This is a genomic window from Enterovibrio norvegicus (genome assembly GCF_002876705.1).
GTDB classification, from domain to species: Bacteria; Pseudomonadota; Gammaproteobacteria; order Enterobacterales; family Vibrionaceae; genus Enterovibrio; species Enterovibrio norvegicus_B.
The window spans coordinates 56795-114465 of the sequence record NZ_MDAG01000035.1; the positions used below are offsets into that span (position 1 = coordinate 56795).

53 protein-coding genes and 1 tRNA gene (1 of these 54 cut by a window edge) are annotated in these 57671 nt (G+C 47.9%); 43 read left to right on the top strand and 11 right to left on the bottom strand.

All coding sequences use genetic code 11. From position 1 onward, the window contains the following. On the bottom strand, window positions 1–1695 hold the 5' portion of the coding sequence (locus BCT27_RS16995; RefSeq protein WP_102396325.1) for a protein-disulfide reductase DsbD family protein. 417 nt of this gene lie to the left of the window's left edge; only the first 1695 of its 2112 coding nucleotides appear in the window; it begins with the start codon at window positions 1693–1695; its stop codon lies beyond the left edge, outside the window. A 231-nt stretch (window positions 1696–1926) separates the two neighbouring features. Here BCT27_RS16995 and BCT27_RS17000 point away from each other — a divergent pair, with 231 nt between their 5' ends. Continuing rightward, window positions 1927–2157: a hypothetical protein gene (locus tag BCT27_RS17000; RefSeq protein WP_102318266.1), complete on the top strand. Its 231-nt coding sequence runs from the start codon at window positions 1927–1929 to the stop codon at window positions 2155–2157. A gap of 231 nt (window positions 2158–2388) precedes the next feature. On the opposite strand, the gene secF is transcribed toward BCT27_RS17000, so the two are convergent. The 3 genes from secF to BCT27_RS17015 form a co-directional block, all read right to left on the bottom strand. Beyond that, the gene (gene secF / locus BCT27_RS17005) at window positions 2389–3285 is read right to left on the bottom strand and encodes a protein translocase subunit SecF (RefSeq protein WP_102391989.1); all 897 of its coding nucleotides are present in this window, start codon (window positions 3283–3285) and stop codon (window positions 2389–2391) included. 2 nt (window positions 3286–3287) lie between these two features. After that, window positions 3288–5102 carry a protein translocase subunit SecD gene (gene secD / locus BCT27_RS17010; protein WP_102396326.1) on the bottom strand — a complete coding sequence of 605 codons (1815 nt, stop codon included), beginning with the start codon at window positions 5100–5102 and terminating at the stop codon, window positions 3288–3290. 157 nt (window positions 5103–5259) lie between these two features. Continuing rightward, a complete protein-coding gene (locus tag BCT27_RS17015; protein WP_102396327.1) occupies window positions 5260–5736 on the bottom strand; it encodes a hypothetical protein in 477 nt (158 codons plus the stop codon). Window positions 5737–5965: 229 nt separating this feature from the next. On the opposite strand from BCT27_RS17015, the gene ligA reads away from it, so the two are divergent. From ligA to BCT27_RS17050, 6 genes are all read left to right on the top strand, one after another. Continuing rightward, complete coding sequence (gene ligA / locus BCT27_RS17020) at window positions 5966–7975, top strand: NAD-dependent DNA ligase LigA (protein ID WP_102396328.1); 2010 nt, start codon at window positions 5966–5968, stop codon at window positions 7973–7975. Between the two features lie 525 nt (window positions 7976–8500). After that, window positions 8501–9541, top strand: a complete 1041-nt coding sequence (locus BCT27_RS17025; protein WP_102396329.1) for a porin — start codon at window positions 8501–8503, stop codon at window positions 9539–9541. A gap of 188 nt (window positions 9542–9729) precedes the next feature. After that, the gene (locus BCT27_RS17030) at window positions 9730–10380 is read left to right on the top strand and encodes a YccT family protein (RefSeq protein WP_102318272.1); all 651 of its coding nucleotides are present in this window, start codon (window positions 9730–9732) and stop codon (window positions 10378–10380) included. A 554-nt stretch (window positions 10381–10934) separates the two neighbouring features. Beyond that, complete coding sequence (gene gltX / locus BCT27_RS17040) at window positions 10935–12356, top strand: glutamate--tRNA ligase (protein WP_102396330.1); 1422 nt, start codon at window positions 10935–10937, stop codon at window positions 12354–12356. Between the two features lie 497 nt (window positions 12357–12853). Continuing rightward, window positions 12854–13900 carry a porin gene (locus BCT27_RS17045; protein WP_102318274.1) on the top strand — a complete coding sequence of 349 codons (1047 nt, stop codon included), beginning with the start codon at window positions 12854–12856 and terminating at the stop codon, window positions 13898–13900. A gap of 180 nt (window positions 13901–14080) precedes the next feature. Beyond that, window positions 14081–14749, top strand: coding sequence for a YccT family protein (locus BCT27_RS17050; RefSeq protein ID WP_102396331.1), 669 nt, complete (start codon window positions 14081–14083; stop codon window positions 14747–14749). A gap of 202 nt (window positions 14750–14951) precedes the next feature. Here BCT27_RS17050 and BCT27_RS17055 read toward each other — a convergent pair. Beyond that, window positions 14952–15027 (bottom strand) — tRNA-Arg (locus tag BCT27_RS17055). 80 nt (window positions 15028–15107) lie between these two features. Continuing rightward, window positions 15108–16241, bottom strand: a complete 1134-nt coding sequence (locus BCT27_RS17060) for a flagella assembly protein FlgT (protein WP_102260470.1) — start codon at window positions 16239–16241, stop codon at window positions 15108–15110. A gap of 208 nt (window positions 16242–16449) precedes the next feature. Here BCT27_RS17060 and BCT27_RS17065 point away from each other — a divergent pair, with 208 nt between their 5' ends. Both BCT27_RS17065 and BCT27_RS17070 read left to right on the top strand, forming a co-directional pair. Then, complete coding sequence (locus tag BCT27_RS17065) at window positions 16450–17085, top strand: FlgO family outer membrane protein (RefSeq protein WP_102396332.1); 636 nt, start codon at window positions 16450–16452, stop codon at window positions 17083–17085. A gap of 41 nt (window positions 17086–17126) precedes the next feature. Beyond that, window positions 17127–17555, top strand: a complete 429-nt coding sequence (locus BCT27_RS17070; RefSeq protein WP_017009331.1) for an LPP20 family lipoprotein — start codon at window positions 17127–17129, stop codon at window positions 17553–17555. A gap of 114 nt (window positions 17556–17669) precedes the next feature. Here BCT27_RS17070 and BCT27_RS17075 read toward each other — a convergent pair whose 3' ends face one another. The 3 genes from BCT27_RS17075 to flgA all read right to left on the bottom strand — a co-directional run bounded on the left by BCT27_RS17075 (window position 17670) and on the right by flgA (window position 19209). Next, window positions 17670–18101, bottom strand: a complete 432-nt coding sequence (locus BCT27_RS17075; RefSeq protein ID WP_102396333.1) for a flagella synthesis protein FlgN — start codon at window positions 18099–18101, stop codon at window positions 17670–17672. Window positions 18102–18107: 6 nt separating this feature from the next. Beyond that, a complete protein-coding gene (flgM, locus tag BCT27_RS17080; RefSeq protein ID WP_017009333.1) occupies window positions 18108–18425 on the bottom strand; it encodes a flagellar biosynthesis anti-sigma factor FlgM in 318 nt (105 codons plus the stop codon). An 85-nt stretch (window positions 18426–18510) separates the two neighbouring features. Next, window positions 18511–19209: a flagellar basal body P-ring formation chaperone FlgA gene (gene flgA, locus BCT27_RS17085; RefSeq protein ID WP_102391981.1), complete on the bottom strand. Its 699-nt coding sequence runs from the start codon at window positions 19207–19209 to the stop codon at window positions 18511–18513. 127 nt (window positions 19210–19336) lie between these two features. On the opposite strand from flgA, the gene BCT27_RS17090 reads away from it, so the two are divergent. The 14 genes from BCT27_RS17090 (at window position 19337) to flgL (ending at window position 32627) form a co-directional block, all read left to right on the top strand. After that, window positions 19337–20269 (top strand): chemotaxis protein CheV, encoded by a 933-nt coding sequence (locus tag BCT27_RS17090; RefSeq protein WP_102396334.1) that lies wholly within the window; start codon window positions 19337–19339, stop codon window positions 20267–20269. Between the two features lie 3 nt (window positions 20270–20272). Then, complete coding sequence (locus BCT27_RS17095) at window positions 20273–21100, top strand: CheR family methyltransferase (RefSeq protein WP_017009336.1); 828 nt, start codon at window positions 20273–20275, stop codon at window positions 21098–21100. 203 nt (window positions 21101–21303) lie between these two features. Next, window positions 21304–21699, top strand: coding sequence for a flagellar basal body rod protein FlgB (gene flgB, locus BCT27_RS17100; RefSeq protein WP_017009337.1), 396 nt, complete (start codon window positions 21304–21306; stop codon window positions 21697–21699). A 3-nt stretch (window positions 21700–21702) separates the two neighbouring features. Continuing rightward, complete coding sequence (gene flgC / locus BCT27_RS17105; RefSeq protein ID WP_017009338.1) at window positions 21703–22116, top strand: flagellar basal body rod protein FlgC; 414 nt, start codon at window positions 21703–21705, stop codon at window positions 22114–22116. A 17-nt stretch (window positions 22117–22133) separates the two neighbouring features. After that, window positions 22134–22886 carry a flagellar hook assembly protein FlgD gene (locus BCT27_RS17110; protein WP_017009339.1) on the top strand — a complete coding sequence of 251 codons (753 nt, stop codon included), beginning with the start codon at window positions 22134–22136 and terminating at the stop codon, window positions 22884–22886. 20 nt (window positions 22887–22906) lie between these two features. After that, the gene (gene flgE, locus BCT27_RS17115; RefSeq protein ID WP_102396335.1) at window positions 22907–24214 is read left to right on the top strand and encodes a flagellar hook protein FlgE; all 1308 of its coding nucleotides are present in this window, start codon (window positions 22907–22909) and stop codon (window positions 24212–24214) included. Between the two features lie 185 nt (window positions 24215–24399). Continuing rightward, window positions 24400–25149 carry a flagellar basal body rod protein FlgF gene (locus BCT27_RS17120; protein WP_017009341.1) on the top strand — a complete coding sequence of 250 codons (750 nt, stop codon included), beginning with the start codon at window positions 24400–24402 and terminating at the stop codon, window positions 25147–25149. Between the two features lie 16 nt (window positions 25150–25165). Further along, complete coding sequence (gene flgG / locus BCT27_RS17125) at window positions 25166–25954, top strand: flagellar basal-body rod protein FlgG (protein WP_017009342.1); 789 nt, start codon at window positions 25166–25168, stop codon at window positions 25952–25954. Between the two features lie 15 nt (window positions 25955–25969). After that, a complete protein-coding gene (flgH, locus tag BCT27_RS17130) occupies window positions 25970–26755 on the top strand; it encodes a flagellar basal body L-ring protein FlgH (protein ID WP_017009343.1) in 786 nt (261 codons plus the stop codon). Window positions 26756–26782: 27 nt separating this feature from the next. Next, a complete protein-coding gene (locus BCT27_RS17135) occupies window positions 26783–27874 on the top strand; it encodes a flagellar basal body P-ring protein FlgI (protein ID WP_102391979.1) in 1092 nt (363 codons plus the stop codon). Between the two features lie 4 nt (window positions 27875–27878). Continuing rightward, complete coding sequence (gene flgJ, locus BCT27_RS17140; protein ID WP_102396336.1) at window positions 27879–28859, top strand: flagellar assembly peptidoglycan hydrolase FlgJ; 981 nt, start codon at window positions 27879–27881, stop codon at window positions 28857–28859. Between the two features lie 77 nt (window positions 28860–28936). Further along, window positions 28937–29386, top strand: coding sequence for a hypothetical protein (locus BCT27_RS17145; protein WP_102396337.1), 450 nt, complete (start codon window positions 28937–28939; stop codon window positions 29384–29386). 158 nt (window positions 29387–29544) lie between these two features. Then, window positions 29545–31422, top strand: a complete 1878-nt coding sequence (gene flgK, locus BCT27_RS17150; protein WP_102318284.1) for a flagellar hook-associated protein FlgK — start codon at window positions 29545–29547, stop codon at window positions 31420–31422. 11 nt (window positions 31423–31433) lie between these two features. Beyond that, window positions 31434–32627, top strand: a complete 1194-nt coding sequence (flgL, locus tag BCT27_RS17155) for a flagellar hook-associated protein FlgL (RefSeq protein WP_102318285.1) — start codon at window positions 31434–31436, stop codon at window positions 32625–32627. Between the two features lie 132 nt (window positions 32628–32759). Here flgL and BCT27_RS17160 read toward each other — a convergent pair whose 3' ends face one another. After that, window positions 32760–33644: an AraC family transcriptional regulator gene (locus tag BCT27_RS17160; protein WP_102396338.1), complete on the bottom strand. Its 885-nt coding sequence runs from the start codon at window positions 33642–33644 to the stop codon at window positions 32760–32762. A gap of 186 nt (window positions 33645–33830) precedes the next feature. On the opposite strand from BCT27_RS17160, the gene BCT27_RS17165 reads away from it, so the two are divergent. After that, a complete protein-coding gene (locus BCT27_RS17165; protein WP_102396339.1) occupies window positions 33831–35048 on the top strand; it encodes a sugar efflux transporter in 1218 nt (405 codons plus the stop codon). Window positions 35049–35156: 108 nt separating this feature from the next. Here the strand turns inward: BCT27_RS17165 and BCT27_RS17170 are convergent, their stop codons facing one another. Further along, on the bottom strand, window positions 35157–37259 hold the full coding sequence (locus tag BCT27_RS17170) for a tetratricopeptide repeat protein (RefSeq protein ID WP_102396340.1): 2103 nt from the start codon (window positions 37257–37259) through the stop codon (window positions 35157–35159). Window positions 37260–37723: 464 nt separating this feature from the next. Here BCT27_RS17170 and BCT27_RS17175 point away from each other — a divergent pair, with 464 nt between their 5' ends. The 19 genes from BCT27_RS17175 to fliN all read left to right on the top strand — a co-directional run bounded on the left by BCT27_RS17175 (window position 37724) and on the right by fliN (window position 57648). Further along, window positions 37724–38866, top strand: coding sequence for a flagellin (locus tag BCT27_RS17175; RefSeq protein ID WP_102318289.1), 1143 nt, complete (start codon window positions 37724–37726; stop codon window positions 38864–38866). Between the two features lie 441 nt (window positions 38867–39307). After that, on the top strand, window positions 39308–40441 hold the full coding sequence (locus tag BCT27_RS17185; RefSeq protein ID WP_017009353.1) for a flagellin: 1134 nt from the start codon (window positions 39308–39310) through the stop codon (window positions 40439–40441). 68 nt (window positions 40442–40509) lie between these two features. Further along, entirely contained in the window at window positions 40510–40932 is a 423-nt protein-coding gene (locus tag BCT27_RS17190) for a flagellar protein FlaG (RefSeq protein WP_017009354.1), read from the top strand. 16 nt (window positions 40933–40948) lie between these two features. Then, window positions 40949–42316 carry a flagellar filament capping protein FliD gene (gene fliD / locus BCT27_RS17195; RefSeq protein WP_017009355.1) on the top strand — a complete coding sequence of 456 codons (1368 nt, stop codon included), beginning with the start codon at window positions 40949–40951 and terminating at the stop codon, window positions 42314–42316. Window positions 42317–42327: 11 nt separating this feature from the next. Further along, on the top strand, window positions 42328–42621 hold the full coding sequence (locus tag BCT27_RS17200) for a hypothetical protein (RefSeq protein ID WP_017009356.1): 294 nt from the start codon (window positions 42328–42330) through the stop codon (window positions 42619–42621). A 12-nt stretch (window positions 42622–42633) separates the two neighbouring features. Further along, entirely contained in the window at window positions 42634–43038 is a 405-nt protein-coding gene (gene fliS / locus BCT27_RS17205; protein ID WP_102318291.1) for a flagellar export chaperone FliS, read from the top strand. A gap of 174 nt (window positions 43039–43212) precedes the next feature. Then, entirely contained in the window at window positions 43213–44688 is a 1476-nt protein-coding gene (locus tag BCT27_RS17210; protein ID WP_017009358.1) for a sigma-54 dependent transcriptional regulator, read from the top strand. A 162-nt stretch (window positions 44689–44850) separates the two neighbouring features. Further along, window positions 44851–45900 (top strand): sensor histidine kinase, encoded by a 1050-nt coding sequence (locus BCT27_RS17215; protein ID WP_102318292.1) that lies wholly within the window; start codon window positions 44851–44853, stop codon window positions 45898–45900. Further along, entirely contained in the window at window positions 45897–47378 is a 1482-nt protein-coding gene (locus tag BCT27_RS17220; RefSeq protein WP_102396341.1) for a sigma-54-dependent transcriptional regulator, read from the top strand. The genes BCT27_RS17215 and BCT27_RS17220 overlap by 4 nt, the downstream gene beginning before the upstream one ends. Before the next feature lie 126 nt (window positions 47379–47504). Further along, window positions 47505–47816: a flagellar hook-basal body complex protein FliE gene (gene fliE, locus BCT27_RS17225; protein ID WP_017009362.1), complete on the top strand. Its 312-nt coding sequence runs from the start codon at window positions 47505–47507 to the stop codon at window positions 47814–47816. A 15-nt stretch (window positions 47817–47831) separates the two neighbouring features. Then, window positions 47832–49595: a flagellar basal-body MS-ring/collar protein FliF gene (gene fliF, locus BCT27_RS17230; RefSeq protein ID WP_102318294.1), complete on the top strand. Its 1764-nt coding sequence runs from the start codon at window positions 47832–47834 to the stop codon at window positions 49593–49595. Next, the gene (fliG, locus tag BCT27_RS17235; protein ID WP_017009364.1) at window positions 49579–50628 is read left to right on the top strand and encodes a flagellar motor switch protein FliG; all 1050 of its coding nucleotides are present in this window, start codon (window positions 49579–49581) and stop codon (window positions 50626–50628) included. Before fliF ends, fliG begins: the two co-directional genes overlap by 17 nt. A 64-nt stretch (window positions 50629–50692) precedes the next feature. Then, window positions 50693–51799, top strand: coding sequence for a flagellar assembly protein FliH (gene fliH, locus BCT27_RS17240; RefSeq protein WP_102318295.1), 1107 nt, complete (start codon window positions 50693–50695; stop codon window positions 51797–51799). Next, the gene (gene fliI / locus BCT27_RS17245) at window positions 51783–53102 is read left to right on the top strand and encodes a flagellar protein export ATPase FliI (protein ID WP_017009366.1); all 1320 of its coding nucleotides are present in this window, start codon (window positions 51783–51785) and stop codon (window positions 53100–53102) included. Before fliH ends, fliI begins: the two co-directional genes overlap by 17 nt. Window positions 53103–53109: 7 nt before the next feature. Beyond that, the gene (fliJ, locus tag BCT27_RS17250) at window positions 53110–53559 is read left to right on the top strand and encodes a flagellar export protein FliJ (protein WP_102391969.1); all 450 of its coding nucleotides are present in this window, start codon (window positions 53110–53112) and stop codon (window positions 53557–53559) included. 90 nt (window positions 53560–53649) lie between these two features. After that, a complete protein-coding gene (locus BCT27_RS17255) occupies window positions 53650–55593 on the top strand; it encodes a flagellar hook-length control protein FliK (RefSeq protein WP_102396342.1) in 1944 nt (647 codons plus the stop codon). Between the two features lie 71 nt (window positions 55594–55664). Then, window positions 55665–56168 carry a flagellar basal body-associated protein FliL gene (gene fliL, locus BCT27_RS17260; protein WP_017009369.1) on the top strand — a complete coding sequence of 168 codons (504 nt, stop codon included), beginning with the start codon at window positions 55665–55667 and terminating at the stop codon, window positions 56166–56168. A gap of 7 nt (window positions 56169–56175) precedes the next feature. Beyond that, complete coding sequence (gene fliM / locus BCT27_RS17265; protein WP_017009370.1) at window positions 56176–57234, top strand: flagellar motor switch protein FliM; 1059 nt, start codon at window positions 56176–56178, stop codon at window positions 57232–57234. A 24-nt stretch (window positions 57235–57258) separates the two neighbouring features. Further along, window positions 57259–57648: a flagellar motor switch protein FliN gene (gene fliN, locus BCT27_RS17270; protein ID WP_017009371.1), complete on the top strand. Its 390-nt coding sequence runs from the start codon at window positions 57259–57261 to the stop codon at window positions 57646–57648. Window positions 57649–57671: the final 23 nt, after the last annotated feature.

The window sequence follows — 57671 nt, forward strand, 5'->3', positions numbered from 1 at the left end:
AACCACAAGCAACACCATGGCAAGCGCACTGACGATAACCGTTGTTTTTCTCCCGTATACTGATGATGTTCGCCATAGAAAAAGCATCGATACTGCGAGAATAATGGCGATTACCCAACCAAAAGAAAGGTGGTTTTTCTGCAATGACATTAACCAGATACTGGTGGCAAGCATCATCACACCGAAAGTGACTTTTAAAATGTTCATCCAACGCCCGGGTTTGGGTAAACGCTGAGCAATGGATGGCTTTGCGGCAACCAGCAACCAAGGCATTGCCATACCGAATGCCAATGCGGTGAAAATGACAAACAGCATGAGGTAGTTCGTGGTGAGAGCAAAGGCGACGGCCGTGCCCAAAAAAGGCGCTGAGCAGGGTGTCGCGAGCAAGGTAGCAAACATGCCTTGCGTGAAATGGCCGACGTAAGAGTTATCTCCTTTGCTGGCAAGCCAAGTATTTGCCGTGCTGGGAAGGCGGATTTCAAACAAGCCAAGCATGTTGGCGGCAAAAATAGCGGTCACCGCCACCATCACGCCGATGAAGAATGGGCTTTGAAATTGAATCCCCCAACCAAAAGCATGTCCCGTGAGTTTCAGGGCACTGATTAGTGCAGCAATGACCCAAAACGAGAAAAGAATTCCCATCGCAGAGGAAATGAATTGGCGTCGGATCTGCGATTTTTCCAGTCCTTGTGCGGATACCACGCTGCTGAGCTTCATGCCGAGGACAGGTAGGACGCAGGGCATGATGTTTAAAATCAATCCGCCGACTACAGCGAACAACATTGCAGTGAAAAATGACGGTTGAGAAAACGTGGTCGCAATGCCTTTCAGCACTGTCGACGGTTGCTCTGCGATAAAGCTGTCATCGAGAAATGTCACCTTGAGCGTTTCATCGGCTAACTCTGGCTTTCCCATCCAACTGCTTGCATCAAAGCGTGCGCGTAAGGTGTTTCCCGTCACTTGAATGTGGGGAACGGAAAAAAAAGTGTCCTGAACGGCGTCGGTGTTTCCATCAATCAATACATCCGGCGAGTGCCAACCGGTCGCTTTTTTTGCAGTGACCTCTACCTGCTGCGCATTGTCATCCCAAATGACAGATAGCCCTTCGATGAGCGGGGAAGACTGAGGCACATTACTCATGCCTTGTGCGAATAAGTGAAGTGCCTGCGGGTCAGTTTTCAAGGCCGCTGGTGTTGCTGTGAAATCAATGGGGTAGTCGGTGAGTACACACACGGTTGTGCATGACGATACCGTGACCTTGCCTTTGATATTCACTTGCTGCTGAATATCCTGCGCCGTAAACGTTAGCGGGAAAATAACGTGGCCTTTGTAGCCAAGGGTATCAATGCCTAAAAGGTCAAAACGCTGAGGGGCAGGCCAGTGCCAATCGATGTCTTTGATGTTTTCTGATGCGTGCCAATCAAAGCTCGGCGCGATACCGCCTTCACCTGGCGTTCGCCAATAGGTTTTCCAATCATCATTTAATTGGACTTCTAAAAAGCCATCAAAGGTATTGGCATCAGGGTTGGTTGAGCCCGTTAGCACGATGCGGGTGCTAAGCGGAGGGTGTTGAGGGTTGGTTAGCCAGCCTGTTGAGGGGCTTTCTGCATGCGCAGTCATGACTGCTGATAACGCGATGCTCAAACTCACGATGAGCAAGAGTAGCGTTCGTGAGAGTGCTTTTAAAACGTGCATGGGTGTATTCCTAGAAAAATAAAACAAACATAAAAACGTCTAGCGAGTGCCAGTGTTTGATGTGTTTATTCTCTAAAAACGCAAAACGTGAGGTGTAATCGCCGGGGCGGAGGGATGGGTTCTATGGTTTTTGGAACAAATGTCGATGTCGATAGCAACCATGCAGTTAGGGCGAATGCCAACACCCACATGGTCAATGTGGCTGATTCCCACGATGACGGAGATAGCTGAATGAGATTTTCAGAAAGCTCGCAATTACTCGCCGAAGCCGTTGTGTCTTTGTTCGATGTCAGTAAGGCACTTGGCGCTGATGACGTCCCTTCGATTGATAGAGCTGCATTGTTCGTGTTGCAGGCATTGAATATCCCAGCGTTTTGCGACAAACACACAAACACCACCCACCATATAAAGGTAAGTGCCCACTGCGCACGTGTGATGGATTTAATCTGTCGCAACATCTGAAAACTCTGTGTTATCGAATCTGTCGTTTATACCCAAACATTCAGCATCCTGCACCTTCAGGTTGCTTGGGTCACTCTCTCTATTGAACACGGTTGGACGCAGATTGGGAATGTTTGTTCAGTGTTTTTTTATAAAAACATCTAAATCCAGAAGGTTGCATGCGGTAAAAAGCAGTCAGGCCCAAAGAATTGGGCCTGACAGATGGAGCGAAAAGGTTATGGTGAATAGCTTCTATGGCGTATCAGACACAGTCGCAGGCGCATAGTGTTGAGGACCAAGATGCGTCAGTTCAGGGATAATGGTGGCGATGGTCATGGTTGACCATGTCCCCGCGACAATACCGATAAACATGGTAATGGAAAATCCATATAGAGGTTCTCCTCCGAGTAACCACAGCGAGCCCACAGAAATCAGCGTTGTACCCGATGTGATCAAAGTGCGCGACAAGGTAGAAACAATGGCGCGGTTGTTCAATTCAGCAATTGGCAGACTGACGTTGGCTTTTAACAGTTCGCGAATGCGGTCCGAAATGATGATGGAGTCATTGAGTGAGTAACCCAATACTGCCAGCAATGCAGCTAGCACGGTGAGATTGAATTCCATCCCCGTCATCGAGAAGAAACCTAACAGTAATACCACGTCATGAACCAAGGCCAGTAACGCCCCCGACGCCAGTCGCCATTCGAAACGCATGCTCAAGTAGCCAAGGATGACCAACAGCGTAATCAGTACCGCCAATCCCCCTTGCTCCGCCAATTCTTGCCCCACTTGTGGGCCGACTAGACTGACGTTGAGCATTTCTACGTTGTCTGAAAAACCACTGAGTAGCGTTTTGATCTCTGGTTGACCGCTTAACGTCTCAGGTGCGGCGTAACGAAGTACCCACTGACCTGGGTCACCGGCCTCTACCACGGAAACTGGCTGGTTTAACGCGGTTTCTAAATGGGATTGAATGTCTTTTGCCGTTAGGGTTTTGTCCAGTTTGACTTCACTGATCATACCGCCGGTGAAATCCAACCCATAGTTCAAGCCTTTCGTGGCGAGCGTGAAAATGGAAATCAGCATCACTACACAAGAGAACAAGCTGCCTGCATGGCGCCATTTGGTCATATTTTTCATTGTCATCATGGTTATACCCTCACATCACGGCGCGCATCTTTACCCCAAAATAGGTTAATCACCGCGCGAGAAGCGAAAATACCCGTGAACATGCTGGTCAATAGACCTAGCCCCAACGTGAGGGCGAAGCCCTGAATAGGACCATTACCGATTGCGTACAAAGTTGCGGCAGAAATTAGCGTGGTGATGTTTGAGTCCAAAATGGTGGCAAACGCACTGCTAAAGCCAAGATCAATGGATTGCGCGAAGCTTCTTCCTTCCCGCATTTTCTCTTTTATGCGCTCGAAGATAAGTACGTTGGTGTCAACGGCCATACCAATAGTGAGCACGAGACCTGCAATACCTGGAAGCGTGAGAACTGCACCAGGCAGTAACGCGATCAGACCCAACAACATCACCATGTTGACGAGAAGGGCAAGGTTCGCCACCCAACCCAATTTGCGATACCACACCGCCATGAACAGTAAGGTTAACCCCATGCCAAGCGCCAGCGCCGCGAAGCCGTTTTGAATGTTTTCAGCACCCAAAGACGGACCAATGGTGCGTTCTTCTACAATGGTGACGGGGGCGGTCAGTGAGCCAGCGCGCAGCAACAGCGCTAAATCTTGGGCTTCATCAAGTTGGCCCACTCCTGTGATGCGGAAGCGATTACCCAGTTGAGATTGAATCGTCGCAATACTGATGATGGTGTTGGTTTGTTCAACATTGCCTTTGCTGTCTCGGCTGTATTCGCTATAGGCCGTTCCCATTGGGTCGCCAATGTGCTTTGCCGAGTAGTCAGACATCATTTTTCCGCCTGAGGCATCCAGTGAAATGTTCACTTCTGGCGTGCCCATTTCGCCCATTCCTGCTCGTGCATCCACAATGTGCTCACCAGATAGGATCGGTTTGCGGCTCACGTAAACAGGTGCACCGTTGTCATCAGGGATCATCATTGAACCCGGCGTCGGTGATGTTTTCACTTCATAGAAAGCCAAACTTGCCGTTGCGCCAATGACATTTTTTGCGGCTGCGGGGTCTTGAACACCCGGTAATTCAATACGAATACGGTGTTCACCTTGACGCTGAACAGCGGCCTCAGTGATGCCCAATTCTTCAATGCGGCTGCGCATGGTTTGCAGGTTTTGCTGCACTGTGAGGTTGGTGAGGGTTTGTTTTTCTGACTCTTTTAGACTGACGGACAAGCCCAAATCACCTTTACCTTGTACGTCCCATTGCGGGAATTGTTCACGAAGGTGTTGTCGAACGGCACGTTGTGCCTCGTCGGATGGCGCATTAACGACGAAACCATCGGCGTTTGACTGATGAACACGCAGGCCTCTAATGCGGTTTTCGCGAGCAAACGCTTTGACAGAATCTGCTGCTTGGTCGGCATGAGAACGGAATACTTGCTGCATATCTACATCCAGCAGGAACTGCACACCGCCACGTAAATCGAGCCCAAGCTTAATGGGCTTGAAACCCATCTCAAGCAACCAACTCGGGGCCGCTGGGACCATACCTAGCGTGACAATGTCGTCTTTGTTCGAATACTCCGTCAGAATACTTTTCGTTTTGTTCTGATCAGCAACATCTTGCAGGACAACGGTGGTGCTGTTGCCTTTCTGGTCAATGCGTTTCACATCGACGCTGTGTGCATCCAATTGTTGTTTCAGTGCGACAGGGGTGATGCCATTGTCTTTATGTTTGATGAAAACGGCCGCCTCTTCACCAAACCAAGAAGGAAGGGCACTGAGAAGCATAATGATGATGGTCGTCACGAGAACGACGTATTTCCATGCCGGATAATGATTCAGCACGGTCTTTCGTTTTGGTTTTAACTGCATAGCAATCGTCTCACTGGCAATCGGCCAGCAACTTTGTCTTATACCAATCAGATTGGTATCAATTTATGGCACGTAAGGAGCCGCCAAAACGCTAAGTTCGCGTGAGGCTGGTGTTCAAACGTGCAAAAGCGGTGAGCGAGATGCTCAAAGAAAAGAATTAAGACGTGGAGTCAGCTTGGCTGATAAACCGATAGAGCAGATTGGAATCCTTCCATCCTGAAATACGGTGCAAAGAGGAAGGGGGACCTCTTAACGTCCAATCGTGCCAATGGCGTGAAGAAACGTGCACATGCTGCAATCGTGATGGAATGCTTGAAGGTTCGAAATCAAAGACGAGTTCGTAGTTAGGTTCCGAGTTGTGCAATCGCTCAGGCAGAAAAGAGCCGTTTCGAAGAATGGATGACAAACCGGGAGCAATGGATTTTGCAGGCGCGCGATGTTCCAGATGAGCATCGTTTTGTGATTCTGTGGCATCTTGCTGGTGGTGAGTCGCGGGTGAAAAAACGAGAATCGAAAGGTCCGACACTGCCGTTTGTCGTTCGAAAGACGTGGATGCGCCAGCAGAAAAACAGACGAGTAGCAAACTGAGCAAAACGCCCAATAGACTTCGTTGTTTATTCCAAGAACGGCACATACAAGGACTCACTCATAAATTCGGTTTCATATTACTGGCGAGTGCTGCTTTCAACAAGCAATGAATGTGGCTTTGTGAGGAATCTGAAAATCGGTTAATCCTTCTCCAACATCGGTGAATTTCGACATTGTGTAACTGCAACGCAGATAAGCTTGAGGTTATACTACGGCCTAATTCTATTTATCCTTTACTCGTCGTTTGAGTGAAGAAGACTGACTGGGCTGAATTGATGACCTCGGATATCCAACAACAATTGCAAGCGCTGAAAGCGCAGCTTAATTATCATGGCCACCTTTACTACGTAGAAGACAAGCCAGAGCTTCCTGATGCGGAGTATGACCGTTTGATGCAGCAATTGCTGGCGATGGAGTCAGAGCACCCTGAGTTGGTTTCTGCAGATTCTCCGAGTCAACGTGTTGGCGGTCAGCCATTAAGTGCGTTTGTTCAAGTGAGTCACGAAATTCCAATGTTATCGCTCGACAATGCGTTCGATGATGACGAACTGAAAGCGTTTGAAAAGCGCATGAAAGACCGACTGAACGACACGGCTGATTTTACATATAGCTGTGAGCCTAAATTGGACGGTCTCGCGGTGAGTTTGATGTACGAAAACGGCGTGCTAGTACAGGCGGCCACCCGTGGTGACGGTGCGACGGGTGAAAACATTACGCACAATGCCCGCACGATCCGTAACGTTCCACTGCAACTTCAAGGCTCAGGCTGGCCTGCACGCTTAGAAGTGCGCGGCGAAGTGTTTATGCTCAAAGATGGCTTCGATAAGCTGAATGAGAAAAACCTAAAAAAAGGTGAAAAGGCCTTCGCAAACCCTCGAAATGCCGCGGCTGGCAGCCTTCGTCAGCTGGATCCAAAAGTTACCGCAACCCGTCCTTTACGCTTTTATGCTTACTCGGTAGGTGTCATGTCTGAAGCGTTTGGCGATTCACACATTGGCCGTTTAGAGCAACTTCGTCAGTGGGGCATTCCATTGAGCCCTGAAGTGAAGAAAGTGAACGGGCTAGATAATGTGATTGCTTACTATCAAGACATCATGGAACGTCGAAACGCGCTGCCTTACGAAATCGACGGCGTCGTGATTAAAGCTGATGTCATTGCAACGCAAGAACAATTGGGTTTTGTTGCTCGCGCGCCGCGTTGGGCCATTGCTTATAAATTCCCAGCACAAGAAGAAATCACCACGTTATTGGATGTTGAATTCCAGGTAGGTCGAACCGGGGCCATTACGCCTGTTGCCAAGCTTGATCCAGTCTTCGTTGGCGGTGTGACAGTATCTAATGCCACGCTGCACAACGCAGACGAAATTGCGCGTTTGGGCGTAAAAATCGGCGATACCGTCATTATTCGTCGTGCCGGAGATGTTATTCCACAAATCGTAAATGTGGTTGAGAGCAGAAGACCTGATGACGCGAAAGACGTTGTTTTCCCAGCAGCTTGCCCTGTGTGTCATTCGCATGTTGAACGCATTGAAGGTGAAGCTGTTGCGCGTTGTTCTGGTGGTTTGATCTGTCGCGCTCAGCGTAAAGAAGCCATCAAGCATTTCTCATCGCGTAAAGCGCTCGATGTTGACGGCTTGGGCGATAAAATCGTCGAGCAATTGATTGATAAAGAATTGGTTCAAGCCCCTGCGGATTTATTCAAGTTGTCAGCAGGCCAAGTCACCATGCTAGAGCGCATGGGGCCTAAATCGGCACAAAACCTTGTTGATTCACTGAACAAAGCGAAAGAAACCACGCTGCCGCGCTTTATATACTCATTGGGTATTCGAGAAGTAGGTGAAGCAACAGCGGCGAACCTCGCGAACCATTTCTTTACGCTTGAAGCGATTCGAGAAGCGACGGAAGAAACGTTGATAAACGTTCAAGATGTTGGTGTTATCGTCGCTAAACATGTCACTTCTTTCTTCGGTGAAGAGAGAAATAAAGAGGCGATTGATGCGTTACTGGAAGCGGGTATTCATTGGCCTGAAATTGCTGCGCGAGATGAAAGTGTCTCTTTGGCGCTTGATGGAAAAGTGGTTGTGTTAACCGGCACACTGTCTCAAATGTCTCGTTCTGATGCCAAAGCGGCACTTCAAGCGTTAGGTGCGAAAGTGACAGGCAGTGTCTCTGCGAAAACTGACCTTTTGATAGCGGGCGAAGCCGCGGGTTCCAAACTGACCAAAGCGCAAGATCTCGGTATCGATATCTTAGATGAAGATGGAATGATGCAACTGCTCTCCTAAATCTCGACGCTTTTTTCGCCCACGAACGCCAGTCTATGACTGGCGTTTTTTTTGTGCTCGGAAAACAATGAGTCCATGAGGCAGATAATTCTTTAAGAGAAATATCATGTTTCATTAATGATTACCCGTTCCTCTTTGGAGAATATTTTCTTGTGATCTAGATCGTCAAGATTGAAAAATTCCCAGTTGTATCAATGTAATTGCTTATTTAAGTGTTTGAAATTAATCATTTTATGTTTTTAACTTGATGTTTTTATATAAAATGGAGATCTTGATCACGAACATGGCTGGAACTTTGCACCGAGTCATATTTTTTTAATAACAAATAAAGTTCTCATTGATGTTTTTTCACGTGGAAGTAGGCTGAATACATCGGTTGAGGGAGAGTTCAATCGGTTTCTATAAATCTAAAGTGATGAATAAATTATCATTTTTGACGAACGAATAATCAGATCATTGCTTTCGGCGGCCAACCTTTAAAAGCAATGGAATGACGTTTAGATATCCCTTTTAGGAGTTTATTCCATGGAAAAAATGTTCAAACGTTCACTATTGGGTGCAGCAGTAGCAGTTGCAGCGGTTTCAGGTAGCGCAAATGCAGCAATTGAGTTGCACGGTCAGGCGGTTCAACTTTACGGACAAGCTGCTGCTTCTTACCAAGTATGGGACCCAACAGCTTCTGGCGCAGAGACGAATGCGGGTGTTGAAGTTGAATCACGTATTGGCTTTAAGGGTGTTGTAGAGTTTGATGATTTTGCGCCTAACTTTGTTTGGCAAATTGAGTCAGGTAATGCGAACAACCGCGATAGTGGTACTGACCCTTGGAACAAATACCACGGTATCCTAGGTGGTCGCGATACATACGTTGGTCTTCAATTTGAAGATGTTGGTACAGTAACATTTGGTCGTCGTACTGTTGCAGTATACGACTACCTTGATTGGCCACACACGAACCCAGGTCTTGGTAATGTATTTGACTGGACCAATGCGATTGACGCTGGCTACGAAGACCGTGCAGATAACGTTTTACGTTGGGATTCTGCGAACTTTGGTGGCTTTAATTACCAAGCAACACTAAGTGGTATGGGTTCTACAACGGATGCTGCTGTTATCTCTCTTGCTGGTTCATACACCGGTGATAACTTTAGTGTTCATGGTGGCCACTACACGCAAGGCGAGTATGACGAAACTACGGATGGCGCAACAACCCAGAAAGGCGATGTGAACTATAGCTTGATTGGTGGTAGCGTATGGTTTGGTAAGGCAACCTTCACCGCTGGTTATAAGATGATGAGCAATGATCTTGCTAACGATGACCAAGATGCGATTTCTGTAACTGGTCAATACTGGCTGAGTGACAAGTGGCTAACTAAAGTTGGTTACGCACAAACTTTCGAATCAGACCTAGGTACTGACAACGAATCAACTGCAATCACTGGTCGTATTCTTTATGCACTTCCAAGCATGGTTTGGTACGCAGACGTTCGTAACTATGAAATGCTGAACGATAAAGAAAACTCAGGAAGCGGTACTCGCTTCATGATTGGTACTGAGTACTACTTCTAAGCAGAGCTTCATCGAAGTTTAAATGAGTATTCAAATAGAGCGAGCCGCAAAGGCTCGCTTTTTTCTATCAATATTTTTATTTCAATACGCTCAGGTAGATAGAGAGTTAGAAGTCGTGATGGTACAAACGCGTCAATCTTGCTGAAGACTAAGTCGTTCGGTTTTGAGTTAGCTAGAGGTTTTTCACAATGAATATTATTAAATGTGTTTTGGTATTGGCCGCATTATCTGTTTCTTCAGCGTCTTTCGCTGATGTGAACGTGAAATTGCATCGCGATTTAGAGTTTATGGTTATCAATGGCGAAGAGCTTGGTTTTAATCTAGGTACGCAGAAAACGACAACGGTACCTAACGGCCAGAATCAAGTGGTTATTCGAGTGAGTAAGCTTTTACCTAAGGGAAGTGCACACGAAAAATTTAACTCTCGTCCAATAGTTGTGACATTTGATGCGAGCAATACTGAATTAGAAATCATTCCAACACGTAGAATTGAATCATCGCGCGATGTGAGTGGTTTTGACCTAAAACCATCAATCGATATTGAAAGTTCAGATGCAATTGATTTTCATCAAGGTGTGTTGCAGCGAGGCCCTGGTGTTCTGCCCGATATACAAAGGGATCTGGCGCTTTTTAATAAAACAGAAGGTATTCTGGTGAGCACTGTTGCAAGTCCCGATCTCGTTGTGAATGAACTTCCTATTGCTGCTTCAGTGCAACCGAAGAACAGAGTTCAGGAAAAGGACGGTAACCGTTTTATTTTGCTCCAGGCAGATTTTCTTAGGATGACACCGGAGCAACAGAAAAGCTTTCTATCGTGGGCTGTTCAAAATGTGCAATAGCATGTGACTGGAATGAATGACTTGCGAGGACAAAGAGGCTTTACTTTCAAGTAAAGCCTCTTTCCATTTGGCTACTAATTTACCACTGATTGCCTTAGTTTCGGACGAAGGTACCGTTTTCATATGTACACATCATAGACGGTACATAGTTTGTTGAGCCGTCACTGTAAGTGCATGTTACAAGAGGACCCATCTGAGTTGCGGAACCACCGCTTCCATTGTTTGCATGTGCTGAAAAATTGATCGAAAGCGATAAAGCTAGAATCGAAAACAAAGCCATGAATTTTTTCATTGTTACTCTCCTATTGTTTGGCTCTTTGCGAGCCATATCACTTATCATGTTAGACGTATGTTGTGTTTTGTGATGAAAAATAAGATTTAATTTTATTCATGATGATTTTAAGGCTTCCTTTTGGAATATCGTATGACGTTCCGTATGAGAAGACTCATGAAACATTCTTATCATTGTTCATGCGCGTCACACCGCTTACAATAGCGCCCTTACGGAGCTCTCTCCGCATCACTCAAATTTTGCCAAACGTAATAGGATTAACATGAACGTTAAAACACGTTTTGCTCCAAGCCCAACAGGCTTCTTGCATGTAGGCGGTGCGCGCACTGCACTTTATTCATGGCTTTACGCTAAACATACTGGCGGAGAGTTTGTCCTTCGTATCGAAGACACTGATATTGAGCGCTCTACTCAAGAAGCAATCGATGCGATCATTGAAGGAATGCAGTGGTTAGGTTTGGATTGGGATGAAGGTCCTTACTACCAAACCAAGCGTTTTGATCGCTATAACGAAGTGGTAGATCAGCTACTCGCTGAAGATAAAGCCTACAAATGCTATGCACCAAAAGATCTTCTCGATGAAATCCGTGAGGAGCAGATGGCATCGGGTACTAAGCCTCGATACGATGCCAATCACCCGCGAGTCATTGCGGCAAACGCTGAAGCAACAGAAAGTTCTCCTTTTTGTATTCGCTTCCGCAACCCTAAAGAAGGGACGGTTGCATTCGAAGATAAAATTCGAGGCCGAATCGAAATTGCAAACAGCGAGTTGGATGATTTGATCATTCGTCGCACTGACGGCAGTCCGACCTACAACTTCTGTGTTGTTATTGATGACTGGGACATGGGCATTACTCAGGTTGTTCGTGGTGAAGACCATATCAACAATACACCTCGTCAAATCAATATTTACAAAGCCATTGGCGCAGCGGTACCTGAATTTGCACATTGCTCAATGATTTTGGGTGATGACGGTGCGAAATTGTCGAAGCGTCATGGTGCTGTGAGCGTGATGCAATACCGTGATGAAGGCTACTTGCCACAGGCGCTACTTAACTATTTGGTGCGTTTGGGTTGGTCTCATGGTGACCAAGAAATCTTCTCTCTAGAAGAAATGATCAGCTTGTTCAGCCTTGAATCTGTGAGTAAATCTGCGTCAGCATTTAACACAGATAAGCTTCTTTGGTTGAACAACCACTACATCAAAACGTCTGAGCCTGAATATGTGGCTAAATACCTTCAATGGCATCTTGATGCTAAAGGTATTTCAACGGAAAACGGTCCAGCAATTGCTGATGTTATTGCTCTTGTGGGTGAGCGCTGCAATACATTGATCGAGTTGGCTGAGCAATGTCGCTACTTCTACCAAGATTTCGAAGAGTTTGAAGCAGGCGCTGCGAAGAAACACCTTCGACCTGTTGCTAAAGAAGCGCTTGAACTCGCACTCGTAAAAGTAAAAGCGCAAGACGTATGGACGGTTGAAAACCTGCACGCGGTGATCGCTGATACGTGCAGTGAGCTCGATCTTGGTATGGGTAAAGTGGGGATGCCACTTCGCGTTGCGGTTACGGGTCAAGGCCAATCACCATCGGTTGATGCTGTGATGGCATTGGTTGGACAAGCGCGCGTCGTTTCTCGCATTGAACAAGCATTGGCGTTTATTGCTCAACGTGAAGTGCAATAAGTTCAAATAGTACGAATCTAAGCCTCGCTACGCGAAAGCCCCTCGTTTTTACGAGGGGCTTTTTCTTTGTTCAACGCCTATCGATAAGCAAATGAATAGGCTTTCTTGCAATTTCTCACCTTCGAATGAAATGAATTCTGCGTCTGAGCTCACTTTACGCGGTTTAGATTTTAGTGATCTTGGATTAGATATTTCTTTTCGAGAAGAAAGTGTGTGAGTCAGATCTTTGTTCTAAGTGTTTATCTAAAAACTGTTGATATTTATACAAAATAACAATCCAATAAGCTATTGAATAATAAGGGTTTATATCCTTTTAGATGTTAACTTTGAACTAATTCAAACTTCATTCAGCTGCGTGTTTTTTTTTAATCGATACGAATTAAGCTGCACATCGTTGATATATCGAATCAATAAATAAACACCGGTGTCGTTGCTCACGGCGGCCAACTAAGAGCGACGAACTCTTCACCGGGCATTTACTTTTTAAGGAGTTTTCCATGGACAAAACTTTTAAACGTTCACTTCTAGGTATGGCAGTTGCTGTTGCAGCAATGTCTACTTCTGCTAACGCAGCAATTGAACTACACGGACAAGCGGTACAACTTTACGGTCAAGCAGCGGCTTCTTACCAAGTATGGGAACCAGCAGGTAAAGGCGACACAAACGCAGGTGTTGAAGTTGAATCTCGCATCGGCTTCAAAGGCGTTGTTGAGTTTGATGATTTCGCGCCTAACTTTGTATGGCAAATTGAATCAGGTAACGCGAACAACCGTGACAGCGGCACTGACCCGTGGAACAAATACCACGGTATCCTAGGTGGTCGTGACACATACGTTGGTCTTGATTTCGAAAGTATCGGTACTCTGACATTTGGTCGTCGTACTAACCCTGTTTACGATTACGTTGACTGGCCACACACCAACCCTGGTCTAGGTAACGTATTCGACTGGAACAACGCTATCGGCGCTAGCTACGAAGACCGTGCAGATAACATGCTGCGTTGGGATTCTGCTAACTACGGCGGCTTCAACTACAAAGCATCTTTGAGCGGCATGGGTACAACAACTGATGCTGCTGTAATCGCGGTATCTGCATCGTACACTGGCGAAAACTTCAGTGTTCACGGTGGCCACTACACTCAAGGTGAATACGAAACAACTGCAGATGACGTGACGTCTAAAGCTGGTAATGTAGATTACAGCTTGGTTGGTGGTAGCGTATGGTTTGGTAAAGCAACCTTCACTGCTGCATACAAAATGATGAACAACGACCTTGAAGGTAAAGTTGATTCTCAAGACGCAATCTCTGTGACTGGTCAATACTGGCTAAGCGACAAGTGGTTGGCGAAAGTAGGTTATGCAGAGTCTTTCGAATCTGACAAAGCAACTGCTGACAACTCTTCAACTGCAATCACTGGTCGTATTTTGTACGCACTACCAAGCTGGGTACTGTACGCAGACGTTCGTAACTATGAAATGCTGAACGACAAAGAAAACGCAGGAAGCGGTACTCGCTTCATGATCGGTACTGAATACTACTTCTAAGCTGAAATTTTTCAGATGTTAAGTAAGTATTAATATTAGAGCGAGCCTTCTGGCTCGCTTTTTTTCTATATGTACCTGTGTTCAAAATTGGGTTGAATTTTAAAAGTCGATATTACATAGACGCGTGGATTTGTGTTAAAAGTTGAACGTTAGTTTTAGAGTTGGCTAGAAGGTTTTCTAATGAAATTTTTAAAATATGTTTTCGCGCTAGTAGCGCTGTCAGTATCTTCAGGTGCTATTGCTGATGTGACCGTAAAACTGCATCGTGACCTTGAGTTTATGGTGATAAATGGCGAAGAGCTGGGTTTTAATTTTGGAACACAGAAAGAGCAAGTATTGCCAAATGGTCAAAACCAACTTGTTATCCGCATGAGTAAATTACTGCCTAATGGCAGTTCTCATGATAAATTTAATTCTCGCCCTATCGTCGTTACCTTTGATGCAAGTGATACCGAGTTTGAGTTTGCGCCAACCCGTAGAATCGAGTCTGAGCGTGATATCAGTGGATTCGATCAAAAGCCCTCAGTTAGAATTGAAGGCGAAAATCACGTTGAGTTTCATCAGGGGATCTTATTGAGAGGCCCTGGTATTTTACCTGACCTTGCGAGAGATTTAGCTCTCTACAACAAAAAGAATGGAATGCAAGGAAGTGTGCAAACCGTTGTTGAAACCTCAGAGGTTGCTGTTAAGGCTAGTGCACCTGTTAGTGCTACAAAGGCCACAACAGCCACAACAGCGCCTTCAGAAGTGACGAACAATTCATTTATCCTACTTCAAGCTGATTTTTTACGTATGTCACCAGAGCAGCAAAAAGCCTTCCTATCTTGGGCAGTACAAAACGTAAAATAACATTGATGGTTGAATAGTTTTTCGAGCAGAGGCTTTGTCATCGACGAGGCCTTTTCTTGTTTAAAGTGGCAAGTAACACACGATGTAAGACTAGAGGCGAATCTTGAAAAGTGAGGATATCGTCATCACCAATCATGAGCATTGACTATCTGCTTAGGTGTCATTTGATTGGATGTGTTTTTGAGCGTTGATTGACTGAAAATGGCGCTCCCACAGGGACTCGAACCCCGATCGATCGCTTAGGAGGCGACTGCTCTATCCTGTTGAGCTATAGGAGCATTGACGCTGCAAGGTGGGATTATGCAGCGCCGAAAGCCAGTATACCTAAATACGAGATCAGGTTAAGGGGTATCTGACGTTATTGAGTGTGTTTGGTCACCATATCACCAATTTGTACACTTGAACCGAGTTCCACTGGCGAGATAGAGATTTCTGACGAGTTTTCATACACGCGTGTGACGGTGAGTAGCATGTCACTTTTCTTGAGCTGGGTGCGGTGCGTACCGTATTGGTCGGTAAAAGACGCGTTATGCCACAATGACAACTCATCACCATACTTCACACCATGAACACGTCCGGCATTAATTTGCCCTCTCTGACCGTTAATTTGCACGACTTCTGGTGTCGTTGCGCGGCACGCCAAATGCGTTTCTAAATCTAGCAACACGTTTCTGCTCATTCGCTGCGCCATCTCACCGTAAGCGGATGTCCAAAAACGGGCGGTTTTGGTATCGACTTTGCTGTGTCGCTCAAAAGGCCATTCGGCGATATCGCGATACAGGTTCTGATAAATCACGTCTCCCGACTTTCCGTCGATCACATCGACAGACAATGCCAATTGTCGGTTGGTTTTGTCTTTTCTCAATACCTTGGTATCGATCGTTGCTGACATGTCTGTGATGTTCCCAACCAGTAAATATTGTGCACCTGTGTCTTCTGCGATCATGGTGGCAACATCAGGTTGGGTAGGGGAGATGGCATGAGGCGTAATGCCTTGAACCACAAAGCTTTGTGCTTGAGTTTCAAACTGACGTTGAAGCAAAACGGTGAAGTCATCACCGAAGCGGAAAATACCGCCGAGTGCCGCATGGTCTGGAGACACAATGTCAAAGCGCCCCATCACAAGCCCTTTTTTGTATTGGTTCTTGTGGCAAGCATTTGCCGTTGGGTAAATATCAACCCGAGCAGTCAATTTTATGACGCCATCAGATTGCTTGGATTTAAGCACTTGGACGTGGCGAATCTCATTTCCGCTGAATTGATAGTCGTTGCGGGTCTCTTTGAGGTAAGGACGGATTGCTGTTAGGCCAGCGATGTCGGCACCCGAGAATTTCATCGCCTGATAAATGGCGTCTTCAAGCGCGCGTTCTCGGGCTTGGTCTTTGTTCTCTAAAATGGTGCTGACGCCAGTGACCTCATACCATGCCGCGTTGGCTGACGGTGCTGAAAGTGCAATACAAGCAACCAATGGCTTAAGAATTTTTTTACGCATAGCCCTGATATCCAATAGTAGGTATAAAAATTGCTAGACCAAAATACATCGCAGTAAAAGCGGCAACGCGGTTAGCAATACATTGCACGAATAAACCGTATAGATGCAAATAATGTTCCCAAAAAATGGTGCGATAAATGGATTTGAAATTTCACACGTTTGATGCGGTGGAATATCAGGCGTTAAACGTATCCGGAGCCAGACGACAATGAAAAACTGGATAGTGATATTACTGAGTCTCGCAACCGTATCTTGTGCGTACAACCCGATCTATAACGGTAAAGAACCGTATCCGGGGAGCCAATTTCTGTTGCAACAAACACCTCGGCACACTCTCGACTATTTTCTCGATGGTTTGGCGACCGAATTGCTTGAGACAAATAACTACCTGACGGCAAGAACGCCGATGGCAGTGGTGTCGTTTGTTGACGTCGAAGAAATGGATGAAACCAACTGGCTCGGCAATTCTGTGACAGAAGGTATGATCTACCAAATGCAGCGTCGTGGTTTTACGGTCATTGATTTTAAAACCACTGGGGCCATCCGTGTGACGCCTGAAGGTGATTTCACCCTTAGCCGTAACTGGAAAGAATTGAACCCTGAACAGCAAATTGACTATGTGCTGACGGGCACCATGTTGCGTCAAGGCGGCGGGGTATTGGTTAATGCGCGCATTGTTGGCATGCGTTCACGCGTTGTAGTGGCTTCCGCGCAAGGCTTCTTGCCTGCAGATCGCATCGGGCGAGACATTGATACACTGCGAAAAGTGCGCATTGTTGATGGCGTTATTATTCGTGGCGACAAACGCAAGCACGTGTCGGATACCGTCACATTGAAGCCTTGATAGGCGAAAACGAACAAACAAGATTGATGAGTGGAGTTCACATGAAAATTTGGCTAATGCTGACAATGGTAATGCTGCTCAATGCTTGTCAGCCTATTACACGTATTCGTTCTGATGAAGTGCTTACTGCTGTGGGTACCGCGTCGGTCACCGCTCAGCGTGGTGAAACCCTAGAAGAAAAACAGTTTCGCGCCATGCGCGCATCAAAACTCGAAGCGTATAAAGAATTATCCGAACAGGTTTACGGCATTCGAGTAAGCGGGCTGACACAAGTGGATGATCAAGCGCTAGGCATTGATAAAACCCACGGTGCGGTCGATGGCATCATTCGTGCTGCGGAAGTTGTGAGCACTTATCAGGTGGGCGACAGCTACGTCACAGAGCTTGAGTTGAACCTACGCAAAATGAAGAAGATGACGGAATACGGTGAGTCTCACCATGTGCCTCGTAACGACGCGATCATTTTCTAAGCGTGCTCTTTTCGCGTCATACTGTTGAATACGACAAAAGCAGCCATGGGCTGCTTTTTTTATTTGGTTTCTATTCTGATGTTTTGTTCTAAAACGGGAAGCTTGAACGTTAACTTACGCTTTTATGTTGGTACCGAGCGTGCGGCTGCCAGACGCTTGACCTTCACTGTCATAGGTCATTTCACTTTTCCCTGTGGCTTCCTGAAATAAATTACGAAGCTTGTGCATGCTGAGCTGAGCGCGCTGAAGGGCAATGCCGTTATTTTCGTTTTGCTGGTGGCATTGAGTGAGAACGTCTTGAATGTTGATGATCTGGTCTTTTGTTTCGTCAGAAGGAGAGGCGAGCTCAGGGCATCGAGCAAGAAATTGGTCGCGTTGACGTATGGCATTTATCAAAGCGAGCTTTTGCTTTGCGAGGGCGTCAATATCCGTTGCTTTGCGAGAAGCAATCGCCGATGTTTCGGCTTGCATCACGTCAAGTAATGCGTTGACGTCCTCAGCTTGTGCGCTGAGTTGTTGTTCGAACGTGAGCGTTTCGTCAGGCATCGTCAATTACTTGATACTACGAAGCTCATCTTCGTGCTTCATGATGTTGGCCGCAAGGCGGTCTGCATCGACTTTGTAAGATCCGTTTGCGATGGCGGCTTTAATCGCAGCGACTTTCGCGCTGTCAAAATGTGCTTCACTTGCCATTTGTTGATTCATAGCGCCAATCGCTCGACTCTCATCGCTCATTGAAAATGCATCACCTCGGGTTTGGCGAACATCACTCGCCGCGCCTGTTTCCGCTGCTGCATTTTGCGTTTTGTTTTGATTGCTTCTGTTCGTGTTAATGGGTTGACCAGAACGCAAATGATCAATACTTGCCATAATAAAACCTTTTAAATGCCCGAACCTTCTGTTGCTCACAGTATCGGCCGTACTTATATGAACTTTAGCACTTAATTTCAGGAAACTAGAATTTTACAATCACCTGGCCGACGGAGGTTATTGTAGCATCGACGATTCGATTCGATTTGCTGTTCCGTACTTTAATTTGTTCGCCGAGAGCACCGTCACTCAATGCTGTACCTTTTGCAATAATATTCAAGCCACTGCCCGTTGCTGTGATAACGACCTCATCACTTCGACACACCATACAAATGTCATTACCTTGTACTGGCTGCCCAATACCTACCACGCGTTTAATGCGTGAACCCACAACCGTCGACACGTCTGTATACGTTTGACCGCGTTGAAAGCGAGCATCAACAAGTTGAACGGTTAAATCGTCGTTTGTAAGCATCACACCGCGATCTAACGGGCGTTTTGCTACCACGACCGGTGTAAGTAGACTGATTTGCACAGGTACATAAACCTGCCAGTCATCTACTTCACACGTAACCATTACCGTCACGCTTTTGTTCAATGATTGTCGTCCAGGAACGGAGACATCAAGAGGTGACGGGCAATTTGAAAGGCGTAATCGAGAGTCGAGGTTTCCGGCTTGCACATTTAGTTCCCCCTGTGCGGGCGGGGTTATCAAAGTCGTAACATATTCCTCTGCGGCAACTTTTACAGCTTCAAGTTGATTTGCCGGAGCAGCGGCTATAATGGAGCTAAAGCCAATGAGAAATGTGCCGATAAAGAGACAAGCTAATCGTTGGTAACACATAAGTCACAAATTGGTTAGTATGTTAAACATAGCTGCAGTGTTCCACGAATTGGTTCGACGATGAAGTTTGTTGAGCCAATGTTTGCTGCAATACGATAAAAAATCAGGGCAACATGGAGTTTATCTTATGTCGGGGATTCTTGATACGGTCAATCAGCGTACACAATTGGTGGGTCAAAACCGCCTAGAGCTATTGACCTTCCGATTGATGCGAAAACAACGTTACGGCATCAATGTGTTTAAGGTAAAGGAAGTACTCCAATGCCCTAAGCTGACTTCCATGCCAAATTTGCATCCGCTGGTCAAAGGTGTGGCACATATTCGTGGGCAAACCATTTCAGTCATCGATATGAGCCTGGCAACGGGTGGGTTACCAATCACAGACCCAGAAAACCGCTTTATTATCATTTCAGAATTTAACCGCTCCACTCAAGGCTTCTTAGTGGGTTCGGTTGAGCGTATCGTTAACATGCATTGGGAAGCGATCCTGCCTCCACCAGAAGGTACCGGTAGCTCGAACTACCTCACTGCTGTCACTGAGATTGAAGGCGAGCTGGTAGAAATTCTCGACGTAGAGAAAATCCTAAACCAGATTTCACCGGTGAACGAAGATATTAGTGAGGAAGTGCTGGCCAACAAACCGGTATTTGAAGAGGGCGGTTCAGACCCAACAACTGTGCTCGTTGCTGATGATTCAAGTGTCGCCCGTCGCCAGGTAAAACGTGCAGTGGAAACCATTGGCTATAATGTTGTACTCGCACATGACGGCCGAGATGCACTGGAAAAACTCCAGGGTATGGCGGCTGAAGACACTATTAACGATCTTGCGCTCGTCATCTCAGATATCGAGATGCCAGAGATGGATGGTTACACCTTAACAACTGAAATTAAAAAAGACCCTAACCTCAAAGATATTCATGTAGTATTGCACTCGTCTCTCAGTGGTGTCTTCAATGAAGCTATGGTACAGCGAGTTGGGGCAGATGCATTCATACCGAAGTTCGACCCAGATGAACTCGGCGAAGCCGTAATGAACGCGGTAAAAGGTCAAGAAAACTAATCCATGACGAATATAGCGATCACAGAACAAGAGTACCGTGATTTTTGTAAATATCTCGAAAGCAAATGTGGCATTGTTCTTGGCGACAGTAAGCAATATCTCGTAAGAAGCCGACTTAGTCCGCTTCTTACACGCTACAAACTCGCTTCGATGTCGGAGCTGTTTCAGCTTGTACTGACCAACCGCAATCGCGATTTGGCCGTTGCTGCTATTGATGCAATGACAACAAATGAAACCTTATGGTTTCGGGATACCTATCCATTTGATGTTTTGGCAAACAAACTGCTGCCAGAGGTAGCGGAAAACAAACGCCCAATCAAAATTTGGTCAGCGGCAAGCTCATCAGGACAGGAACCGTACTCCATCGCGATGACGATTCAAGAAGTGCTTGCGAGGCGACCTGGCCTTTTTCAAAGCGCACAAATCACTGGTACCGATATTTCTTCAACCATGCTGGAGAACTGTCGCGCAGGGATTTATGACAATTTGGCATTGAGCCGAGGTTTGTCTCCTGAGCGTAAGCGAAAATTCTTCGAAGATGCTGGCGAAGGCCGCATGAAGGTGAATGATTCATTAAAGCGCATGGTGACGTTCAAACCTCAAAACTTGATGGAAAGCTACAGCTTACATGGCAAGTTTGACATCATTTTTTGTCGAAATGTGCTGATCTATTTCTCGCCGGAAATGAAAGCACAGGTATTAAATCAGATGGCATCAAGCCTTAATCCTGGAGGATATCTGTTGCTGGGCGCATCGGAATCTCTGACAGGATTGACGGATCGTTTTGAAATGATCCGTTGTAACCCGGGCATTATTTACCGTCTGAAATAGGCAAACACACGAACTACGTAAAAAGCGGCACAGAAGTTGCCGCTTTTTTTGTGCCTGATGGATAGTGAAAGCATAAAAATTAGCACTGAAAAATAAAGTAATACATTGAATAATAACTACTAATTTTACTTTTTGATAATGAGTGATGAAAGTTGGCATTCATATTGCTTTTCTATCAATAGAAAATTTTAGGAGGTTGCCACATGGCAATATCGTTCGATAAAGCGCTGGGGATTCATCAACACACTGTCGGTGTGCGCTCTCAGCGGGCTGAGACACTGGCAAGTAACCTCGCGAATGCGAATACGCCGGGTTATAAAGCTCAAGATATGGATTTCGAACGTGCGCTTCAAGCGGCAACTTCTGGGGCAAGCATTGGCCTGAGCCGAACGGATGGGCGGCACATTACTGCCTCTTCACAAGTGGATGGCCAAAAGATGTACCGTGTTCCAAATCAACCTGACACTGGCGATGGCAACACCGTTGATGCGCAGGTAGAACGTAACTTATTTATGCAAAACGCACTTGAATATCAGGCGTCGCTGGACTTTCTTGGTTCTAAGTTCAAAAACATGTCCAAGGCACTGAAAGGGGATTAATGGATGAGTCTATTTAATGTGTTCAACGTCACCGGTTCTGCCATGAGTGCAGAGTCTGTTCGACTGAATACCACGTCCAGTAACTTGGCGAACGCGAACTCTGTCAGCAGCTCAGCTGAAGAAACGTATAAAGCACGTCACCCTATCTTTGCCGCGGAATTGAACAAGTTTGCGTCGCAAGGCCAAAGTGTTCCAGTACGTGTTGAAGGTATCGTGGAGAGTCAAAAGCCACTGCGTGCCGAATTCAATCCTGATCACCCAATGGCAAATGCGGAAGGCTACATTTTCAAACCAAACGTAAATGTAATGGAAGAGATGGCCAATATGATTTCGGCCTCCCGTTCCTATCAAACCAACGTAGAAGTGGCAGAGGCAAGTAAACAAATGCTGATGCGTACACTACAGATGGGTAAGTAAGGTAGAAGGACGGCATTATGAATCCGATTGATGGCGCAGGTGGTGCAGGTGGCGGTAGCTACATTGACCAACTCAAAGCCCTACAAGAAAAGCAACGCACAGAGCGCGGTGATACGGGAGAAAAAGTCACAGGTCAAACTGACCTGAATCAAGAAGACTTTCTTTCACTATTGACCAAGCAGCTTGCGAACCAAGACCCGTTCAAACCGGTTGATAACGAACAAATGATTGCCCAAATGGCATCGTTCGCGACCGTTGATGGCATTGGCAAAATGAATGAACAATTTGGTTCGTTGAATGCAGCGATGACGTCGAGCCAAGCGCTTCAAGCATCGTCACTGGTCGGCCAAGATGTATTGGTGCCAGGTAACGAGAGCTTTAAAGCAGCCGCGGGTGGCATTGCAGCCATGGTTAAACTGCCTCAAGCGATGAATGACGTCATGGTACGTATTCAAAACGAACAGGGTCAGTTACTTAAAAACTTCAGTATTGGTGCGAAATCACCGGGCGATCACCGCGTAGAGTGGGATGGCTTGGATGACAGTGGCAATCCATTGCCGGAAGGCAAATACACCATGAACGTAAGCGGCTTTGTTGATGGAAAGTCTCAAGACTTCGAACTATCGACTTACGCCAATGTAAACAGTGTCCTACTGGGTAACGGTGATGGCAACGTCATGCTAAACATCGCAGGTTACACATCACCGGTGAAACTCACCGAGGTGCTTGAAGTAGGTAATGCTAACGTCGGCGGCGCGAGCAAAGGTTAAAGGATAGAGGAGTTCCAGCAATGGCATTGAATATCGCACTGAGTGGCCTAGCGGCAGCTCAAAAGGACATGAATACCACCAGTAACAACATTGCGAACGCCAACACTTTTGGCTTTAAAGAATCGCGCGCTGAATTTGGTGATGTTTACTCGGCTTCGATTTTCTCGAACGCAAAGACCACTACGGGTAGCGGTGTGCAAACCTCTATTGTGGCGCAGCAGTTCCATGAAGGCTCAAGTATTTACACCAACAACCCACTTGATCTTCGAATAAGCGGCAACGGCTATTTCGCCGTGGCGAATGACAAACTGGCGACACAAAACAACGTGTTGACCCGTAACGGTGCTTTCCACTTGGATAAAGACAACAACGTCGTTAATTCTGAAGGTCAGTACCTATTGGGTTATAACGTAGATACTGAGACCGGCCAAGTGGGTTCGTTTGAGCCAAAATCACTTCAAGTGCCAGATCAATTTGGTCAGCCTCGAGCATCTGAGAATGTTGATATAGGGCTCAATTTACCAGCAGGTGCAGAAGAAAAAGCACCAGCGTTGTTTAATATGGAAGACCCTGACACCTACAATAAAGCAACATCAGCAACCGTATTTGACTCACTGGGTCAGCCATATAAGTTAACCACCTACTATGTAAAAGATAACCAGACACCAAATAAATGGGCTGTTTATTATTCTGCAACAGACTCCACGGGAGAAAAGCCCGTTAGTCTTGCGGGGGGGGACTTCACAAATTCCACTGGCCACGTAGGTCACTCTATTGAATTTAATAGTGATGGATCAGTGAATACAGTTAATGGTGGCAATCCGATCCAAACCGTTGAATTTGGTCCTAACGGGGCAAACCTAGAAATGAACGGTGCGGATGGATCTCAATCTCTAGCGATAAAATTTGAAGAACCAACGCAATATGCATCACCGTTCGAAATGCGTAAATTTAATGAAGATGGTGCAACCACAGGTTACCTTGCAAAAGTCGATATCGACCCGAAAGGGACCATCATGGCGACGTATAGCAACGGTGAAAACGTTGCACTAGGCCGAGTAGCAATGGTTCGTGTTTCTAATCAGCAAGGCCTTTCACAAGCGGGTAATACGCAGTGGAAGGTCACACAGCAATCTGGTGATGCTGTATGGGGTGAAGCAATGCAAGGTGCCTTTGGTAAAGTGAAAAGCGGTACCATCGAGCAATCAAACATTGATATGACCCAAGAGCTGGTGGATTTGATCACCGCGCAACGTAACTTCCAAGCGAACTCGCGTTCACTGGAAGTGGGTAACTCGATGCAACAGACTATCCTTCAGATCCGCTAATCGGTTCATTGATCGATACGTGAAATTGCCGCTTGCATGTCAGGCGGCAATTCATTTCCGACAATTCCCCCCTTTCTCTCTTCTGTTATTGTATGTTTAGTGCACTAATGCCTTGTAAATTCGCATTATTTTAAATTGGCACCCTTCTTGCTTTATGTCTTGCATAAGCGACAGGAGAACGTCAAATGGATCGCGCATTATTCCTCGCCATGAGTGGCGCAAAACAAGACATGCAAGGCATGCAATTACGTGCCAATAACCTGGCCAACGTAAGCACCACAGGCTTTCGTGCTGATTTAGAGCAGGCACGAGCAATGCAGGCTTATGGTGAAGGTTTGCCAACGCGCGTATTCAATATGACTGAGCGTCCAGGGCACAGCTTTGCTCAAGGTTCAACCATCACGACAGGTCGTGAACTTGACGTTGCTATTAAAGGTGACGGTTGGTTGGCGGTATTAGACGGGACGGGCCAAGAAGGTTACACCCGTGTGGGTAACTTGAAAGTGGATCAAACCGGTATGCTGCAAAATGGCCATGGGCATTTGATCTTGGGGGAAAGCGGCGCACCTATCTTCTTACCATTACCGGTGTCAAAAATTGAAATCGGTACGGATGGCACTGTGTCTGTGTTGCCGCAAGGTGCACCACCCGAAGCCATGGAAGAAGTGGATCGCATCAAACTTGTTCGTCCTGACAACAATGATTTATTCAAAGACAAAAATGGCGTGTTCAAGCCTGTGAACCCAGGTGCCACGTATGCCGCTGATGCAGGGGTCACTCTGCTTACTGGCGCGCTAGAAGGCAGTAACGTCAACGCCATTGGTGAAATGACAGGTCTGATTGATCTTCAACGCCACTTCGAAATGCAAGTCAAACTCATGAAGACCGCCGAAGAAATGGATCAAGCATCCAACTCTTTGCTGCGCCTGGGTTAATTAAGAGGGAATCATTATGCATCCAGCTTTGTGGGTGAGTAAAACGGGCCTAGACGCTCAGCAGACCAATATTTCGACCATTTCTAACAACTTGGCGAATGCCTCGACAATTGGTTTCAAAAAATCCCGTGCCGTGTTTGAAGACTTGTTCTATCAAAACATCAATCAGCCGGGCGGCCAGTCGTCTCAAAATACTGAATTGCCGAGCGGTTTGATGTTGGGTGCCGGTGCTAAAGTCGTGGCGACACAACGTGTGCACAGCAACGGTAATGCGCAAACGACCAATAACGCCTTAGATCTGATGATCGAAGGTGACGGTTTCTTCCAAGTCTTGCTACCCGATGGCAACATCGGTTACCAACGTAACGGCCAGTTCACGCTGAATGATGAAGGTGTGATTGTAACGACAGGTGCGGGTTACTCCCTTGAGCCTGAAATTGCTGTGCCGCCTGATGCGATTCAAGTGACTATCGGTACTGACGGAGAAGTCTCTGCTCGACTGCGTGGCCAAACGGCAAACGCCGTGTTGGGTCAGATAACGACGGTAGATTTCATCAACCCAGGTGGCCTTGAGCCAATCGGTCAAAACCTTTACTTGCCAACGGGTGCCAGTGGCGACCCACAAGAAGGTGTGCCGGGACTTGATGGGTTAGGCAGCATTCGTCAATCAATGCTGGAAACCTCGAACGTTAACGTCACCGAAGAGTTGGTTAACATGATCGAAGCGCAACGCGTTTATGAAATGAACTCCAAAGTCATTTCTTCTGTCGATCAGATGCTGAGCTACGTGAATCAGCAACTTTAATGGAGTAAAGCGCGGATGAAAAAGTTACTAATAACAAGTTTGATGCTGGTGACTGTATCGGGTTGTAGCTTGATGGATCCAGAAGCTCTCCTTGCTCAAAATGAAGTGGCAGAAGCCACCACAGAGACCGATGCCGTTGAAGGCAACACAGAGCCGCAGGGCGAAGGCTTGATTGGATTACTGCGTCAGCGTGAAGACGCGATGGCAGGTGATCCTTCTTGGTCACCATTACATCCGCCACGCCAACCTGAGCACTACACAACAGCCACAGGTTCGCTGTTCAGTATTGCACAGGCGCAAGATCTTTATGATGACACCAAACCGCGCGGCATTGGCGATATTGTCACCGTGTTGTTGGAAGAAAAAACACAAGCGAAAAAGAGCGCTAGCACCGATGCGAACAAATCGAGCGATTTGAGCATGGACCCGCTTGAAATGGGGGGGCAAGAAGTCACTATCGGTGATTCCAACTTGTCTTACGCCGCGGGTCATGACAACAAAACCAGCGGCTCAACCAGTGCCGATCAGAGCAACAGCATTAGCGGCTCGATCTCTGTTGAAGTGATTGATGTGTTGGCGAACGGCAACTTGATTATTCGCGGCGAGAAATGGCTGACACTGAACACGGGCGACGAATATATTCGCTTGAGCGGCACCATCCGTCCTGATGACATCAGCCAAGAAAATACCGTGGCTTCAACGCGTATTTCGAATGCGCGCATTCAGTATTCTGGTACTGGCGATCGACAAGATACGCAAGATCAGGGCTGGTTGGCACGATTCTTCAATGTTGTTCTGTAAACGTAATGACGTTGTCGGAGATTTGACGTGAAGAATTGGCTAACGCTTTTATTGATTGCTGCACTGGCAAGCCCCATTGCCCATGCTGCCCGCATCAAAGATGTGTCGGAAGTGGCGGGTGTGCGCAGTAACCAATTGGTCGGTTACGGCTTGGTGGTAGGCCTTGCGGGTACTGGGGAAAGCACGCCTTTCACCGATCAAAGCTTTAATGCCATGCTGAAAAACTTCGGCATACAGTTGGCACCTGGCACCAAACCGAAAACCAAAAACGTGGCAGCCGTTGCTGTGAGCGCCGAGCTTCAGGCGTTTGCAAAGCAAGGTCAGAAAATTGACATCACAGTGTCATCGATCGGTTCGGCGAAAAGTCTGCGCGGTGGCACGTTAGTCCAAACCTTCTTGAAAGGCCTTGATGGTAAAACCTACGCCGTGGCACAAGGTAACCTCATTGTTGGCGGTTTCAGTGCAGAAGGGGCTGACGGCTCAAAAATCGTGGGCAATACGCCGACAGTGGGCCGAATCACCAACGGTGCAACGGTAGAGCAAGAAGTCCCGTCTCCATTTGGGCGTGGCGACCACATTACCTTTAATCTTTTTGAATCGGACTTTACGACCGCACAGCGTATGTCAGATTCTATCAACAGCTTCCTCGGCCCCAATACTGCCGCAGCGATGGATGCGACCTCGATTCGTGTTCGCGCACCGCGTGACTTGTCTCAGCGCGTTGCCTTCTTGTCGACCATTGAAAACCTCGAATTTGTGCCTGCCGATGCCGCCGCGAAAATTATCGTGAACAGCCGCACTGGCACCATCGTTGTTGGTCAGAATGTACGCCTTCGTCCCGCTGCGATTACCCATGGCGGCATGACAGTCACGATCAATGAAAACTTACAAGTCAGTCAACCGGGCGCATTCTCTGGGGGAGAAACCGTTGTCGTGCCTGATTCTGGTGTCGAAGTATCAGAAGAAGATGGACGCATGTTCCACTTTAAGCCGGGCGTGACCTTGGATGATTTGGTTCGTGCGGTAAACGGTGTCGGCGCAGCGCCGTCTGATTTGATGGCCATCTTGCAAGCGCTCAAGCAAGCAGGGGCTATCGACGGTCAACTGATAGTGATTTAAGCCCATGAAAACGCCCATTGATACCGGATTCATCCATGACCTTAGCCGCTTAGACTCGTTGCGTCAGAAAGCATCGAACGGCGATGGGAAACAATCAGATGAAGCCATGCGTGCAGCGGCTGAACAATTTGAAGCGATTTTTACGCAGATGTTGTTTAAATCAATGCGTGAGGCGAATGACGCCTTCAAATCTGACTTGATTGATAACCGCACGTCAAAGTTCTACGAGCAAATGGCTGATGAGCAGCTGTCGAGTGCCTTGTCTCGTGAAGGGTCGCTCGGGCTTGCGGATTTGATCGTTCAGCAATTTAAAAGCGCACAAGGTGAGCCGATGGATGTCGGTGAGAACACGGCAAGCGGGCGTATCGATTTATTGCCAACTTTGCGTGTTCCTCCTGTGAATACAGACGAAGAGCTAGTGCTTCCAAATCTCGAAGCGTTGGAACAGGCGATCAAGCCGAACGTTGAGGTGCAGCCTCAGCAAAGCGCATTGGCCCCTGAGATGAACGCCAAGCCTTTTGAAACGCCGGATGAGTTTGTTTCTCGACTCACGCCTTATGCGCAGCGAGCCGCGAGAAGCTTGGGCACTGACCCGGCGATGTTGATAGCGCAAGCGGCACTGGAAACGGGCTGGGGTAAGAAAGTGATTGCGAATGTCCGTGGCAATAGCCACAACTTATTCAACATCAAAGCTGACCCTCGCTGGGCTGGGCAAAAGGTCGCCACTCAAACACTCGAATTTCACAATGATATTCCTGTGCAGGAAATGGCGTCATTTCGATCCTATTCTTCCTATCAGGACAGCTTTGATGATTATGTCCGTTTTTTGAATACCAACCCTCGCTATGCGACCGCCCTTGAGCAGTCGGAAAAGCCTGAGCAATTTATTCGTGGCTTACACAAAGCGGGGTACGCAACCGATCCGCAATACTCTGACAAAGTGATCAGTGTGTTCAATCGTGTTAAAGGTCTGATGGACCAATAATTCCGAACGTTACGTCTCGCTTGTCAATTGCATGAGCGAGGCGCTGTTTTAGCGTTGGTGACTGAAAGGCAGCAAACATGCTAGAACAGGAAAAAGACGCGCCAAATAAAAACAGCGAGAATGTTCAAGTGCTTCAATCAGGATCGATCCGACGTGATCCGTTTATTCGCACTTTCCTCGAAAAAATACCTTCCGATGTAGAAAAGACCTTCACCGATGCGCAATTGCTGCAAGTGAAGATCATGTACGGCACGCGCGCAAAAGCCAGCCACATGGTGGATATTCGAACCGTGGTCGGGGCGTGGAATTGGCAATACTATCTCGTGTTTTTGTTTGGTCGTAACCGCCGTGATTTAACCCGCGCTGAACAAACGATTTCCAATATTTCGCGCGTGTTAATCCTCCTTCTTGGCACGTTTGTGCTGTTTTGCGTGGTCACGGTATCGCTGTATTTACTCAAGTCTTTTGCCGGCATAGACATACTGCCGAACTTTTCCTTTGGCCTCTGGCACCAACTCTCCGGCTAACGGCAAGCTCTTGCCTGTTTGTGCTTAAAATTTAAACAAAGTACTTCATAAACCCGCCGTATTGCCGATATAGATATGTAATGGTTATGGCATGATTCTTGAATTGAAGATCATATTAGAAGTTTTATCGGCTATGCATTACCGCATACGGGGGCTGAATGGGTTTTGATTTGCTGGCGCTGGGTGCTCAAGGCGTCCTAACAGCACAACGACAGCTAAATACAACGGGCCACAATATCTCTAACGTGAACACGGAAGGATATAGTCGTCAGTCTGTAGAGCAACGCGCGAACGACACTGCCTATTGGTCAGCAAACCAATGGGGTCAAGGTGTACACGCGGCGTCGGTGCGTCGTAACTACGATAAGTTTGCCGCCAACGAATTCAGTATCTCCACCTCTGCGCTTAGCCATGCGACAACCCGCAACAGCCAGCTCACCATGCTGGATGACATGATGTCTCACTCCGCCAAGAAAATTCCTGAAAACATGAATGAATTCTATGGTGCAGTAAAAGGCCTAACGGACAGCCCAAGTGACATGGGTGCGCGCAAAGTGGTGCTTGAAAAGTCTCGCTTGGTTGCTGCCGGTCTTAACGACATGAATACCATTCTTCAAGCGCAAGAAATGGATACCTCGGTTGAAATCGATGCCACCTTGACGCGCATGAATGATATTGGTGCGGAAATCGTTGATGTTCATAAAGCCTTGCTGAAAAGCCAAGCCGTCGATAACGACTTGCTCGATAGACACCAAAGTTTGATCAACGAGCTGTCCGAATTTACCCAGGTGAGCGTGAACCAACGTGATGATGGCTTGTATAACGTCATCATTGGTAGTGGGCACACCCTGGTATCAGGCTTACATGCCAGTGAATTAAAAACGGTGCCTGGCGACCCTGACCATCAAAAACGCCGTTTGGCGCTGGTGGAAGGGAAAAGCCTTAAAGCGATTGATAACGATGACATCCGCGGTAGGTTGGGTGCGATGTTTGAATACCGCGATAACACACTAGGGCAAGTGCGCGACGAGCTAGGTCGTTTAGCGGCGGGTTTCTCCATGTCATTGAATGACATGCAATCTCAAGGTTTTGATTTGAGTGGTGCGATCGGCGAGAAAATCTTTACAGATTTCAACGATGACAGAATCTCACGTGACCGCGTGATTAAGGGCTCAAACTCGACAGCTGATATCAAGGTCACGCTCGAAAACTTATCGGCACTGAAAATTGGCGACTACCACCTGAAATACGATGGTAGCCAGTACACCTTGGTTGACCCCGAAAAGAACATGGTGAACGTCACCCCAACAGGTACACCACCTGCGTTTGAATATGATGGGTTGAAAATCCAAGTTGATGCAGGGCTTGCCGCTGGCGAGCGTGTGATTATCCGACCGCTTCGACAAGCGGCAGGGCAAATTGGCGTCACCATGGAAGACCCGGCAAAAATTGCCGCACAAAGTTATGTCAGCTCTAAGTCCAACGTTACGGGCCAAGGTGATGTGAAAATACTGGCGCAAGGTGCGCAGCAAGAATTCCAAGTCGCGATTTCTCCGGATGCGACCCAGTTTGCAGTGTTGGACATGAAAGGTAACATTCTTGTCGCACCGCAGGCATACCCGCCCGCAGGGTCGGTGAATGTGAATGGTACCGTGTTTGAATTGTCTGACGGTGCTGCACCGGAAGATGTGTTCGCCATTAGCCTCCAACCCGCAGATGGTGAAAACGGCAACCTGATCCGTATGCAGAAACTGCAAACGCAAAAATTGATGGACGGTGGTCGCTCAAGCCTGATTGATGTGTATGAAGGGTTGAACACTGACATTGGTGTGCAAAAGGCTTCATTCGCGCGCTTGGAAGACGTGAGCCGCGTTGAGCATGACGCCGCCGCTGGGCGCGTTGCAGAAATTTCTGGCGTTAACCTCGACGAAGAAGCCGCAAACATGATGAAGTTTCAACAGGCGTACATGGCCTCCTCTCGTATCATGACGGCTGCCAATGAAACCTTTGAAACTCTGTTGAGTGCAACCCGATAAGGATATGACTGATGATTAGCCGTATTGCCAGTTTCCACAACTATCAGTCTGTATCGAATGATTTGATGCGCCAGCAGGTCAAGCTGCAAGACAATCAAGACCAGCTCGCAACGGGTAAGCGTGTGCTTACCTCTGGTGATGATCCTGTCGCGTCTATCTACATTCAGAACTTCCGTCAGCAAGACAAACAACTCGATCAATACGTTGATTCGATCACGCTGGCTCGCAACCGTCAAACCCGCGCTGAAATCGCGATTGACGATTCGGAGCAATTGATCGATAGCGCCAAGCGTACCACGATGGAAATGATCAACGGCTCGCTGTCAGATGACGACCGTGCCGCGCACAAGCAAGACATGAAAGGCTTGTACGATAACTTCATGAATTTGGTCAACGCCAAGGATGAGTCCGGCAATTTCTTGTTTTCTGGTACGCAAGCGAGCAAGCAACCCTTCTATCGTGATAATGCAGGCAATGTGCGTTATGCCGGAGACAGCTATCACCGCACGGCACAAATTGCCCCTGCGGTCGAAGTGCAAACCAGCGATCCGGGTGATGAAGTTTTCATGGAAATCAAAAACCCGTTTGGTGACTATCAGCCTGACTATGAACTGGAAAGCGGTTCTCTGTTGCTGTTAGCGTCAGCGACCAACACCAACAATGCCGATACGTCCGATTATGCGGTGAATTTCAGTGTGGATGGCAATGGCCAAACGCTGTACGAACTGACGCAAAACGGCGCCATGGTGAGTTCGGGCGTTTACGACCCTGCCACCGGTGTACAGTGGGGCACGTTAAGCGCGAGCTTTGAAGGCGAGATGCTAGATGGTGATTCCATCTCATTGGCTCGCCAAGATACGTTCAACGTGTTTGATGCCTTTAGAAAAGGCATGGAATTGTCCGAAGAAAGTATTTTCAATGCGTCGGCAACGGCAGAACTTCACCAAGTGACGGAACAGTTTTCTGCCGCGTTTAAGCATTTGAACAAAGCGCGTTCAGAAGTGGGTACGCGCTTGAACACGCTCGATCGCCAAGAAAGCATGCACCAAGATTTCAAACTGGTGCTGAACCGTTCGCTCGGGACGATGGAAGATTTGGACTACTCGACGGCCGTGATCGACATGAATGAAAACTTGTTGGCGCTGCAAGCGTCACAACAAGCATTTGCGAAGACAAAAGATTTGACGCTGTTTAACTACATTTAATCAAGATGGCGAGAAAGAGCAGTTTCTAGACGCGAGATAAAATCAAAAGCACTGTTAAGGTCGTTATTTATCTCGCTAAAAACTGGTGGACTGTCGCTCTAAACAGCTAAGATTTTCTCGCTTCTCGCTTCGCTACAAAAACTGCTTCCTAAATGCCATCGGCGTCATGTTCTTTATCGCTTTAAACTGGCGATTAAAATTCGATAGATTTGAAAACCCCACCTTTTCAGCCACCACGGCAATAGGGGTCTTTGTGCGCATTAAGAGTTCACAAGCTTTGCCTAAGCGATAGCGCTTCAAATGATCAGAAAAACTTTCAGAGAAGTGCTTTTCAAACATGCGGTATACCGAACTTTCGCTCATATGCAGGTGACGGCACATATCATCAACACCAAGAGGTTTATGATAATGGTCGGCAATAAACTGCTGAGCTTTCTCGAGTTTGTCGTTAATCGGTGTGTCTTTGGCGACGTAAAAACAGTAAGGCCTAGAGGTCAGCGGCTTGGCGGCTTTGTCTTCACAAAGCAGTAGCAAGATATCGATGACATGGGTGAATTGAATCGACGGTTTTAAATCGCAGGCATGATGCATCAGTGCATGCAGTTTTTCACCGGTTTGAGGCGAAAACTTGAGCCCTTTGTGAGCACGAACCAGCAACTCTGAAATAGGCGAGAGTTCTGGCACGGTGGCAATGAGTGATTCTAGCCAACATTGATCCAACCAAAGCACGTGCGAACTGGCGGGGCGATCTTCTGTCGCGGATGCGGTGCTGCTTATCATATGCGGAAGCCCAGGTCCCATCAGATACGCACAGTTATGTTCAGCATCGCCAATGTAATCGCCCAGCACGGTTTTAGCATTCACCACGCCGTGTGGGTCTTGATAGACCACGAGTTCAATTTCGTTGTGATAGTGCCAACCGCAGTGGGTTTCTCGTACGGTATGATCGCAGTGATAATCAACGAAATGCCAAGAAAGACTTGTTGATTTATCAATCGGTTCAATGGTTGGCTTCATCTTGTGTGCTCTTTCATCAAGTTGGCGGCATTATCATCAGTTTTTACGCATATCGTCAGTGTAAAGAAAGATATTGAAGGAATAGTATTAGTTATTGCGTGATATTCATCACATATGCAATGTGTTTGTTTCTAAAATTCACTACATAAATTAAGTTCAGCCGTTTTTAGACAGTGAGAATATGAAATGAGAAATTACGGTCGTTTTTTGACGCAAAAAGCGCCGCTTGGCTACCTGTTGGTGTGCCTCTTTGCGGGGCTAGGAAGCGGCTTCTTCTACCCACTGTCAGGTTTGTTTGTGGTTGATGCGTTGGGTGCATCGCCATTGCAAATGGGAGTTTTCCTCGCATTTTCTATCTTGAGCGGCGTGTTGGTGTCGCAGCGCATTGCTAAGCGTTCTGATCTTGGTTTGGACAGACGCAAAATCATCTTAGCGTCGCAAATGAGCTTTATTGTCGTTATGGTGCTGTTTCTGTTTATCCGAAACTATTACTTGGCGCTGGCAGTTATGATGTGCATTTCCAGCTTCAGTGCGGCTGCAATGCCACAGACGTTTGCTATTGGCCGTGAGTATGCGGACAAAGAGCTGGGTAACAACGCCACACTTTTTCTGTCCTTGATGCGCGCCATGATGTCGTTGTCATGGGTGATCGGCCCACCATTGGCATTCATTGTGAAAGATGCGGTCGGTTTCAACGGAGCATTTATGTTTGCGGGCTCCATGATGAGTATTTCAGTACTGATTGTGTGGCGTCTGTTCCCATCAGTCACCATCAAAAAAGAAGAAAGGGCAACGCCTGTTGTTAATCACACTTGGCGACGCATTGATGGCGTGCCGATGTACATTGCCGCCGTGTTTATGCTGTTCTGGGCAAACAACATGTATGTCACATCGATTCCGTTGTATGTGTCGAAAGAATTGGCGATGGATGGCGCCGTGGCAGGACAATTGTTGGGGCTAGCAGCCTTTGTCGAAATCCCAGTCATGATTTTGGCAGGGCTCTGGGCGACGCGTGTTGACCCTCAAAAGCTGATGATCCTTGGGGTTACTGCGGCGTGCTTATTCTACACCTTGCTGTGGGGCGCAGATGAACTGTGGCAAATGTATGCCCTTCAGTTGCTAAACGGCACGGCTGTCGGAATCTGTGCGGGTCTCGGCATGGTGGTCATCCAAAATAAGATGTCGACCCAAATGGGAGTGGCGACCACTTTGTTTAACAATGCCATCATGGTGGCAAGCTTGATTTCGAGTGTTACCGTGGGCGTGATTGCACAGTTCTTTGATTATCACTCTGTGATTGGCGCGATGATCATGGTTGGGCTGGTGGCGTTGTTGCTCTTGATGCTTTCTGTTAGAGAAAAGAAACAGCCTTGCCCACCAGAAGCGGCAGCAGAGGTGCACTGACTCAATCGTCGCGATAGCGAAAAAAATAGCGAAAGAAAATAGAGAACTCAAAGAGAAAAGGTCAGCAGATGCTGACCTTTTTTGTTTTTGTTGCTGAATGAAGGCCGATTATTTCAAACGCGCCTGGACGTGTTTCGCCATGGAGGTTAGCAATGGGTACTTGTCTTCAAGCATGGGCGGGTAGAAATAGCCGTACTCGTTCTCGCAATAGATGTCAGCGGGTTCGTCAAAGCGAGATTCAGTCGTACCGGCAAAGAATACGTGACAAGGCGTGCCGACGGCGGTTGTTAAACGGTGCACGGCTGTACCTGCGGTGATCACTGCATCTAAACCTGCGATAACGGCAGCAGTTCCATCGAAATCATCACGCAAATCTAACCCTTCAAGCTGTACCACTTGAACGCCTGAGATCTTGTGGATCTTCTTCAGTTCTTTACTGCATTCGCCGTATTGAAGGTTGATGAAGACTGCATTGGGGAATTGCTTCAACAAATACGCCACTTCTTCAGCGACCAAGTAGTGCATGTTACGTGTTGCTGCTGCCAAACCACTTCGCCAACACAATCCAATCAGCTGTGCGTCAGGGTTGCTCGCACGTATGTCATCTAAACGCGATTGCCATTGTTGCTTTAATGTGTCCGGTGTTTTGACATAGCCCGATTGGAAAACGTGTCGACCGTGCTGCTCAAAACACAGTGCAGCCAAGCTTCCCCCTGGGATCCAACTGGTGATGTGAGCCAGGACTTCCGGTGGCAAGGTGATGTCTGTGTTGTCTGTGCGTTTCACTGGCACCATGATGGCGTCTGGAAACGCGTTGCTAAGCACGCTCTCTAGTCGAGGGTCGCAGGCAACGTAGGCTTTCTGACAGTTGTCCAATACCAGTTGTAGATTATGGAAGTAGAGAATCTCATCCCCTACGCCTTGTTCTGGCATCACCAGCACGATGTCGTCTTTAGGGCGGTTCAAATTCCATTGTGGCAATTCGCCTTTGTAACGCAGGCGGCGACCGCAGGTAATACCAAGTTCATTGGCTTGATAATATTTATCCCACTCTTCGAGTGTGCGGTACACGAAGCTCACGTTAAAACCCGCATCAATGTCATTCGGGAAGCGCGTTAAATATTCTTCGAGTAATTGTTTGGATTTTTTTGCTTCCCCTTTGTACCAAAGTACTTCGGCGAGGTAAGTAGACAGGCGCTCTTTGTTTTCTTCATTGGCCATTTCTGCCGCGCGTTCAATGTGCTTTTGGCACTCAATAATGGCTGACGGCGTGAAATTGTGTCGGGTTCTTAACAAGTTAAAACTGGCGGTTGCAAGGCGATAGCGTAAATCCGCGTCTTTACCGTGTTGCTTGATGCCTTCTATTGCTGCGCGATAGGCCTCTAGCCAGTTTTGTTCTTTTTCATAACTCTGCACGAGAAGGCGGCAAAGAATTGAATCTTCCGGCCAGCGTTTGATGCCAGCAAGACACAATTTACGCGCAGAGGTGAATTGCTCAAGTTTGATATCACAGTGGCTTAGAAGAACGGCCACGTCTTTTTCTGGTGCGTGTTCGCTGTAGGCGCGCATCAAAAACTGACGCGCCAAACCAATGTTATCTGCAGCCAGCTCCAACCTTGCCAGTCCAACCAATGCAGGGGTTAAATCCCCGGCCACACTGATCAATGCTTGGAAAAGCTGTTTGGCTTGTTCTGTGTTGCCAGATGCCAACATTTGTTCAGCAAGCTCAAGAGTTTGGCTGACTTCATCGTTCATGGTTGATGATTTTTGCTGTTGAAGTGATGCCACTTCTTTTGCCGTGCGACGACTTTCACCGCGTTGACCGATCGTCGCGGTGAGTTGTTGCCGCATGGCAAGCAATTCTTCATGGTCAGGTAACACACCCAACAGGCTATCAACGATTTCCAGTGCGTCTTTATTCATGCTTTGTTGTGCCAAAATATTGGCTTTATCAAACAAGAGTGAGGCGTTTCCTGGTTCAACAAGCAGTGCGCGATCCAGTTTATTTATGGCCTCTTGCCATAAACCGTCCTCCACATCGAGCACGGACAAGACTTGCAGCACAGGGGCGTTGTCAGGAGCAACACCTAGGATCTGCTCAAAGATTTGTCTCGCCTCTTTTTTCTTTTCGTGTTGATACAGAAAAACACCATGCTCGAATGCTTGTTCAATCGACATGGTGCCATCGTTGGTTTGGGAGGTGTCGGTCATATCTGATCCATCTATTTTGCATCTGCAGTAAGCGGGTGGCATTAAAGAAAATGCAGCAAATACCGTGCCTATTGCCTATAACTAATAATAATGTGTCGCTATTGAGTGATTTGTTTTTACAGAAAGAGACATTGAGCTCATTAATGGTATCGCTTTTTTGATCTGTAAAGCAGAGTTAAAGAAGGGAGGACGCACAGAGGATATGAATTGCCGTTCTTGTATGAAAAAGTGGTTAAACTTTTGCCGCTTTCGGCCGATACCCTCGAGGGTTTATTTTTAAGTGATTGAAAATGAAGACTTTCCTAAAGTTGGCACACAACTTGAATAGATATGGGCATGTAGGTATCAATACTGTTTGGTGCCATCCCTAATAACGAACTGAAGCTGGCCCCGCTAAGCAATCGGACTAACGTGTCGCGGGTAGGCTGTTTCGCAAGAATACGCGAAAGTCAAAGGAGAGCAAAATGGGTGTAACAGTTAACACCAACGTGTCTGCGATGACTGCGCAGCGTTACCTGAACAAATCGACCAATGAACTTAATACGTCGATGGAACGCTTGTCGTCTGGTAGTCGAATCAATAGCGCAAAAGATGACGCTGCGGGTCTGCAGATCTCGAATCGACTCATTTCCCAAACCCGTGGCTTAGATGTCGCTATGCGAAATGCGAACGATGGTATCTCTATCGCGCAGACTGCTGAAGGTGCGATGCAGGAATCGACCAACATACTGCAACGTATGCGTGATCTGTCTCTGCAATCCGCTAACGGTGCAAACGGCAGTTCTGAACGTATTGCGATTCAAGAAGAAGTGTCGGCGCTGCAAGACGAACTTAACCGTATCGCTGAAACGACAGCATTCGGTGGTCGTCGACTGCTTAACGGTTCTTTTGGCGAGGCAGCATTCCAAATTGGTGCGGACTCTGGTGAGGCCGTTATCATGGGGTTAAGCAGCATTCGTGCTGATGATTACCGCATGGGTGGTTCAGAGTTTGTTGCGGCAAATCCCAAGTCTGCGGGTTGGGAGGTGTCGGCGGGTGCAGCGTCACTGACGATGGATTTCGTCACGAAAGACGGCAAAACCGTTAGTCTGGATATCGCGACGAAAGTAGGCGATGACATCGAAGAGATTGCTACCTACATTAATGGTCAATCTGATGAGATGGTGACCGCATCGGTTGATGAAAATGGCCAACTGCAAATCTTCGTCGCAGAAGAGAAGTTGGCAGGTAATGTGACCTTTGGTGGCACATTGGCCGCATCACTTGGCATGGCAACGGGTGCTGGCTCGGCAGTGACATCGAAAGACATCGATGTGAGCACTGTGGGTGGCGCTCAGATGGGCGTGGGCATTATTGATTCGGCAATGCAGTACATCGACAGCCAACGTGCTGACCTGGGTGCGAAGCAAAACCGCTTGAGCCACACCATCAGTAACTTGTCGAACATTCAAGAGAATGTGTCTGCATCTAACAGCCGTATTCGCGATACTGATTTTGCCAAAGAAACGACCGAACTTACCAAAGGTCAAATCCTTCAACAAGCAAGTACCTCGATCCTGGCGCAGGCCAAGCAGATGCCACAAGCAGCACTCAACCTGCTTCAATAGCGGCATTCCCAACGTTTATGAAAAGCGGCAATCACTTGCCGCTTTTTTTGTGCCTGTTGAAACAGCACCATGATTTTTTCCCCTCGCTTTCTCCCGTCATATTGATGAGCTGATTTCCAGCCGTAGTACGTCTTTTTTGTGCCTTTAAATACCAATTTCTCTTTGGCTTTTCATCTCTGTACCCCTTGTTGGTATCGCCTATCATCCTGTTTTTATGAGGAAAACAAATTCATCACTAAAGTTTTCTCTATCGAGGACGAAAACCTTGTTAGCACCATGATTTTACGACCATTGATCAGCATTACTTGGGTGTAAAAAAAACGGAAAAAAAAGTGTAAAGGTTTTTCCAACGGTGCCGTTACATGGTTTGTAAGAGATTTAGAACTGGTTTTCCCTAGATAGCTGGGCGGAAGCCGGACTTAGTACTAAAGGAGAATAGTTATGGCTATTACAGTAAACACTAACGTGCCTGCAATGACCGCTCAGCGTTATTTGAACAGTTCAACAGACTCGCTGAACGCATCAATGGAGCGTTTGTCTTCAGGTTACCGCATCAACAGTGCAAAAGATGACGCAGCAGGTCTGCAAATCTCTAACCGTTTGATTTCACAGAGCCGTGGTCTTGACGTTGCAGTACGTAATGCCAACGACGGTATCTCAATGGCACAAACTGCTGAAGGTGCGATGGAAGAATCCACCAACATCCTGCAGCGTATGCGTGACCTATCGCTACAATCAGCTAACGGTGCGAACGGCACTGAAGAGCGTAAAGCGATTCAAGAAGAAGTTGTTGCACTGCAAGACGAACTTAACCGTATCGCAGAAACAACGTCATTCGGTGGTGCGAAACTACTGAACGGTACTTACGGAACGAAATCTTTCCAAGTAGGTGCTGATGCGGGTGAAGCCGTAATGATGGAGTTCAAAAACATCCGTGCTGATGAAGCATTGATGGGTGGTAGCACCTTTACGTCTACAGCTGGTGTTTCAATGGCAGATTGGACCGCTACTGGCGGTGCATCGCTAAACATGACTATCGTTGACGCTGACGGCGTATCTTCAACGATTAACGTTGCAGCAAAAGCTGGCGACGACGTTGAAGAAGTAGCAACTTACATCAACGGTCAAGCTGACAGCAAAGTCAGTGCATCTGTGACTGAAAACGGTGAACTACAAATCGTTGCCGCTTCAGGTTCTGATGTGACTTTCGCTGGCGCACTAGCAACGTCTCTAGGCATGGCGGGTGCAACCAAAGTTGCTGAAACCGTGAAAGATGTTGATGTGAGCTCCGTAGGTGGCGCACAGAAAGCTGTGGGCCTTGTGGATAACGCGATGCAGTACATCGACTCACACCGTGCTGAGTTGGGTGCGAAGCAAAACCGCTTGAGCCACACCATTGCTAACTTGGACAACGTTAACGAGAACGTTAGTGCTTCTAACAGCCGTATCCGTGACGTTGACTTCGCAAAAGAGACTACGCAGTTTACGAAATCTCAAATCCTGCAGCAGTCTGGTACGTCTATACTTGCTCAAGCGAAGCAAGCACCATCAGCAGCACTGAGCCTGTTAGGATAATAGAGATGTAGCCAGAATGACGGTGAGATTATCGCTCGCCGTCATACGCTAACAGGAGGTGAACAGCAATGGACCTATCATCCGTTTCCACGTCATCCCTGTCTCATGTGACTCCACAGTCAGGCACGAAAGTTGCTAGCAGTAATCAATCTGTGGGGGGGACTCAACCCGAAATCACACACCAACAACAGATGGCAGAGAATGCTGAAAAGCTTCAAAAGCGCCGAGTAGAGCAAGTTAACCAACTCGCAGACACTCGTAAACTTCAGCAGGAACAGCTTGAAACGTTGGTCGACCGACTGGATGAGTTTGTGTCTACCTTTAATAAGGGCTTGTCATTTCGACTCGATGAGGACTCTGGAAAAAGTATTGTCACTGTTTATGAAATGAGTAGCGGCGATATCATTAGACAGATTCCTGAGAAAGAAATGTTAGAGCTAGCTCAACAACTGTCCCTTCATGCGAGGGGGTTAGTTGAAGAAAAGGTATAACCGAGGTGAGTAAAATATGGGTTTGAGCGCAGCCGGTCTCGGCAGTGGCATGGACATTAATTCCATGGTCAGCAAAATTGTTGATGCTGAACGTGCGCCCAAACAGGAGCGCATCGTTAAGCGCATGAATGATGTTGAAACTAACATCAGTGCTTACGGTAGACTCAAAGACTCTCTCGATACGATGAAAGGCTTGATGTATGACTTTCGCCGTAACAATACCTTTGCAGCAAGGAGCACGGCTTCCGATAACCCGGAAGCCGTCTCTGCGTCTGCAGACCATCTGGCTGTTACCGGTGTGTATTCCATCGATGTTCAACAGCTTGCTCAATCCCACAAATTGGTGTCAGGCGGCTTAGACGCAGATAGCGACTTCGGCGCCGGACAATTGGTTATCAGCCTCGGTGGACGTTCAACCACCATAGATATCGCCCAAAACAGCAGTGAGCTGCTGGATATCGTTCGTACCATTAATAGCCATCCTTCTAACCCTGGCGTTAAAGCCTCGGTGATTAACGATGACAGTGGTGCGCGTTTGATTCTTGGGGGAGACAAAACCGGCGCTGACAACCAAATCGCTGTTACGGTAAATGCGCCGCTCACAAGCCCGCTGCAGGACTTGGCGTATAACCCAACCAGTGACTTCAACGCCATGAACGAAATGCAAGCATCAAAAGATGCACGCATTTTGATTGATGGTCTGGCATCTGTTTCTAGTGCAACCAATTCCTTCACTGACGCTATTCGTGGCGTAAGCCTCGATGTTTCTCAAGTTACCACGCCCGAAGAGGGGCCAGTAACGGTCAATGTTGATGAAGACCGTGATGCGGTGAAAGCCTCGCTAGAAAAATTCGTCGATGCATACAACGCGTTTTATCAAGTTACCAAAGCACTGTCTAAGTACGATCCTGAAACACAACAAGGTGGACCTCTGGTTGGCGACAGCGTGATTCGCTCCGCCACCAGTCAAATGCGCAGTCTATTCTCTACGCCCATTGAAGGCGCACCAGACTCCATTCGAACACTCAGTGAATTAGGGCTCTCTACCACCATGGATGGCCGCTTAGAAATCAACAACAGCATGTTAGATAAGCAGCTGTCGCAAAATTTCTCTGCGTTAGAAGGCTTCTTTGGTGGCAATGACGGTTTTGCTAAGAAAGTGGAAGATACGATCCATTCTTTCACGGGTATCACAGGCACAATTCGTAACCGCGAAAACAGCCTCGGTGATCAAAGAACACGTTTACAAGATGAGCAGCAAACCCTCGATCGTCGCATGAATGATCTCGAAGGCCGGACGTTGAAGCAATTCTCTACGATGGATAATGCCATGGCAGAGATGCAATCTCAGCTATCCGCTATGATGAATATTATGCCTTCATAAGGTATGCATGAATGTCTCCTCTCTTGTTGAAGTTAGAACGTATCGATAGACATTTATTGGCTGTGCTGACAGCAGATGCGGTTGACGCAGATGAAATGGCACAGTTATTGAATGAAAGAAAACATTGTTTGAACGACATTGCGATGTTGCCGGAACCTCCGGAAAAAGAGGCTTGGTCAACTGCCGTAAGCAGAACCCAGCAAATAATGACATTGATAAAAGAACATCGTGATAGTGCTGCTGCCCAAGCAAGTCGATTTATCAAAGGGCGTAAGTCAGTACAACTTTACAAAAAATTCGAGTAGGTGAGGAATGTTATGAGAGGGTCACTTCAGGCCTACAAGAAAGTCTCCGTAGACAGCCAACTAAGCGCGGCATCACCACATAAAGTGATCCAGATGTTGATGGCGGGGGCTATTGAACGTTTGATTCAGGGCAAAGCGGCAATGCTGCAGGGCGACATTGCTGTGAAGGGCGAACGTCTAGGCAAAGCCTTGGATATCATTATTAGTCTTCGAACATGCTTGTCAATGGACGAGGGTGGCGAAATTGCATCCAACCTCGATGCACTGTATGACTTCATGATCCGTCAAATTTCCGAAGCGAACCGCGATAATTTGGACGCACCTATTGATGATGTCATCGATATTTTGCGCGAAATTAAATCAGCTTGGGATCAAATTCCCGCCGAATATCACAATATCACCCAAGCAGGCGCATAAAACGCACCTACTTTCACTACAATCTTAAATGTCTTGGTACTGGAGTCACAGCTTTACTGTGTCTCCAGTTGCCTTATATCAAGCAACAATTACAATAGCTGGATTATTCTGTTGTTGCCGTTACTATATGCGCGCTGACAATAAAGATGGTTTTGGGGCAGATATATCTCACACATGCAAGGTTTAGCGAAGATACTTGTTATCGAGGATGATGAAAAATTTCGTCACGATTTAGGCGTTATCTTGGAGTTTATTGGTGAGCAATACCTGCTATGTTCAACCACCGAGCTCAACGAGATGCATTGGAAGCAAGCCGAGGGAGCTTGTTTTCTTGGTAATATTCACTCTCCCCAACGTTTGTCACAGGTTCTAGAAAACCTGGCTATCAATAACCACATTCCGGTTATTGCGCTTTCAAAACATAAGACTGAATTATCAGGGCTTGCTAACTTTGTTGGCGAGCTGGAATTGCCATTGAACTATCCACAATTGGCTGATGCATTGCGTCATTGCCAAGAGTTCTTGGGCAAAAACTCAATCAACATCCCGCAACTGAGCCGCAAGAACACCTTGTTCCGTAGCATGGTCGGGCGCAGTGACGCCATCAGCGATGTTCGTCACTTGATTGAGCAAGTTGCAGGTACAGAAGCCAGTGTGTTGATTCTTGGTGAATCAGGCACGGGCAAAGAAGTCGTCGCACGTAACATCCATTACCACTCAAACCGTGGTAAGGGACCTTTCGTGCCGGTGAACTGTGGTGCTATTCCTCCCGAGTTGCTTGAAAGTGAGCTTTTCGGTCATGAGAAAGGGGCATTCACAGGCGCAATTTCGGCAAGAAAAGGGCGTTTTGAGCTCGCAGAAGGTGGCACGCTGTTCCTCGATGAAATCGGAGACATGCCGCAGCCTATGCAGGTTAAGTTGTTGCGCGTACTGCAAGAGCGAAACTTCGAACGTGTGGGTGGTAATAAGACCATACAGGCAAATGTACGCGTGGTTGCAGCAACACACCGCAACCTCGACACCATGATCCAAGAAGGTTCGTTCCGCGAAGATTTGTTCTATCGCTTAAATGTTTTCCCAATTGAAATGCCTGCACTTCGAGAGCGCATTGAAGACATTCCTCTTCTTATCCAAGAGCTGATGGCGCGTTTGGAAGCAGAAGGCGGAAACATGGTCCACTTAACACCACGTGCGATCACCTCGCTAATGGAACACGAGTGGCCGGGTAATGTCCGTGAATTGGCGAACTTGATTGAACGATTGGTCATTCTTCACCCTTCGCAAATGGTCGACGTGAACCGTCTTCCTAAGAAATACCGTTATAGCGACATTCCTGAGTTCCAGCCTGAAATGCATTGTTCATTTGAAGACAATGAAGAGCTCGAACGTGATGCGTTAAGTGCGGTATTCGCGATGGACGATCTCGATGATGAAGAACAACCTGGGTTCGGCCCACAACCTTCCGGGCTTCCGCCAGAAGGGGTAGACCTAAAAGCCATGCTGGCAGACTTGGAAGTCGACATGATTCGACAAGCCTTAGAAGCACAGATGGGCATCGTTGCGCGCGCTGCTGATATGCTCGGTATGCGACGCACAACCTTGGTTGAGAAGATGCGTAAATATGGACTGAATAAAGAAGGCATTGTTTAAGCTTTAAGCAGTCTGTTGGTTATAAAAGAAACGAAGTCATTTTTTTGACTTCGTTTTTTTATGACCAAACGCATAACACCTTGAAAAATATTAATTAATAATTGGCACATATTCTGCTTAGTGACACTCAGCGTCAGAAAAACGAGCTGAATGTATAGGATTATGGTAGCCAAAGACTCGCCACTCGGAACCGTGGATCAACAGGTTCTTCGTTACAAACAAGTCCTCGATGTAATGCCTGCTGGCGTTATCTTGCTCGACCCCTATGGTCGCGTTGCTGAAGCGAACCCAGAAGCACGTCGTTTGTTGGGAGAGCCTCTCGATCAAGTACGTTGGGTGGATGTGATTAATCGTGCTTTCTCGCCACGAGAAGATGATGGTCACGAGGTATCTTTGCGCGATGGCCGTCGCGTTAAATTGGCAATTTCCGCGTCCGATTCTGGCCAACTTATTCTGATCACTGACATGACTGAAACACGTTTGTTGCAATCGCGATTTAGCGATCTTCAGCGTTTATCGTCGCTCGGTAAAATGGTGGCATCACTCGCGCACCAAGTGCGAACGCCTCTTTCAAGTGCATTGCTTTACGCGGCAAACCTTGCCGCGCCAAATATCAATGAACCTACCCGTAAGCGCTTTCAAACCAAACTTGTCGATAGGCTGCATGATCTTGAAAAACAAGTGAATGACATGTTGTTGTTCGCCAAAGGCGGGGACAACAAAGTGGTGAGCTTGTTTACGATTGAAAGCTTGCTGAATGAATTTGAGCCCATGGTTGAAGCCCTCGTCAGCAGCCAAGACATCGATTTTGAGATCAATTGTGATGACGAATCCTTAGCGCTGCTGGGGAACGTTAATGCGCTGGCAAGTGCACTCTCTAACTTGGTCGTGAATGCGATTCAAGTGGCGGGCAAAGGCAGCAAAGTGGTTGTCGATGCGCGCGCAATCAATGAACAATTGTTTTTATCCGTGGCCGATAACGGCCCCGGTATTCCTGAAGAACTTCAAAGCAAAATACTCGAACCGTTTTTCACAACGCGTCAACAAGGCACAGGTCTTGGTCTTGCCGTTGTTCAGATGGTCTGCCATGCCCACAAGGGAAGGCTGACTCTGCAATCACAACCGGGCCAAGGCACCTGCTTTACGCTCTGCCTACCATTGGCAGAAAATAGCGATGCTGAGGAGCACGCGGCATCAGGAGAAACACAATGAACCAGAGCAAAGTACTGATTGTTGAAGATGATGCGGGCTTGCGTGAAGCCCTCGTTGATACCCTCGCGTTAGCGGGTTATCAGTGGCTAGAGGCAGAAAGTGCTGAGCAAGCCCTGCTACTGCTGAAAAACGAGCACGTTGATATCGTTGTGTCTGATGTACAAATGGCGGGAATGGATGGCCTTGGGCTGTTACGCAGCTTGAAAATTAATTATCCCAAACTCCCCGTGCTGTTAATGACGGCTTACGCAAACATTCAAGATGCGGTTTCAGCCATGAAAGAAGGCGCGATTGATTACATGGCGAAGCCCTTCGCGCCAGAAGTGTTGCTCAACATGATCAGCCGTTATGCACCAGTAAAAGCGGACACCAGCGACGCTGTGGTTGCCGATCCGAAAAGCTTGGCGCTGCTCGCGTTGGCGGAAAAAGTCGCTAAAACCGATGCCAACGTAATGATCCTTGGGCCGAGTGGTTCAGGTAAAGAGGTGATGTCTCGCCATATCCATCGCCAATCCCAACGTTCTGAGGGCCCTTTTGTTGCGATCAACTGTGCGGCCATTCCTGAGAACATGCTGGAAGCCACCTTGTTTGGTTACGAAAAAGGCGCATTTACCGGTGCTGTTCAAGCGTGCCCGGGGAAGTTTGAGCAAGCGCAGGGCGGGACGATTTTGCTGGACGAAATCAGCGAAATGGATTTATCCCTTCAAGCTAAGTTGTTACGTGTTCTTCAAGAGCGCGAAGTTGAGCGTCTAGGCAGCCGTAAGAGCATAAAACTGGATGTGCGTGTGTTGGCTACCAGTAACCGCGATCTGCGCAAATACGTGGAAGAAGGGTGTTTCCGAGAAGATTTATATTATCGCCTCAATGTGTTCCCAATCTCTTGGTTACCGCTATGTGATCGTCAAGGTGACATCATTCCATTGGCAGAACATTTGTTACAACGCCATTGCTGCAAAATGGGTGAAGCCGTGCCTCACCTGCAACCTCAAGCCACCGAGAAACTTCTTTCTTACCGCTGGCCGGGCAATGTCCGTGAATTAGATAACGTCATGCAGCGCGCGCTGATCCTGTGTGAACAAGGGCAAATTCAAGCATCAGATATCTTGTTGGAAGGCATTGATTGGCAAGACGCCGGTAGCCTACAGAATCTGGTTTCAGCATCCAGCGTAGCGACGCCGTCGCTATATACCGATGCCAAGCACCAAACGCCGACGTCACCGCAACATGCCTCCCTGTCTGACGCTTCGCCATCTGTGCCTATCAGCGATTCAGAACAAGGTGTCAGTACGGCATCTGGTGCTATGCCGGAGAGCCTTGGTGGGGAACTCCGTGAACAAGAATTCGCCATTATTCTAGACACCATTCGCGCTTGTGAGGGGCGTCGGAAAGAAGTGGCTGAACGATTGGGTATCAGCCCAAGAACCTTGAGATACAAATTGGCCAAAATGCGCGATGCTGGCATCGATATTCCCCAGTAAATCGATGATTTTTAGCGACTGTCTGCGATATAATTACTGGCTTGATAATTGCATATTTGTTAACCATAGCGTCTTGAAAGCCTTATAAGGCATGATTTGCCAAAGTTTTGACAGTGAGGATGACCAATGAAAATCACCCCAATGCAGCATGAAATGCAGACCATGGCATTAGAAGCACAAAATGTCGGTCGTAACGCGACGGGTCAACAGGTCGGCCAAGATTTTGGTGAACTACTGTCATCCGCAATTCAGACGGTAAATGGAATTCAAAAAACATCAGGTGATCTTGCAACACGTTTCGACCAAGGTGACCGCAGTGTCAGCTTGTCAGACGTTATGATTGCGAGAAACAAATCTAGCGTCGCATTTGAAGCGACGGTACAGACGCGCAACAAGTTAGTTGAAGCGTACAAAGAACTGATGAACATGCCTGTTTAATGTAGGAAATGAACTGTGGCGGACGATAACAACAACACTCAAATTGCAGTATCAGACGGTGCGGGAGCGCTGCCTGTTGCTGGGGATTCGAGTTCGTTGCATGACCCTGACATGATGGAGCGTGATGTCACGCCATCATCAGGTGTGCTCGGCGGGGCTGATGTTGCCCGCCAACTTATTCTTGTCGCTGCTGTCGCTATCTGTGTTGCTTTGATCGCATTGCTGTTTGTGTGGGTTCAAGAACCAGAAATGCGTCCACTCGGTACGTATGAAACCGAAGAGCTAATCCCTATTCTCGACCACCTTGATGCGCAAAAAACCGAATACCAACTTGAAGGCAACACCGTTCGCGTGCCTGTTAAAGAATATTCGACGATCAGACTGAACCTCAGCCGTGCTGGGTTGAATGCACCGCGAGAAGCGGGCGATGACATTCTGCTGAATGACATGGGTTTTGGTGTGTCGCAGCAGCTAGAGCGTGAGCGTTTAAAGCTGAGTCGAGAGCGTCAACTTGCCGCAGCCATCGAAAAAATCCGCAGTGTAAGCAAAGCGCGCGTGTTGTTGGCCATGCCAAAACAAAGCGTGTTTGTTCGCCACAATCAAGAAGCAACAGCCACCGTCTTCCTCACCGTGCGCGGCACGACCATGCTCGGCCAAGAGGAAGTGGACTCGATTGTTGATATGGTGGCTTCTGCTGTCCCAAGCTTGAAACCTTCACGCGTGACCGTGACCGACCAACATGGGCGGTTACTCAGTTCTGGCAGCGAAGATGCCATGGCGTCTCAGCGCCGCAAAGAATACGAGCTAGAGCGTAAGCAAGAAGCCGCGCTGCAAGACAAGATTAATTCCATTCTTATTCCGGTTCTTGGCTTGGGTAACTTTACCTCACAAGTCGATGTCACCATGGATTTCAGTGCGGTGGAGGAAACGCGTAAACGTTTCGACCCATCAACGCCATCAACACGCAGCGAATACACGCGAGAGAATTACAACAACAGTGATCTTGTTGCGGGGATCCCAGGTGCGTTAAGCAACCAGCCTCCTGCAAATGCCGCGATTCCTGAAGATGTACAAGATTTGAAAAACGGTGGGTCGGGCGACAAGGGCACACTCAACCGTGAAGCAACGCGTAACTATGAGTTGGATACCACCATTAGCCACCGCCGAGCGCAAACGGGGGTCGTGTCACGTCAAACCGTGTCCGTTGCTATCGATTACCTCGAAAACGTGAATGTGGAATCCGGCGAAACGGTACGTGTTCCGGTTGGTGATGCTGAGCTTGAGAAAATTCGTCGCCTTTTAATTGGTGGTGTTGGCTATTCCGACGTGCGTGGTGACGTGCTCGAAGTTATTTCTGTGCCGTTTGTTGTGCCAGAAGTCGAAGCCTTGGGTGATGTGCCTATTTACGAACACCCTAACTTTAACGATTGGGTTCGTTGGTTAGCTGCTTCACTTGTGTTTATCGTGGTGATTTTTGCATTGATTCGCCCTGCGTTGTCGAAACTGCTTAATCCTCACAAAGACGAAGACAGCATGTTGGGCCCGAATGGCGAAATGCTTGGCCCTGATGGATTGCCGCTCAGCCCTGATGATGACATTGGTTTGATCGGTTCCGATTTAGATGGTTCTGGCAACTTCTCGATGGGGTCTTCGAACCTCAACCTGCCAGACTTACATAAAGATGAAGACTTGCTGAAAGCAGTCCGCGCCTTGGTTGCAAATGAACCAGATCTTGCAGCACAAGTCGTGAAAAGTTGGGTGAATGACGGCGATGGCTAAAGAAGATAGAGAAGACGGTAAGTCCGACTTTGATGTATCAACCCTGTCGGGTTTTGATAAAGCGGCGATTTTGCTGCTGAGTTTGACCGAACAAGATGCGGCGGCAATCATCCGTCACCTTGAGCCAAAGCAGGTTCAAAAAGTCGGCGGTGCAATGACCATGATGACTGATTTGAACCAGGACAAAGTGAATGCCGTCCACCGTACATTCTTAGAAGAAATTCAACAGTTCACGGCCATTGGTATGGGCAGTGAAGATTTCGTCCGTAATGCGCTTGTTGCTGCATTGGGTGAAGACAAAGCAACGAACCTTGTTGACCAAATTTTGTTGGGCAGTGGTTCGAAGGGCCTCGATTCCCTCAAATGGATGGACCCACGCCAAGTGGCATCCATCATCATCAACGAGCACCCTCAGATTCAAACCATTGTTTTGTCTTATTTAGAGCCAGAGCAATCAGCAGAGATTTTGACGCAGTTTGCAGAGCGTGATGCGCTCGACTTGGTGATGCGTATTGCTAACCTTGAAGAAGTTCAACCTGCAGCACTTCATGAACTCAACGAAATCATGGAGAAACAATTTGCGGGCCAAGCGGGTGCACAAGCCGCGAAGATTGGTGGCCTGAAAGCTGCTGCCGATATCATGAACTACATGGACAACGCACTCGAGTCTGCATTGATGGAACAAATCGAGCAGAACGACGAAGAGATGGCATCGCAAATTCAGGATCTTATGTTCGTCTTCGACAACCTTGCCGAAGTGGACGATCGTGGTATTCAGGCCATCCTCAAAGACGTTCCGCAAGAGGCCCTCCAAAAAGCCCTCAAAGGGGCAGAAGAAGGTCTTCGCGAGAAGATTTTCCGCAACATGTCGAAGCGCGCAGCGGAAATGCTGCAAGACGATTTGGAAGCCATGGGCCCCATTCGCGTTGCCGATGTGGAAGCCGCACAGAAAGAAATCCTGTCTGTTGCACGTCGTTTGTCCGATGCTGGCGAAATCATGCTCAGCAGCGGCGGTGCGGACGAGTTCTTGTAATCATGAAAATGTCCGCTTTGCCCTCAGAAAACATGATGTCTTCGCAATCGCGTAAGGTTGTAGCATGAGCTTCGATCGTCGTCGTGGTTACATCCGTTCAACGGAACAGGAAGAAGGTGTTTTAGAACGCTGGTCTATCCCGAATTACGATCCTAACGCGGCTTTGCCGAAAGAAACGGCGCTTAATTACGACCCAGGTTGGGAACCGTCTGATATCGAGGAAGAGCCCGAAGAGCCTGAAATCGATTTCAAAATGCTCACGCCCGATGCGCTCGAGCAAATCCGCCATTCAGCCTACGAAGAAGGTATGGAAGAAGGGCGCGAAGCGGGGTTCACTGAAGGTCGTGACGCAGGGTTTGAAGAAGGCAAAACGGCAGGGTTTGATGCTGGCAAAGAGGAAGGCTTTCAAGAAGGTTTAACCGAAGGTCAGCAACTGATTGAAAACCGCTGTCAGCATCTTGACGCTATTATCGAAAAACTCGCCTTTCCTTTGACGCAGGTAGATCATCACGTTCATCAACAAGTCATGGACATGGTAATTCAACTGACGAAAGCTGTTATTCAAACCGAGGTGTTGACCAACCCTCAAGTGATTCTCAATACCTTGCGTGAAGCGGTTGCAGCCTTACCTATGGCGGGACGACAAATCGCCATCTATCTGCATCCAGAAGACATGGATGTGGTGACTGAAGCGCATTCAGCAGAATCACTGCAAGACCGCCAGTGGAAGTTGTTCTCTGAGCCGTCACTTAACCGTGGTGATATTCAAGTGGCATGCGGCGATTCCGTGGTCGACTACCGCATGGACGATCGCATCAAGCAACTGTTAACGCGCTTTGCCGGTCAAAACCTCACGAATGAGCCTGAATTGCCAGAAGATGGCGCGGGCGCAGATGTGCTTCGCAATGTGGATATCAGCGATATTCCTGCAGAAGAAAGCAAGTCTGAACCAGAGCCACAGCAAGAGATTCAAGCTGCGGATCAGCAGACAGATAGCGATGCACATCTTGAACCAGCAGAAAGTGACAGTGACAAAGAAGCCGTAAATATGGCTGAGCAAACTGATGCTGCATCAGGCGAAGAGGTCGCACCTCAAGATCTGCATTCAACCAACGAAACTGACACATCGCCTGTAGATGACGCGGGAGACGAAGATGGTCAGCCTGTCTGAACGCCTAAATACCCTCAAATTTGAAAACCTTGCTACACGCCCGGTTGCATCAGGCAAGCTTGTGCGCGTGGTTGGGTTAACCCTCGAAGCCATTGGTTGTCGCGCCTCGATTGGCAGTTTGTGCAGTGTGGAAACATTGCATGGCAGCATTGAAGCAGAAGTGGTTGGCTTTTCCGGTGACACGCTTTATCTCATGCCAAGCGAGCAAATCTCTGGCGTCTTGCCCGGTGCGCGCGTCACGCCAATCTCAGAAGAGCAAGGGATTCCTGTTGGCCTTGAATTACTGGGCCGTGTGATTGACGGCGTCGGCAACCCTCTTGATGGCTTGGGGGATATTTTCACCGGCCAAACAGCACCTTTTGTTCCTGCTACCATCAACCCACTCGCAAGAAAGCCCATCGATACGCCCCTTGATGTGGGCATTAAAGCCATTAATGGTTTATTGACCGTGGGTAAAGGCCAACGTATTGGCTTGTTCGCGGGTTCTGGTGTGGGTAAATCGGTCACCTTGGGCATGATGACCCGAGGCACCACAGCGCAAGTGGTTGTGGTTGGTTTGATTGGTGAGCGTGGACGCGAAGTAAAAGAATTCATCGATGAAATTCTTGGCAAAGAAGGCCGAGAGCGTTCAGTGGTGATCGCAGCACCGGCCGATGCCTCCCCTTTGATGCGTTTAAAAGGGTGCCAGACTGCACTCACCATTGCAGAGTATTTTCGAGACCAAGGTTTAGATGTTTTATTGCTGATGGATTCACTGACGCGCTTTGCCCAAGCGCAGCGTGAAATTGCGTTGTCAGTGGGCGAACCGCCTGCGACCAAGGGTTATCCGCCGTCGGTGTTTGCTAAGTTACCTGCATTGGTTGAACGTGCGGGTAACGGCAGTGACGGACAAGGCTCTATCACCGCGTTCTTTACCGTATTGACGGAAGGTGATGACCTTCAAGACCCGATCGCGGATGCCGCACGTGCGATCTTGGATGGTCACATTGTTCTGTCTCGTGAAATGGCGGACGCTGGGCATTATCCTGCGATCGATGTGGAACGCTCAGTGAGCCGTGTGATGCCAAATATCGTTAATGATGAGCACATGTTGATGTCTCGCGCTGTGCGGCAAATTCTGTCCGTTTGTCGTAAAAATCAGGATCTTGTGTCTATTGGGGCGTATAAACCGGGCACGGATCAGGGCATCGATCAGGCATTCACGTTAAAGCCACGCCTTGATGGCTATCTTCAGCAAGGCATGAAAGACGTGGTGCCGTATGACATGTGCGTCAACATGTTGCGCTCAACGCTGCAGGGGTAAATAGAGTATGTCTGATAACGCCATGTCCCTGTTACTCGAACAAGCGAAAGGCCTAGAACATAAAGCCCAACTCGCGTTGGTGTCAGCGCAACAAGAGCTGCAAGGTTACTACGTTCAGCTTGAACAGATAGAGCGCTATCGCTTGGATTACTTTCGTCAAATGTCTGAACGCGGCAAGGAAGGATTGAGTGCTAGCAGCTACGGCCACCTCAACCGTTTTATCGTTCAACTTGATGAAACGTTGGCAAAACAGCGCCAAGCGGCAATCGACTTTGAAGACAATGTCGAACGTTGCCAAGAGCACTGGCAACAATGTCGACAAAAAACGCGCTCGCTCGAATGGCTCATAGAAAAACGCCAGAAAGAAGCAAAAATGCGGGCTGAAAGGCAAGAACAAAAACAGATGGACGAGTTTGCCACGCTGAGTTTTGCCCGACAACAACGCAATTCCTACTAGCTTGGCCTGATAATTGCTTCAAACTTTGTAACGATTCGCCAGCAGCAGTATGACTGGTAAAACCGATAAAGTATCCGAAGCGGAATCATTATGAATCAAACCAGTTTCTTACTTTCCGATGTGTCATCTAAAAAAGCGCTAATCGGCGAGACGAAAGGCGTACTGTCGCCTGAAACCTCTAGCGCAGATGGCGAAGACTTCTTTGCACAGCTTGCTCAACTTGTCTCTGGTGATGGAGAAGGTGCAGCGGAAGTCTCTGCTGAGGCCCTTGTATCCGGTGAAGCGATGGCGAGTGAAGAGGCCATTTCTGATGCGCTGCTTAAGAGTGTGGCAGCGTCAGGTGAAGGCGAAGAAGTATTGCTGGACAGTGAGTTACCTGAGCTTCAACAGCTTGACGGTGAAAACGTAGCGTCTGATGGCGTCAACGTGACAGACCTCGACTCAGAAAGCCAAGACGCGCTTTTGGCTCAAACCGTAAAACAAGGTGACGGTGATACCGTTCAACCTGAAAGACAACATCTTGCGAAGCAAGACGGTGAAGCCTTGCTGCAGCGCTTGAATGAAGCCAATGCAGTTCTTCAACCGGCTGAGCAACCTGTTCCGCTTAGCGACGAAAAAATGGCGTTGCAGAGTGATACTGCCCCTATCGTTGCTGGCAAAGAGTTGCCGTTGACACAGAGTGATGATCTACACGCTGCCATTAATGCGAATGCAGGGACACCAGGCAATTCGGACACTGAGAAAGCCATGCTTGCCCAGCAGCATGTTGATGCCGTTTCAGAAAAATTGGGTGTTGCTCCTGAAACCCTAAAAACACTGTCTGATGCGGAACTTGTGGGCCTGCTGAAAAAAGCACAATCAACGTCTCCAGATGAAGCCGTCACTGAAGATGCGCTCGCATTGGCTGTTGCCATTCAGCGCAGCGGTGTGAAGCCAGAAGAATTGATGTCTGATGCACCCAAGATGACGCGACGTGTCGTGGCGCAAGATGCATCAGAAAGTGATAACGCTGCACTTATTCCCACATTGGCATCAGCAGCAGCGTTGAATGCTATGCAACCCCAAGCCTCTGTGGTGGAGGGGGAAGTAACGCCCGAGATGCTTGCTAAAGCAGGGGGTAACCCTGAATGGCAAGGCAAACCAGGGCAAGAAGCCATGATGCGAATGCAACAAGCCGCTCAAATTGTTGCTCCCACGATGGCAGAGGGTGATGCACAAGCCACGCTCAATGACATGGCGGCACGAGGTCTAGCGCCACAAACCACCATGAATCAAACGGCTTCCGCTGTCCAAGCTGCTGTAAACCCGCAAGCACAAGCATCGACACCATTGAGTGCATTTGCTGCCATTCCGTGGACGCCTGCAAACATGCAAACAGACCCTTCGCAGCCTCAATCAGCATCGAGTGCCGCACTGCTTGAGGCGACAGCCGCAAAGACATTGAGTGAGACGGGTAAAGCAGGCAAAGAGGTGAAAGCTGAGCATCTCGCGCAGCAGTTGGCATCGAGCTTGGGGAATCAAAGCACGACAACGGCAGCCAAATTAGACAATGCCGTGGCACAAACCCCACTGCAGATGAGTCAAAACCAAGCTGAAGCGGCAAATGCCTTATCGGAACGCGTCAATATGATGCTGTCGAAAAACCTTAAACACGTTGATATTCGTCTTGATCCGCCAGAAATGGGTCGCATGCAAATTAAGCTATCGATGAATCAAGACCAAGCGACCGTGCAGTTCACTGTGGCAAATACACAGGCGAGAGACCTGGTAGAGCAATCTATGCCGCGCCTGCGTGAAATGTTGCAACAGCAAGGCTTGCAGCTCGCTCAGTCGTCTGTTCAACAGCAAGACGCGGGTGGACGACAGGCCTTCACAGGCAACCAAGCACAAGGTAATGAACAAGGCGGACAGAGCGGTCAACAAGGTGGTAATCGCTCTGGACGGAATGATTTGGAACAAGACACAGATCTCAATGGCATAAATCGCGATGTTTATGTTAACGCGTCAAAAGATCGTGTTGACTATTATGCTTAATGTAGCATTCTTGCTCCGCATGTTTAGGGGATGAAACCCCGCAATGGATTGACTTAGGGCTGAGGTGAAATATGGCAGATGAAGATATCGAAGCAGGTGAAGGCGGCGGTGGTGGTAAAAAGAAACTTATCATCATTATTGTGGCGGCTTTGCTGTTGTTTGGTGGCGGCGGCGGTGCTGCATTCTTCCTCATGTCTGGTGGTGATAGCGCTTCTCAAGAAGACATCGTTATCGAAGAGCCTGAACCGGTCAGCCTACAAGCGATTTACGTGACGTTACCGCAACCCTTTGTGTTTAACGTGACAGGTGACATGCAACAACGACTCGTACAGGTAAAAGTGCAGTTGATGGTGCGTGGTGATAGTAATGAAGTGATGGCGAAGCAGAATTTGCCATTGGTTGAACACAGCCTTCTGACCACGTTCGGGGCCGCAACCGTTGAGCAACTGCGTACGCCACAAGGGCAACTGGAAGTCCGAAAGCAAGCCGTCGATACCGTTCAAGCGGCGATGGAAAAAGTCACCGGCAAAACTGTGGTTGAGCGGGTGTTGTTTACTGGCTTTGTAATGCAATAGGTGCAATGTGACCGATCTTCTCAGTCAAGACGAAATTGATGCGCTTCTCCATGGTGTCGACGATACAGAAGAGGAAGAGCCCGAATCGGGTGGTGGGGATCTCGCCTCCGCATCCAATTTCGATTTTTCTTCACAAGACCGTATCGTTCGTGGGCGAATGCCCACGCTGGAGCTAATTAACGAGCGATTCGCACGTCATATGCGTATCAGCTTGTTTAACATGCTGCGTAAAACAGCAGAAGTGTCTATCAACGGCGTACAAATGGTGAAATTTGGTGAATACCAAAACACCTTGTTTGTACCCACCAGTTTGAACATGGTTCGCTTCCGTCCGTTGAAAGGCACGGGGCTTGTCACCATGGAAGCGCGACTGGTCTTTATTTTGGTAGAGAACTTCTTCGGTGGTGATGGTCGTTTCCACGCCCGTATCGAGGGCCGTGAGTTTACGCCTACGGAACGTCGTGTTATTCAAATGCTGCTTAAGTTGATCTTTGAAGATTACAAAGATGCTTGGGCACCTGTCATGAAGGTGGAATTCGAGTATTTAGACTCTGAAGTTAACCCTGCCATGGCGAACATTGTGAGCCCGACGGAAGTGATCGTCGTGAGTTCATTCCACATCGAATTGGATGGCGGCGGTGGTGATTTCCACATCGTGATGCCGTATTCGATGGTCGAGCCTATTCGTGAATTGCTTGATGCGGGTATCCAAAGTGACAAGATGGATACTGACCTTCGTTGGTCAAAAGCCTTGCAAGACGAAGTGATGGATGTGGAAGTTGCGCTGACTGCGAAACTACTCGAAACCACGTTGTCATTGCGCGACATGATGGAATTGGAAGTGGGTGATGTCATTCCAGTGAAAATGCCAGATGCATGCACTGTGTTTGTTGAAGACTTACCGACATTCCGCGGCAAGATGGGTCAGTCGAATGACAACCTTGCGATCAAAATTACAGAAAAACTCAAGCGTCCTGAAGTACAGAAAAGCGATGTAGCTCAAATGGATGAAGAGGATCTGGCACTGGGGCTCTTAGACGATAACAGCGACGGTGCAAACAATTGATAACGACATGTGTGGTAGATAATCATGAGTGATGTAGAAGACGATTGGGCTGCAGCGCTTGCTGAACAAGCTGAAGTTGAAGGCGGTGATGACGTACAAACCGCACCCTTAGACGAGCTGGTGGATGAAGCGCCACCGATGAACGCTGATGAGCAGCGTAAACTCGATGCGATCCTCGATATTCCTGTCACCATTTCAATGGAAGTCGGTCGCACGAACATTAACATTCGTAACCTGCTGCAATTGAACCAAGGTTCAGTGGTAGAACTCGATCGCCTTGCGGGTGAATCTCTTGATGTGTTGGTTAATGGCACATTGATTGCGCACGGCGAAGTGGTTGTTGTGAATGACAAGTTTGGTATTCGATTGACGGACGTTATCAGCCAAACAGAGCGTATCAAGAAACTGCGCTAATTCGACGTTTTCCTAACGACTAG

Coding starts and splice junctions, on each gene's coding strand:
- BCT27_RS17110 (WP_017009339.1), top strand. CDS start 22,134: ATGAATCCGATTGATGGCGCAGGTGGTGCAGGTGGCGGTAGCTACATT.
- BCT27_RS17015 (WP_102396327.1), bottom strand. CDS start 5,736: ATGTGCCGTTCTTGGAATAAACAACGAAGTCTATTGGGCGTTTTGCTC.
- gltX (WP_102396330.1), top strand. CDS start 10,935: ATGAACGTTAAAACACGTTTTGCTCCAAGCCCAACAGGCTTCTTGCAT.
- BCT27_RS17165 (WP_102396339.1), top strand. CDS start 33,831: ATGAGAAATTACGGTCGTTTTTTGACGCAAAAAGCGCCGCTTGGCTAC.
- fliD (WP_017009355.1), top strand. CDS start 40,949: ATGGGTTTGAGCGCAGCCGGTCTCGGCAGTGGCATGGACATTAATTCC.
- flgJ (WP_102396336.1), top strand. CDS start 27,879: ATGAAAACGCCCATTGATACCGGATTCATCCATGACCTTAGCCGCTTA.
- BCT27_RS17000 (WP_102318266.1), top strand. CDS start 1,927: ATGAGATTTTCAGAAAGCTCGCAATTACTCGCCGAAGCCGTTGTGTCT.
- flgE (WP_102396335.1), top strand. CDS start 22,907: ATGGCATTGAATATCGCACTGAGTGGCCTAGCGGCAGCTCAAAAGGAC.
- flgB (WP_017009337.1), top strand. CDS start 21,304: ATGGCAATATCGTTCGATAAAGCGCTGGGGATTCATCAACACACTGTC.
- secD (WP_102396326.1), bottom strand. CDS start 5,102: ATGCAGTTAAAACCAAAACGAAAGACCGTGCTGAATCATTATCCGGCA.
- BCT27_RS17170 (WP_102396340.1), bottom strand. CDS start 37,259: ATGACCGACACCTCCCAAACCAACGATGGCACCATGTCGATTGAACAA.
- secF (WP_102391989.1), bottom strand. CDS start 3,285: ATGATGACAATGAAAAATATGACCAAATGGCGCCATGCAGGCAGCTTG.
- BCT27_RS17045 (WP_102318274.1), top strand. CDS start 12,854: ATGGACAAAACTTTTAAACGTTCACTTCTAGGTATGGCAGTTGCTGTT.
- BCT27_RS17090 (WP_102396334.1), top strand. CDS start 19,337: ATGTCGGGGATTCTTGATACGGTCAATCAGCGTACACAATTGGTGGGT.
- BCT27_RS17060 (WP_102260470.1), bottom strand. CDS start 16,241: ATGCGTAAAAAAATTCTTAAGCCATTGGTTGCTTGTATTGCACTTTCA.
- BCT27_RS17255 (WP_102396342.1), top strand. CDS start 53,650: ATGAATCAAACCAGTTTCTTACTTTCCGATGTGTCATCTAAAAAAGCG.
- BCT27_RS17215 (WP_102318292.1), top strand. CDS start 44,851: ATGGTAGCCAAAGACTCGCCACTCGGAACCGTGGATCAACAGGTTCTT.
- BCT27_RS17185 (WP_017009353.1), top strand. CDS start 39,308: ATGGCTATTACAGTAAACACTAACGTGCCTGCAATGACCGCTCAGCGT.
- fliI (WP_017009366.1), top strand. CDS start 51,783: ATGGTCAGCCTGTCTGAACGCCTAAATACCCTCAAATTTGAAAACCTT.
- BCT27_RS17175 (WP_102318289.1), top strand. CDS start 37,724: ATGGGTGTAACAGTTAACACCAACGTGTCTGCGATGACTGCGCAGCGT.
- flgA (WP_102391981.1), bottom strand. CDS start 19,209: ATGTGTTACCAACGATTAGCTTGTCTCTTTATCGGCACATTTCTCATT.
- BCT27_RS17050 (WP_102396331.1), top strand. CDS start 14,081: ATGAAATTTTTAAAATATGTTTTCGCGCTAGTAGCGCTGTCAGTATCT.
- flgM (WP_017009333.1), bottom strand. CDS start 18,425: ATGGCAAGTATTGATCATTTGCGTTCTGGTCAACCCATTAACACGAAC.
- BCT27_RS17025 (WP_102396329.1), top strand. CDS start 8,501: ATGGAAAAAATGTTCAAACGTTCACTATTGGGTGCAGCAGTAGCAGTT.
- fliN (WP_017009371.1), top strand. CDS start 57,259: ATGAGTGATGTAGAAGACGATTGGGCTGCAGCGCTTGCTGAACAAGCT.
- flgC (WP_017009338.1), top strand. CDS start 21,703: ATGAGTCTATTTAATGTGTTCAACGTCACCGGTTCTGCCATGAGTGCA.
- ligA (WP_102396328.1), top strand. CDS start 5,966: ATGACCTCGGATATCCAACAACAATTGCAAGCGCTGAAAGCGCAGCTT.
- fliL (WP_017009369.1), top strand. CDS start 55,665: ATGGCAGATGAAGATATCGAAGCAGGTGAAGGCGGCGGTGGTGGTAAA.
- BCT27_RS17070 (WP_017009331.1), top strand. CDS start 17,127: ATGAAAATTTGGCTAATGCTGACAATGGTAATGCTGCTCAATGCTTGT.
- BCT27_RS17065 (WP_102396332.1), top strand. CDS start 16,450: ATGAAAAACTGGATAGTGATATTACTGAGTCTCGCAACCGTATCTTGT.
- flgH (WP_017009343.1), top strand. CDS start 25,970: ATGAAAAAGTTACTAATAACAAGTTTGATGCTGGTGACTGTATCGGGT.
- flgK (WP_102318284.1), top strand. CDS start 29,545: ATGGGTTTTGATTTGCTGGCGCTGGGTGCTCAAGGCGTCCTAACAGCA.
- BCT27_RS17200 (WP_017009356.1), top strand. CDS start 42,328: ATGTCTCCTCTCTTGTTGAAGTTAGAACGTATCGATAGACATTTATTG.
- fliE (WP_017009362.1), top strand. CDS start 47,505: ATGAAAATCACCCCAATGCAGCATGAAATGCAGACCATGGCATTAGAA.
- fliS (WP_102318291.1), top strand. CDS start 42,634: ATGAGAGGGTCACTTCAGGCCTACAAGAAAGTCTCCGTAGACAGCCAA.
- BCT27_RS17160 (WP_102396338.1), bottom strand. CDS start 33,644: ATGAAGCCAACCATTGAACCGATTGATAAATCAACAAGTCTTTCTTGG.
- BCT27_RS17220 (WP_102396341.1), top strand. CDS start 45,897: ATGAACCAGAGCAAAGTACTGATTGTTGAAGATGATGCGGGCTTGCGT.
- flgG (WP_017009342.1), top strand. CDS start 25,166: ATGCATCCAGCTTTGTGGGTGAGTAAAACGGGCCTAGACGCTCAGCAG.
- BCT27_RS17210 (WP_017009358.1), top strand. CDS start 43,213: ATGCAAGGTTTAGCGAAGATACTTGTTATCGAGGATGATGAAAAATTT.
- BCT27_RS17075 (WP_102396333.1), bottom strand. CDS start 18,101: ATGCCTGACGAAACGCTCACGTTCGAACAACAACTCAGCGCACAAGCT.
- BCT27_RS17120 (WP_017009341.1), top strand. CDS start 24,400: ATGGATCGCGCATTATTCCTCGCCATGAGTGGCGCAAAACAAGACATG.
- BCT27_RS17030 (WP_102318272.1), top strand. CDS start 9,730: ATGAATATTATTAAATGTGTTTTGGTATTGGCCGCATTATCTGTTTCT.
- fliJ (WP_102391969.1), top strand. CDS start 53,110: ATGTCTGATAACGCCATGTCCCTGTTACTCGAACAAGCGAAAGGCCTA.
- fliH (WP_102318295.1), top strand. CDS start 50,693: ATGAGCTTCGATCGTCGTCGTGGTTACATCCGTTCAACGGAACAGGAA.
- fliG (WP_017009364.1), top strand. CDS start 49,579: ATGACGGCGATGGCTAAAGAAGATAGAGAAGACGGTAAGTCCGACTTT.
- flgL (WP_102318285.1), top strand. CDS start 31,434: ATGATTAGCCGTATTGCCAGTTTCCACAACTATCAGTCTGTATCGAAT.
- BCT27_RS17095 (WP_017009336.1), top strand. CDS start 20,273: ATGACGAATATAGCGATCACAGAACAAGAGTACCGTGATTTTTGTAAA.
- BCT27_RS17145 (WP_102396337.1), top strand. CDS start 28,937: ATGCTAGAACAGGAAAAAGACGCGCCAAATAAAAACAGCGAGAATGTT.
- BCT27_RS17190 (WP_017009354.1), top strand. CDS start 40,510: ATGGACCTATCATCCGTTTCCACGTCATCCCTGTCTCATGTGACTCCA.